General features: G+C 73.1%; 44 protein-coding genes and 1 pseudogene. 13 read left to right on the plus strand and 32 right to left on the minus strand.

Going from position 1 to position 57,671, the window contains the following annotated elements; all coding sequences use genetic code 11:
• Nucleotides 1-139: 139 nt before the first annotated feature.
• The gene (locus tag ACH4J0_RS27260) at nt 140-442 is read right to left on the minus strand and encodes a hypothetical protein (RefSeq protein WP_396243232.1); all 303 of its coding nucleotides are present in this window, start codon (nt 440-442) and stop codon (nt 140-142) included.
• A 186-nt stretch (nt 443-628) separates the two neighbouring features.
• Here ACH4J0_RS27260 and ACH4J0_RS27265 point away from each other — a divergent pair, with 186 nt between their 5' ends.
• The 3 genes from ACH4J0_RS27265 to ACH4J0_RS27275 all read left to right on the plus strand — a co-directional run bounded on the left by ACH4J0_RS27265 (nt 629) and on the right by ACH4J0_RS27275 (nt 4,059).
• Complete coding sequence (locus tag ACH4J0_RS27265) at nt 629-1,192, plus strand: YceI family protein (RefSeq protein WP_396243234.1); 564 nt, start codon at nt 629-631, stop codon at nt 1,190-1,192.
• An 84-nt stretch (nt 1,193-1,276) separates the two neighbouring features.
• Complete coding sequence (locus tag ACH4J0_RS27270) at nt 1,277-2,494, plus strand: pyridoxal-phosphate dependent enzyme (RefSeq protein WP_396243235.1); 1,218 nt, start codon at nt 1,277-1,279, stop codon at nt 2,492-2,494.
• A gap of 179 nt (nt 2,495-2,673) precedes the next feature.
• The gene (locus ACH4J0_RS27275) at nt 2,674-4,059 is read left to right on the plus strand and encodes a DUF3616 domain-containing protein (RefSeq protein ID WP_396243236.1); all 1,386 of its coding nucleotides are present in this window, start codon (nt 2,674-2,676) and stop codon (nt 4,057-4,059) included.
• Nucleotides 4,060-4,117: 58 nt separating this feature from the next.
• Here ACH4J0_RS27275 and ACH4J0_RS27280 read toward each other — a convergent pair whose 3' ends face one another.
• The 9 genes from ACH4J0_RS27280 to ACH4J0_RS27320 form a co-directional block, all read right to left on the minus strand.
• Complete coding sequence (locus ACH4J0_RS27280) at nt 4,118-5,185, minus strand: hypothetical protein (RefSeq protein ID WP_396243237.1); 1,068 nt, start codon at nt 5,183-5,185, stop codon at nt 4,118-4,120.
• Entirely contained in the window at nt 5,182-6,033 is an 852-nt protein-coding gene (locus ACH4J0_RS27285) for an ABC transporter ATP-binding protein (protein ID WP_396243238.1), read from the minus strand. The genes ACH4J0_RS27280 and ACH4J0_RS27285 overlap by 4 nt, the downstream gene beginning before the upstream one ends.
• Nucleotides 6,030-6,443 carry a GntR family transcriptional regulator gene (locus ACH4J0_RS27290; RefSeq protein ID WP_396243239.1) on the minus strand — a complete coding sequence of 138 codons (414 nt, stop codon included), beginning with the start codon at nt 6,441-6,443 and terminating at the stop codon, nt 6,030-6,032. The genes ACH4J0_RS27285 and ACH4J0_RS27290 overlap by 4 nt, the downstream gene beginning before the upstream one ends.
• 178 nt (nt 6,444-6,621) lie before the next feature.
• Complete coding sequence (locus tag ACH4J0_RS27295; protein WP_396243240.1) at nt 6,622-7,689, minus strand: zinc-binding dehydrogenase; 1,068 nt, start codon at nt 7,687-7,689, stop codon at nt 6,622-6,624.
• Nucleotides 7,686-9,368, minus strand: a complete 1,683-nt coding sequence (locus ACH4J0_RS27300) for a phytoene desaturase family protein (protein WP_396243241.1) — start codon at nt 9,366-9,368, stop codon at nt 7,686-7,688. The genes ACH4J0_RS27295 and ACH4J0_RS27300 overlap by 4 nt, the downstream gene beginning before the upstream one ends.
• The gene (locus ACH4J0_RS27305; RefSeq protein WP_396243242.1) at nt 9,365-11,044 is read right to left on the minus strand and encodes a phytoene desaturase family protein; all 1,680 of its coding nucleotides are present in this window, start codon (nt 11,042-11,044) and stop codon (nt 9,365-9,367) included. Before ACH4J0_RS27305 ends, ACH4J0_RS27300 begins: the two co-directional genes overlap by 4 nt.
• A complete protein-coding gene (locus tag ACH4J0_RS27310; RefSeq protein ID WP_396243243.1) occupies nt 11,031-20,333 on the minus strand; it encodes an amino acid adenylation domain-containing protein in 9,303 nt (3,100 codons plus the stop codon). Before ACH4J0_RS27310 ends, ACH4J0_RS27305 begins: the two co-directional genes overlap by 14 nt.
• 76 nt (nt 20,334-20,409) lie before the next feature.
• Nucleotides 20,410-21,267, minus strand: a complete 858-nt coding sequence (locus tag ACH4J0_RS27315) for a sterol desaturase family protein (protein WP_396243244.1) — start codon at nt 21,265-21,267, stop codon at nt 20,410-20,412.
• Nucleotides 21,268-21,517: 250 nt separating this feature from the next.
• Nucleotides 21,518-22,336 (minus strand): hypothetical protein, encoded by an 819-nt coding sequence (locus ACH4J0_RS27320; RefSeq protein WP_396243245.1) that lies wholly within the window; start codon nt 22,334-22,336, stop codon nt 21,518-21,520.
• A gap of 17 nt (nt 22,337-22,353) precedes the next feature.
• Between ACH4J0_RS27320 and ACH4J0_RS27325 the strand changes: the two are divergent.
• Nucleotides 22,354-22,839 (plus strand): annotated as a pseudogene (locus ACH4J0_RS27325) (carbohydrate-binding protein); the annotation flags it as partial.
• Nucleotides 22,840-22,930: 91 nt separating this feature from the next.
• Here ACH4J0_RS27325 and ACH4J0_RS27330 read toward each other — a convergent pair.
• A complete protein-coding gene (locus ACH4J0_RS27330) occupies nt 22,931-23,074 on the minus strand; it encodes a hypothetical protein (RefSeq protein WP_396243246.1) in 144 nt (47 codons plus the stop codon).
• 147 nt (nt 23,075-23,221) lie between these two features.
• Here ACH4J0_RS27330 and ACH4J0_RS27335 point away from each other — a divergent pair, with 147 nt between their 5' ends.
• Nucleotides 23,222-24,514: a cytochrome P450 gene (locus ACH4J0_RS27335; protein WP_396243247.1), complete on the plus strand. Its 1,293-nt coding sequence runs from the start codon at nt 23,222-23,224 to the stop codon at nt 24,512-24,514.
• Here ACH4J0_RS27335 and ACH4J0_RS27340 read toward each other — a convergent pair.
• Nucleotides 24,507-25,733, minus strand: a complete 1,227-nt coding sequence (locus ACH4J0_RS27340; protein ID WP_396243248.1) for a serine hydrolase domain-containing protein — start codon at nt 25,731-25,733, stop codon at nt 24,507-24,509. The two genes, ACH4J0_RS27335 and ACH4J0_RS27340, sit on opposite strands and share 8 nt — an antisense overlap.
• A 179-nt stretch (nt 25,734-25,912) precedes the next feature.
• A complete protein-coding gene (locus ACH4J0_RS27345) occupies nt 25,913-26,623 on the minus strand; it encodes a MarR family transcriptional regulator (protein ID WP_396243249.1) in 711 nt (236 codons plus the stop codon).
• Nucleotides 26,624-26,857: 234 nt separating this feature from the next.
• Here ACH4J0_RS27345 and ACH4J0_RS27350 point away from each other — a divergent pair, with 234 nt between their 5' ends.
• Entirely contained in the window at nt 26,858-28,048 is a 1,191-nt protein-coding gene (locus tag ACH4J0_RS27350) for a serine hydrolase domain-containing protein (protein WP_396243250.1), read from the plus strand.
• Nucleotides 28,049-28,138: 90 nt separating this feature from the next.
• Here ACH4J0_RS27350 and ACH4J0_RS27355 read toward each other — a convergent pair whose 3' ends face one another.
• The 11 genes from ACH4J0_RS27355 to ACH4J0_RS27405 form a co-directional block, all read right to left on the minus strand.
• Nucleotides 28,139-28,576 carry an SSI family serine proteinase inhibitor gene (locus ACH4J0_RS27355; RefSeq protein ID WP_396243251.1) on the minus strand — a complete coding sequence of 146 codons (438 nt, stop codon included), beginning with the start codon at nt 28,574-28,576 and terminating at the stop codon, nt 28,139-28,141.
• Between the two features lie 147 nt (nt 28,577-28,723).
• Nucleotides 28,724-28,996 (minus strand): hypothetical protein, encoded by a 273-nt coding sequence (locus ACH4J0_RS27360; protein ID WP_396243252.1) that lies wholly within the window; start codon nt 28,994-28,996, stop codon nt 28,724-28,726.
• Between the two features lie 103 nt (nt 28,997-29,099).
• Nucleotides 29,100-30,038, minus strand: coding sequence for a GlxA family transcriptional regulator (locus tag ACH4J0_RS27365; protein WP_396243253.1), 939 nt, complete (start codon nt 30,036-30,038; stop codon nt 29,100-29,102).
• Nucleotides 30,035-30,619, minus strand: coding sequence for a cysteine hydrolase family protein (locus tag ACH4J0_RS27370; protein WP_396243254.1), 585 nt, complete (start codon nt 30,617-30,619; stop codon nt 30,035-30,037). The genes ACH4J0_RS27365 and ACH4J0_RS27370 overlap by 4 nt, the downstream gene beginning before the upstream one ends.
• A gap of 195 nt (nt 30,620-30,814) precedes the next feature.
• Nucleotides 30,815-31,579 carry an alpha/beta hydrolase gene (locus ACH4J0_RS27375; protein ID WP_396243255.1) on the minus strand — a complete coding sequence of 255 codons (765 nt, stop codon included), beginning with the start codon at nt 31,577-31,579 and terminating at the stop codon, nt 30,815-30,817.
• 426 nt (nt 31,580-32,005) lie between these two features.
• Complete coding sequence (locus tag ACH4J0_RS27380) at nt 32,006-33,016, minus strand: AAA family ATPase (RefSeq protein ID WP_396243256.1); 1,011 nt, start codon at nt 33,014-33,016, stop codon at nt 32,006-32,008.
• Nucleotides 33,009-33,305 (minus strand): hypothetical protein, encoded by a 297-nt coding sequence (locus ACH4J0_RS27385; protein WP_396243257.1) that lies wholly within the window; start codon nt 33,303-33,305, stop codon nt 33,009-33,011. Before ACH4J0_RS27385 ends, ACH4J0_RS27380 begins: the two co-directional genes overlap by 8 nt.
• 59 nt (nt 33,306-33,364) lie before the next feature.
• Entirely contained in the window at nt 33,365-34,087 is a 723-nt protein-coding gene (locus ACH4J0_RS27390) for a hypothetical protein (protein WP_396243258.1), read from the minus strand.
• Nucleotides 34,084-38,319 carry an NEW3 domain-containing protein gene (locus tag ACH4J0_RS27395; RefSeq protein ID WP_396243259.1) on the minus strand — a complete coding sequence of 1,412 codons (4,236 nt, stop codon included), beginning with the start codon at nt 38,317-38,319 and terminating at the stop codon, nt 34,084-34,086. The genes ACH4J0_RS27390 and ACH4J0_RS27395 overlap by 4 nt, the downstream gene beginning before the upstream one ends.
• Before the next feature lie 34 nt (nt 38,320-38,353).
• The gene (locus tag ACH4J0_RS27400) at nt 38,354-40,804 is read right to left on the minus strand and encodes a discoidin domain-containing protein (protein WP_396243260.1); all 2,451 of its coding nucleotides are present in this window, start codon (nt 40,802-40,804) and stop codon (nt 38,354-38,356) included.
• Between the two features lie 152 nt (nt 40,805-40,956).
• A complete protein-coding gene (locus ACH4J0_RS27405) occupies nt 40,957-42,024 on the minus strand; it encodes a LacI family DNA-binding transcriptional regulator (RefSeq protein WP_396243261.1) in 1,068 nt (355 codons plus the stop codon).
• 162 nt (nt 42,025-42,186) lie between these two features.
• On the opposite strand from ACH4J0_RS27405, the gene ACH4J0_RS27410 reads away from it, so the two are divergent.
• The 6 genes from ACH4J0_RS27410 (at nt 42,187) to ACH4J0_RS27435 (ending at nt 50,821) form a co-directional block, all read left to right on the plus strand.
• Nucleotides 42,187-43,476, plus strand: a complete 1,290-nt coding sequence (locus ACH4J0_RS27410) for an ABC transporter substrate-binding protein (protein WP_396243263.1) — start codon at nt 42,187-42,189, stop codon at nt 43,474-43,476.
• Between the two features lie 141 nt (nt 43,477-43,617).
• Nucleotides 43,618-44,490, plus strand: a complete 873-nt coding sequence (locus ACH4J0_RS27415; RefSeq protein ID WP_396243264.1) for a carbohydrate ABC transporter permease — start codon at nt 43,618-43,620, stop codon at nt 44,488-44,490.
• Nucleotides 44,491-44,494: 4 nt separating this feature from the next.
• Nucleotides 44,495-45,400 carry a carbohydrate ABC transporter permease gene (locus ACH4J0_RS27420; RefSeq protein WP_396243265.1) on the plus strand — a complete coding sequence of 302 codons (906 nt, stop codon included), beginning with the start codon at nt 44,495-44,497 and terminating at the stop codon, nt 45,398-45,400.
• 40 nt (nt 45,401-45,440) lie between these two features.
• Complete coding sequence (locus ACH4J0_RS27425) at nt 45,441-46,706, plus strand: glycosyl hydrolase (protein WP_396243266.1); 1,266 nt, start codon at nt 45,441-45,443, stop codon at nt 46,704-46,706.
• A 31-nt stretch (nt 46,707-46,737) separates the two neighbouring features.
• Nucleotides 46,738-49,779, plus strand: coding sequence for an alpha-mannosidase (locus ACH4J0_RS27430; RefSeq protein WP_396243267.1), 3,042 nt, complete (start codon nt 46,738-46,740; stop codon nt 49,777-49,779).
• Between the two features lie 109 nt (nt 49,780-49,888).
• Complete coding sequence (locus ACH4J0_RS27435; protein WP_396243268.1) at nt 49,889-50,821, plus strand: ROK family protein; 933 nt, start codon at nt 49,889-49,891, stop codon at nt 50,819-50,821.
• 154 nt (nt 50,822-50,975) lie between these two features.
• Here the strand turns inward: ACH4J0_RS27435 and ACH4J0_RS27440 are convergent, their stop codons facing one another.
• From ACH4J0_RS27440 to ACH4J0_RS27470, 7 genes are all read right to left on the minus strand, one after another.
• Nucleotides 50,976-51,371: a DUF2267 domain-containing protein gene (locus ACH4J0_RS27440; protein WP_396243269.1), complete on the minus strand. Its 396-nt coding sequence runs from the start codon at nt 51,369-51,371 to the stop codon at nt 50,976-50,978.
• Nucleotides 51,372-51,656: 285 nt separating this feature from the next.
• Complete coding sequence (locus ACH4J0_RS27445; protein WP_396243270.1) at nt 51,657-52,289, minus strand: acyl-CoA thioesterase; 633 nt, start codon at nt 52,287-52,289, stop codon at nt 51,657-51,659.
• Entirely contained in the window at nt 52,286-52,597 is a 312-nt protein-coding gene (locus tag ACH4J0_RS27450) for a hypothetical protein (RefSeq protein ID WP_396243271.1), read from the minus strand. The genes ACH4J0_RS27445 and ACH4J0_RS27450 overlap by 4 nt, the downstream gene beginning before the upstream one ends.
• A 266-nt stretch (nt 52,598-52,863) precedes the next feature.
• The gene (locus ACH4J0_RS27455; RefSeq protein WP_396243272.1) at nt 52,864-53,823 is read right to left on the minus strand and encodes a DUF6528 family protein; all 960 of its coding nucleotides are present in this window, start codon (nt 53,821-53,823) and stop codon (nt 52,864-52,866) included.
• Nucleotides 53,817-54,209, minus strand: coding sequence for an FAD-dependent oxidoreductase (locus ACH4J0_RS27460; protein ID WP_396243273.1), 393 nt, complete (start codon nt 54,207-54,209; stop codon nt 53,817-53,819). The genes ACH4J0_RS27455 and ACH4J0_RS27460 overlap by 7 nt, the downstream gene beginning before the upstream one ends.
• Nucleotides 54,210-54,218: 9 nt before the next feature.
• Nucleotides 54,219-54,716 carry a flavoprotein gene (locus ACH4J0_RS27465; RefSeq protein WP_396243274.1) on the minus strand — a complete coding sequence of 166 codons (498 nt, stop codon included), beginning with the start codon at nt 54,714-54,716 and terminating at the stop codon, nt 54,219-54,221.
• 185 nt (nt 54,717-54,901) lie between these two features.
• Nucleotides 54,902-55,861 (minus strand): FAD-dependent oxidoreductase, encoded by a 960-nt coding sequence (locus ACH4J0_RS27470; RefSeq protein ID WP_396243275.1) that lies wholly within the window; start codon nt 55,859-55,861, stop codon nt 54,902-54,904.
• Nucleotides 55,862-56,035: 174 nt separating this feature from the next.
• Between ACH4J0_RS27470 and ACH4J0_RS27475 the strand changes: the two genes are divergently transcribed.
• Nucleotides 56,036-56,935, plus strand: coding sequence for a LysR family transcriptional regulator (locus tag ACH4J0_RS27475; RefSeq protein WP_396243276.1), 900 nt, complete (start codon nt 56,036-56,038; stop codon nt 56,933-56,935).
• Between the two features lie 57 nt (nt 56,936-56,992).
• Here ACH4J0_RS27475 and ACH4J0_RS27480 read toward each other — a convergent pair whose 3' ends face one another.
• Entirely contained in the window at nt 56,993-57,478 is a 486-nt protein-coding gene (locus ACH4J0_RS27480) for a cysteine/serine endopeptidase inhibitor (RefSeq protein ID WP_396243277.1), read from the minus strand.
• Between the last annotated feature and the right edge of the window lie 193 nt (nt 57,479-57,671).

A 57,671-nucleotide genomic window follows, 5' to 3' on the forward strand; every position in this document is an offset into this window, starting at 1 on the left:
CCGGGGGGGGGGGGGGCGGCCCCCCCCCCCCCCGGGCCCCCCCGGCCCCCCCGCCCCGGGGGGGGGGGCGCCCCCGCCCCCCGGGGGGGGGGGGGGGGGGGGGGGGGCCCCCGGGGGGCCCCCCACGACCGCGGCACGCTCAGCCCAGCCGCTTGGCGACCTTCTGCTCGGCCTCCCGCAGGTAGCGGGCCTGGTCCCCGAGCCGGCTGCCGGCCCCCTTGTAGAACCGCGGGCTCTCGATCGTGGCCATCCGGTCCGAGAGGGCCGTCGCCAGCTCGGCCGTGACCTCCACCAGATCGGCGAGCGCGCCCAGCATCACCCCCTCCTCCGCGGCCGGGACCTTGGCCCGCCACCCCTCCTTCGACTTGGGCAGCGCGTTCTCCCGCAGCTGCCGCCGCGCCTCCTCGACCGCGTCGACCATCGCCCTCATCCCGCTGTCCATCGCGCCTCCGCTCCCGTCCGCCCCTCAGGTGTTCCGGCCAGCCTTCCCACCCCGCCACCCCCGTCACACCCGGCGGACGGCGCAATCCGACGAGCCCCGGCGCGGCGCAGCTCCTAGCGTGGTCCGGGGACCGCCCGGGCGCGCCCGGGCCCGGGCCCGAGACCCCCATCAGGAGGAACCCCGACCATGACCGCAGACCTCTCCGAGCTCACCGGGGACTACGTCCTCGATCCCGCCCACACCCGGATCGGCTTCGTCGCCCGGCACGCCATGGTGACCAAGGTCCGCGGCGCCTTCCACGAGTTCGAGGGCACCGCCCACCTGGACGGCAGCGATCCGAGCCGTAGCTCCGCCCGGCTCACGATCCAGGCCGGGAGCATCGACACGGGCGTCGCCCAGCGCGACCAGCACCTGCGCGCCAACGACTTCCTGGACGTCCCCAACTTCCCGACCATCACCTTCGTCGCCACGGCGGTCGAGGCGCGCGGGACCGGCGAGTACCGGGTCACCGGGGACCTCACCATCAAGGACACCACCCGTCCGGTCTCCATCGACGTCGAGTACACCGGCAACGCCGTCGACCCCTACGGCAACCTGCGCGTCGGGCTGGAGGGCTCGGTCACGATCAACCGCAAGGACTTCGGGGTGACCTGGAACGCGGCGCTGGAGGGCGGCGGCGTCCTGGTCGGCGAGAAGGTCGTCCTGGAGTTCGACGTCTCGGCCGTCCGCCGGAACGGGCAGGGCCGGTAGCACCGGCACCGCCACGACCGCCGACCGGAACCGAGGATTCGAAAATCCGCCCTGTAGCACCCGAAACCCCCTTAGGCTGCTTACATGGCAACCGACGACTCCCTCGCGACCGGACAGCGCTCACTCGGCGACCCCACCATCGACTACCCCCTCTGGCCCCCGTTGACCTCGGGCTGCCCGCGCACCAGCACGGAGGACGTCTCCTACCCCGTCGACGTCGACTACGCCTACGACAAGGCCGATCCCGCCGCCCTGTTCGCCCCCGTACGGGCCCGCGGCGGCCTGGAGCGCTGGGCGCCGTTGCTGCCCCCGCTGCTCGCGCCCGGGCTCGGCGAGGGGGCCACCCCGCTGGTCGAGATCGAGCCGGGCGTGTACGTCAAGGACGAGTCCCGCAATCCGACGTGGAGCCACAAGGACCGGCTGAACCGCTGCACCACCAGCGCCGCCGTCGGCGCCGGCGCACCCGGCATCGCGGTGGCGTCCTCCGGCAACCACGGAGCCTCGGCGGCCGCCTACGCCGCCCGTGCCGGGCTGCCCTGCGTGGTGTTCACCGGCCCGGACACGCCGCCCGCCGTGGACGCCTTCCTCAACGCCTACGGCGCCGTGGTGCTGCCCGTCCCCTGGGAGGCCCGCTGGCCGCTGCTGCGCCAGGTGGTGGAACGTCTCGGCCTGCACCCGGTCAGCAACCTGACCACCACCCACACCGGGCACGCGTACGGCCCGGAGGGCTACAAGACCGTGGCGTACGAGATCTTCCAGGACGTCGGCGTGCCGAGCGCGGTGTTCGTTCCGACCGGGTACGGCGAGTTGCTCTTCGGCGTCTGGAAGGGCTTCGAGGAACTGCGCCGGCTGGGCCTGGCCGACCGGGTGCCACGGGTGTTCGCCTGCGAGTCCGCGGCCTCCGGCGCACTGCACCGGGCGTTCGCCGAGGGCGCGCCGGCCGCGCACGTGACGGTCGGCGCGAGCGAGGCCTACTCGATCGCCTCGCCGGTGAGCGGCTACCGGGGCGTGCTGGCGGTGCGCGAGAGCGGCGGCCGGGCGCTGACCGTGGACGACGGCCAACTCCTCGCCGCCCAGGGCGAGCTGGCCCGGGCCGGGCTGTGGGCCGAGCTGTCGGCCGCGGCCGGCCTGGCCGGGCTGCGCGGCCTCGGCGCGCAGGCGCCGGACGACGGCCCGGTGGTGTGCGTCTCCACCTCCAGCGGCTTCAAGGACAAGGGCATGGGCTCCCGCCGGACCGCCCCGGCCGTCCCGACCTGGGAGGAGGTCGAGCGCCGGCTGCGCGCGGCCGGGATCACCGGCTGACCGCGCACGGACAGAGGACGGAAAGAACACGGAAAGAGGGCGGAAAGAGGGCGGAAGCACGCGGAACCGGTTCCGGCAGCCTGCTGTTCGTCGTGCCGTTCGCTGACGTAGGGTCGGTGTTCGCTCACGCACAGCAGGCTGGCTCCGCCCCAACTCCCCCGCGTCGAAGGGCCGTCACCGTGATCCGTTCCTCCCGTCGCCTGTTGCCGCTGGCCGTCGCCGTCGCGGCGGTGCCCGTGCTCGCGCTCCCGGCGGTGCCGTCCGCCGCGGCCTCGTACGGCACCCCGACGATCACCTTCTCGGCGGACTACCTGTCCGGCGCGGTCGGCGCCGTCGGCGATCCGACGGTGGGCATCACGGTCGCCCAGAGCGGCGCCTCCGCCTCGGCGTTGACGGTCGCCGCCTCCGCCAGCACCCGCGGCAGCGTGGCGCGCACCGGCGACGTCACGGTGACCGGCAGTGGCGCCGGCCGCACCCTGGCGGTCGCCGCCCGGGGCGTCGGGTACACCGACCTGACCGTCAAGGTCACCGGCCTGGGCGGCAGGACCGCCACCCGCACGCTGCACTACGCCGCCTCCCCCGCCGTCCGGGACTCCGCCGCGAGCCGCTACCTGACCGGCTCCAGCGACGCCTCGGCCGCCGTGGACGCGGGCGGCGGCTACATCCTGGTCGGCGACGACGAGTCCAACACCCTGCGGCTCTACGACCGCGACAACTCGGGCGCCCCGGTGCGCACCTGGGACTTCGGCTCGGTCCTGGGCGTCGACAAGGAGATCGACATCGAGGCCGCCGCCCGGGTCGGCGACACGATCTACTGGACCGGCTCGCTCGGCAACAACAAGGACGGCAAGGTCAAGCCCGACCGGCACACCCTGTTCGCCACCACGGTGACCGGCTCCGGCGCCGATACCCAGCTGTCGCCGGCCGGTTCGTACCACGGCCTGCGCGACGACCTGATCGCCTGGGACTCCGCCCACGGCGACCGTTACGGCTTCGCGGCTGGGGCCGCGGACGGGCAGGCACCCAAGCAGATCGACGGATTCGACGTCGAGGGCCTGGAGTTCGCCCCGGGCAGCGGCACCACCGCCTACATCGGCTTCCGCGCGCCTCTCGCCCCGGCGGTCCCCGGCGGCCGGGCGCTGCTGGTGCCGGTCACCAACTTCCCGTCGCTGCTGGACGGTTCGGCGGCGCACGCGACCATCGGCGAGCCGATCGAGCTGGACCTCGGCGGCCTGTCCGTCCGCGACCTGCGCCGCAACGCGCGCGGCCAGTACCTGATCGTGGCCGGTTCCTGGGCGGCCGAGGACAACTCGGCCCCGTACGCGCTCTACCGCTGGGACGGCCGGCCGGCCGCCGCGCCGGTCAAGCTGATCGACCTGCCGACCAGCGACGCCGGCGCCTGGGAGGCCGTCCCGGAGGTGCCGGACCTGGACGCCCCCGGCGCCCGCGCCCAGCTGATCACCGACAACGGCTCCGCCGACCTGTACGGCGACGGCACCGCCGCCAAGGACCTCACCCACCCGGAGTGGAAGAAGTCCCGCAGCAGCTGGTTCACCCTGGGCTGACCCGAGACCGGCCCCTCGGTTCCGCCAGGCCGAGGGGCCCACCCTCCGACGCACCCCGCTACGCCGTGGTCCGCGCCCGCCGCACCAGCCACCAGGCGGCCGCCAGCGACAGCACGAACACCGTGAGGTTCAACCCGTTCTCGATCAGGTGGAACGTCCCCAGCCGCCCCGCCGACTGGTAGCTCTGCTGGACCCCGACCAGCCCCTGCTGCTTGAGGCAGGAGACGAAGGCCTCGCCCCGCCCGTCCGGGATGCTGCCGCAGTACTGCGTCATCACGTCGCTGTACGAGTGCACGTGCCCGGCGGCGTCCACGAACGGCGACTTGCCGCCGTCCAGCAGCAGTTCGTCGGGCACCGGCCCGTACGGGTCGGCGCCGGCGGTCCGGTCCGGCCCGAGCGGGATGACCCGGGTGAGCGGCTCCAGCAGGTGCGGCCGCAGCTGGTCCATCAGCGTGGTGCGCGCCCCGAAGGCGCCGAGCACCAGCGCGAAGGCGGGCAGCAGCCGGCGCAGCCCCGCGCCGACCGCCACGCCGAGCATCCCCCAGGCGACGCCGAGCGTGAGCGGCATCCAGCCGCCGGCCTGGAACAGCGTCCCCTCGAACAGGCTGCGCCGGTCGGCGAGGTGGACGAGCTGGGCGACGTGCAGGCTCTCGGCGGAGAGCGCCGCGGACAGCACGACGACGAAGGTGCCGAGCACGGCGAGCTTGCCGAACAGCCAGCGCTGCGGGCTGATGTCCTGGGACCAGGCGAGCACCAGGGTGCGGTGCTCGTACTCCTTCGCCAGCAGCGGCACCCCGAGGAAGGTGCCGATCATGGCCGGCAGGAAGACCACGGAGTTGAGCTGGTAGCCGGCGATGTCGGCGGCGTCCCTGATCCGGCCGAGCCGCTCGTCGGCGACCGCCTTGGCGCAGTCCGGGCCGTGACACAGGTCCATCGCGCTCCGCAACTCGGCGGCGTTTAAGGCCATCCAGGCGAGGATGACGACGGTGAGGACGGTGAAGGAGATCAGCTGGGCACGGTGCTGGCGCCAGGTGAGCCAGAGGATGCCGCGCCACAGGTTCCCCCGGGCGGCCGGCGCGGGCCGGGCCCCGGCGGCCTGCGCCGGGGTGGTGACGGAGGCACTCACAGTCCGGTCTCCCCGAGTGAGGTCTTGAGGTAGGCGAGCACGACGTCCTCCAGGGTGACGGGGTGTGCCGTCCAGCCGGCGGCGTCGAGTGGGGTGGCCGCGCCGAGCAGGCCGCGCACCACGAAGGTGGACTGCCGGGCGGTGTGGGACTGGTGGACGACCTCGCCCTCGACCGGTGGCCGCGCCGAGCGCGGGCCGGTCAGCCGCAGGTGCTGGGAGAGCAGGTCCTCGGTGTCCCCGTCGAGGATGTTGCGGCCGTGCGAGAGCAGCAGCAGGTGGTCGCCCACGCCCGCGAGTTCGGCCACCACGTGGGTGGAGAGCAGCACCGTCATCCCGGTCTCCGCGACCTCGCCGAGCAGTTCGCCGGTGACGGCCTTGCGGGCCACCGGGTCGAGGTTGGCCAGCGGCTCGTCCAGCAGGAGCAGCGAGGGGCAGGCGCCGAGCGCGACGGCGAGCGCGACCTGGGCCTGCTGCCCGCCGGAGAGCTTGTCGCAGCGCCGGTCGAGCGGGATGTCGAACCGCTCCAGCCAGCCGAGCGAGCGCTGCTGGTCCCAGACGTGGTTGGTGTGCCGGCCGAAGTCCAGCATGTCGGCGACGCTGAAGCCGCGGTAGAGCGGCTTGTCCTGGGAGAGCAGCACGACCCGCCCGCCGACCCGGTACTCCCCGGCGGTGGGGCGGACCATGCCGCTGACGATCCCCATCAGGGTCGACTTGCCGGCGCCGTTCGCGCCGACCAGGGCGATGACGCCGCCGGCCGGGAGGGTGAAGCCGCAATCGTCCAGGGCGGTGACGCCGCGGTACTTCTTGGTCAGCCCGCGCACCGTCAACGCGGGTTCGGCGGCGATCACGCGTCCGCCCCGTGCCACCGGCGCTCGGCGGCGGTCGGCTCCTCGGCGAGCACCGCGGTGACCAGCGCCTTGACGTCCTCGTCCTCCAGTCCGGCCTCGCGGGCCTCGCCGACCCAGCGGGAGAGCCCCGTGCGCAGCCGCGCCATGTCGTGCGGCTCGACGGCGCCGAGCGAGCCGGTGACGAAGGTGCCGGAGCCCTGCCGGGCCTCGACCAGGCCGACGTGCTCCAGTTCGCGGTAGGCCTTGAGCACGGTGTTGGCGTTGATCGTGCACGAGACGACCACGTCGCGGACGGCCGGGAGGCGGTCGCCGGGCTTGAGCACCCCGAGCCTGAGCGCCTCCCGCACCTGGCGGACGAGTTGGGCGTAGGCCGGGAGGCTGTCCGCCCGGTCCACGTGGAATTCGATCACGGGGCATCTCCTCGATCCGTGAAGAAGACGAGGCCTGACTCAGACCTGGCTCAGGCCCGACTCGGGCCCGCTGAAGGCCTGGGTCGGGCCCGGCCGGGGGGCCTGCCCGTGAATTGTTACGCTCTACTAGAACACTAGTCAACCACTACACTGAAACGCCGTCACTCCGAGCCGCCGCTCAGAGCTCGACCAGCACCTTCCCCCGGCTCGCCGACCGGTCGGCGTAGAGACTGCGGTAGGCCGCCGGGATGGAGTCGAACCCCTGGTGGACGGTCTGCCGGTACTTCAGGTCACCGCTGCGCACCAGGGCACCGAGGTCCCGGCGCAGCGCGGACCAGTTCTCGTCGGTGAACCACTCCAGCGCGAAGACGCCGCGGATCAGGGTGCGCGGAAACATGATCATCGGCAGCAGCCGGGGGCCCGACCACTCACCGCCCACCTGGCTCCCCCACTGCCAGCAGACCGCCACCCGGCTGTCCACCGCCAGCATCCCGAAGACCGCGTCGGTGAGCGCGCCGCCCAGACTGTCGAAGTAGCGGTCGACGCCGTCCGGGGCGAGGGCGGCCAGCTCCTTCGCCAGCCGCTCCGGTTCGTCGCCGTCGCGGTAGTTCAGCACCGCGTCGAAGCCCAGCTCCGCCAGCCACTCGGCCTTCGCCGGGGTCGCCGTGGTGCCGATGACCCTGGCCCCCCGGTGCTTGGCGAGCTGGCCGACCACCGAGCCGACGGCCCCACTGGCCCCGCTGACCAGCACCGTCTGGCCGGGGCGGACGTCCAGGAACTTCTCCACCGTCCCCCAGGCCGTCATTCCCGGGCCGCCCAGCAGGCCGAGCGCCGTGGTGATCGGCAGCCGCTCGTCGTAGTCCGCGCGGTCCAGCCGCCGGTAGGCCGGGAAGACCATCGGGAAGGTGCCGGTCTGCCAGAGCCGGGACGCGCCGTCGCCGATCACGTGGCTGCGCCAGCCGCCGAAGCCCTGCACCAGGTCGCCGACCGCGAACCGCGCGGCGGGACCGGCCTGCACCACCTCCATGATCGAGTCGGCGCCCATGTGGTCGCCCACCGGGGTGTCCAGCGCGATCCCCTGGAGGTACGGGTCCACCGACACCCACCGGGTGCGCAGCAGCATCTCGTCCTCGGCCAGCCGGACGGGCACCTCCTCCACGACCTTCCGGTACATCCGGTCCACGTCCGGAACGCCGTCCACGTGCTCGCGGACGATCCACTTCTCGATCCGAACCACATCACTCACGAGGTGACTCCAAACTGCCGGTCGTCGGGCCCGACCGTTTCGGTGATCAGGGTGGGTGGCGGGGCGAAGTCGTCCACCTCGGCGGTGAACGGACGGCCGTCGTCGCGGCAGATGAACTGGACGACGTGCCGGCCGGCCGCGGCCGCGCGGATCAGGCCGCCGGTGGTCGCCCAGACGCCGGAGAGGTAGAAGTTCGCCAGGCCGGGCAGTCCCGGACCGTTGCGCTTGATCTCCTCCTCCAGGGTCTCCCCGCCCTCCACGAAGGGCTGCCAGCCGAGCACCGTGCCGTCGTAGTTGCCGGTGTAGCGGACCTGGGTGAGCGGGGTGGAGACGTCCCGGACGGCCACCGCCTCCCGCAGCCCGGGGTGGTGGCCGTCCAGGAACTCGATGACGGCGTCGCGCACCCGGCGCTTCTCCCGCTGGTACTCCCGGCCCCGGCCCACCGGCAGGGTGTGCAGTTCCTCGCCGCGCCGCAACCGGGGCGCCTGCTCGGGTCCGGTGCTCAGCCTCCGCCAGGGAGCGATGTCGCAGAAGTAGCTGGCGTAGACGACGGTGGTCGCGTCGGGCGACAGCTCCGGGTAGTGGCGGCTGCGGAACTGGATGTTGATGCTGGGGTGGCGGATGCCGGTGAGCCGCGCCGCGAACTCCTCCTCCAGCAGGTAGGTGGTGCACGGGTCGCCCGCCGGGAAGGGCCGGCGCAGGCCGAGGAAGACGGTCAGGTAGCCGGGGAAGACCATGCCCGGCTCGGTCAGCGTCCTGGTGTAGAGCCTGCGGTAGGTGTCGTTGAGGTAGCGGCCCTTGAGCAGGTCCATCACCGTGGTGCGGCCGTCGCAGGCGGCCACCACGATGTCGGCGCGCACCTCCCGCCCGTCGCTCAGCCGCACCCCGACGGCGGTGTCCCGCTCCACCAGGATCTCGGTCACCTTGGCGTTGTAGGTGATCTCGCCGCCGAGCCGCCGGTAGCGCTGCTCGATCGAGCGGGCCAGGCCCAGCGAGCCGCCCTCCGGCACTCCGGCGGACTGCCCGGCGTGCGAGGCGAGTTGGAAGTACGTGGGCAGCACCGGGAAGTTGGGGTGCTTCTCGTACAGCACGAAGTTGAACGCCTCGCGCAGCAGCGGGCTGCGGAACCGCGCCGAGTAGTCGCTCATCAGCACCGAGATCGAGCGCCGGATCACGTTGAAGTACGGCAGGAAGGAGGCGAGCATCCGCCAGCGTTCCCAGCGGCCCATCAGCCCGACCGGTTTGAGGAACGGGTAGCGGGCCAGCGCCTGGCGGAACGTGCGCAGCCCGTCGCAGAACTGGCGGATCCGCCGGGCGTCCTCGGGCGCGAGGTCCACCAGGTGGGCCTCCAGCCGGTCCGGGTCGGAGTAGAAGTAGACCGCCCGGCCGTCCCGGGTGCGCACCACGTTGAACACGTCGAAGTTGCGCATCCGCTTGCCCTGCAGTGCGCCGAGTTCGAGCCAGATCCGGTGCATCTCGTTGCCGGGACCGCTGCCCAGCAGCCAGCTGATGCAGCAGTCGAAGGTGAACTCGCCGCGGTCCCAGGCGGTGCAGCAGCCGCCGGGCAGCTCGTGCATCTCCAGGATCCGGGTCCGGTAGCCGTTCATCTGCGCGTAGCAGCCGGTGGACAGGCCGCCGAGCCCGCCGCCGACGACGACCACGCTCTGCCTGGGGCTCATTCGCTCACTCCCGTGGTGGCCCGGTCGAGTTGCGGGAGGTGGCCCCACTTGCCCGGGTGCCAGGGTTCCCGGTTGTCGCTGGGCCAGGCCCGGAACGGCCGGCCGAGTTCCCGGCAGAGGTACTGCGCCGCGTACCGGCCGCTGGTGGCGGCCCGGATCAGGCCGCCGAGGGAGGCCCACTGCCCGGCCATGGAGAAGCCGCTGAGCCCGGGCAGCCGCATCCGGTCCCGGTTGACCAGGCGGTTGACGGTGTCCTCGGCCTCGGAGAAGGCCTGCCAGGCGAGGATGCTGCCGCGGGTGTTGCCGGTGAACCGCTCGGTGGTCACCGGTGAGGCGACGTCGACCAGTTCGATCCGCGCGCCCAGCCCGGGGTGGGTCCGCTCCAGGAACTCCCGGACGAACGCGGCCACTTGCTCCTTGCGCTCCCGGTAGGCCCGGCGGTCGCGCATCCGCAGGTCCTTCCAGGAGCGGTAGTCGCTGAAGTAGGTGCAGTGCAGCACCGACTTGCCGGGCGGCGCGAAGCCCTCCGCGTAGGCGGAGCGCAGCTGCACCACCAGGCTCTGCTGGAGCGAGCCGGGCAGCCGCCCGGCGTCCTCGGGTGCCAGCAGGTAGGTGCTGCAGTGCGGTTCGCCCTGCGGCAGCGGGCCGTCCACCCCGACGAAGGCGGAGACCACGGCCGGGTAGAGGTTGCCCGGCTTCTCCAGCAGTTCGCCGTACAGCCGGTCGGTGGCGGGGCTGGAGTAGCGGCCGCGCAGCAGCCGGTCGAGCACCGTCGGGCCGTCGCAGGCGGCCACCACGTGATCGGCGAAGTGCCGTGTGCCGTCCCGCAGTTCGACACCGACGGCGCGCCCGTCCTCGACCAGGATCCGGTCCACCCGGCAGCGGTAGCCGATCACCCCGCCGAGCGAGGTGTACCGCTCCTCCACCGAGCGGGCCAGCCCCAGCGACCCCCCCTGCGGGAAGCCCGCGTTGCCGGTGTGGGCGGCGGCCAGGGTGTACAGGTACGGCAGCAGCGGGAAGCCGGCCGGCTCCTGGAGGAACATGGCGGGGAAGGCCCGGCGCAGCAGCGGGTCCCGGAAGCGCTCGGCGAAGCCGCTCATCGGGGTGGTCCCGGTGCGCCAGAACAGCCGGAAGGCGGGCAGCACCGCGCGCAGGGTGCGCAGCCGTTCGGCGGTGGTCCGCAGCGGCGGCGGGGTGAGGTCCCAGGGCAGGTCGATCGCGGCGAAGCGGCGCAGGTCCCGGCAGAAGGCCCGGATCGGCCTGGCGTCGCCAGGGGCGAGGGCCAGCAGGTGGCCCTCCAGCCGGTCCGGGTCGGTGTGGAAGGTGACGGAGCGGCCGTGTTCGTCGACGACGCGGTTGAAGGTGGCGAAGTGGGTCACCGACTTGCCGTCCAGGGCGCCGAGTTCGCGCCAGACCCGGTGGGCGCCGGTGCCCTCGGCGGTGCCGATCAGCCAGTCGATGCAGTAGTCGAACAGGTAGCCGCGGCGGGACCACGCGGCGCAGCAGCCGCCGGGCAGCACGTGCTTCTCGAAGATCCGGGTCTCCAGCCCGCTCATCTGGGCGTAACAGCCGGTGGCGAGGCCGGCCAGGCCCGCCCCGATCACGATCACCCGGGGCGGGCCGCCGGCCGGCCGCTCCCGGGCGGACCAGTCCGGCCCGCGGTCAGCCCCGGCCATCGGCGGCGCCTCCGGCCAGGATCGCGGCCGCCAGTTCGGCGTTGCGGGCGGCGGACTCGCCGTCGAGCATCTCCGCATGGCTGCCGTGGCCGACGTACACGGTGGTGCCGGTGGTGGAGGCGCCGTGCCAGGAGCCCGGTTCGTCGCCGACGTGCACGGCGAGGCGCCCGCGTTCGCAGAGCACGTCCAACTGGGCCCGGACCGTACCGCTGTTGGGGGTTCTGCTGCAGAACTCCAGGTAGTCCCGGGCCTGTTCGAGCGTCTCCCGGGCGACGATCCGCGAGCCGGTGTGGCGGTGCAGGTGCTCCTGGAGTTCGTCCTCGAAGACTGCCACGTGCTCCTCTCCGAGGTCGAAGGCGTCCAGCGATCGGTAGGCGTCGACCAGCAGCACCGAGGTGACCGTGCGGCCGCGCCGCTCCAGTTCCTTGGCCACCTCGAAGGCGAGGTTGCCGCCGAGCGAGTAGCCGAGCAGCCGGTACGGCCCGGCCGGGTGCAGCGCCTCGACCTGGTCGGCGTAGCGGGCCGTCTTGTCCCCGCCGGTCAGGTAGTTGAAGGCGGCGATCCGTTGCTCGGGCAGGTGGGCGGCGAGCTGTCGGTAGACCAGGCCGTGGCCGCCGGCCGGCGGGAAGCAGAACAACGTGCGGTCCTCGGGCGCGGCGGAGTTGAACCACAGGTGGGGCTGACCGCCGGCCAGCTCGCCGGTGACGATCTGCTCGACGGTGCGGGCCATCCCGTGCAGGGTGGTGACCTTGAACAGCTGGCCGACCGGGATGCTGATGGCGAACTCGGTCTGGAGGTGGTGGATCAGTTCGATCAGCCGGATGGAGCTGCCGCCGAGCTCGAAGAAGTCGTGCTGGAGGCCGACCTCGGCCAGCCCGAGGAGCTTGCGCCAGTGCTCGGCGACCCGCTTCTCGTAGAGGGTGACGGGCGGTTCGGGCCGCTCGTCGCCGGTGTCGGGGGCGGGCTCGGGCAGGGCGGCCAGGTCGACCTTGCCGTTGGGGGTGAGCGGCAGGGCGGCGAGTTCGGCGAGGTAGGAGGGGATCATCACGGTGGGCAGGTGTTCGGCGAGGTGGCGGCGCAGTTCGCGGCGGTCCGGCCGGACGCCCTCGGCGGGCACCAGGTAGGCGGCCAGGACGGCTTCCCCGCCCGCGTCCTGGCGTACCGTCACGCACGCCTCGGCGATGTCGGGCCGGGCGGTGAGGTGGGCCTCGATCTCGCCCGGTTCGATCCGGTGGCCGCGCACCTTGACCTGGTTGTCGATCCGGCCGAGCAGGTGCGCGGTGCCGTCGGCGTCCCAGCGGCCGAGGTCGCCGGTGCGGTAGAGCCGCCTGGGCGTGCCGTCCAGGTCGAGCGTCCGGAAACGCCGTTCGGTCTGCTCCGGGTCGTTCGGGTAGCCGGCCGCGACGCCCGCGCCGCCGACCCACAGCTCGCCGGGCACCCCGACGGGGACGGGCTCGCCGTAGCGGTCGAGGACGTACAGCTCGCTGTTCGGGAAGGGCCGCCCGATCGGGACCATCCGGCCGGGTTCCAGCGCCTCTGCGGCGCCCTCGTAGTAGCTGCTGTCCACGGTGGCCTCGGTCAGCCCGTAGGAGTTGACCAGCCTGGTCGCCGGGCCGCACAGGGCGCGCAGGCGCTGGTGCTCGGAGGCCTTCCAGGAGTCGGAGCCGACGACGAGCAGCCGCAGGAAGTCCAGCCGCAGGCCCTCGCGTTCGCAGTGCGCCAGCAGGGCGCGGGCCACAGCGGGCACGAACTCGCCGCAGTCCACGGCCTCTTCGCGCATCACCCGGTGGAGCCGGGCGGTGTCGAAGAGCAGTTCGCGGTCGACCAGGACGAGGGTGCCGCCGGCGCCGAGCGCCCGGGCGAGGTCGCCGGTGAACACGTCGAAGGCGGTCCCGGCCATCTGGAGGTGCACCCGGGCCTCGGTGTCCAGCCGGTACTCGGCCCGCCAGCCGGCCGTCACGGCGGCCAGGTGGCGGTGGTCGACCCGGACACCCTTGGGGCGGCCGGTGGAGCCGGAGGTGTGGATCACGTAGGCGGGCCGGTCGGGGTCGGCGGCGGGCAGCGGTCCGGTGTCGGCGGCCGGTCGGTCCAGCTCCTCCAGGGTGACCAGCGGGGCCGGGAGGTCGGCCGCGACCGGGTGCCGCTCGTCCACCACGACCAGGGACGCCCCCGCGTCGGCCACCTGGTACGCCAGCCGGTCGGCCGGGTGCCCGGGGTCGAGCGGCAGGTAGGCGGCGCCGGCCCGCCAGACCGCCAGCAGGGTGGTGACCAGCTCGGGCGACTTGTCCAGGCACACGGCGACCACGGAGCCCTCGCCGACGCCCAGTTCGCGCAGCCGGAGGGCGGTGCGCTGGGAGCGGCGGTCCAGCTCGCCGTAGCCGAGCCGCCGGACGGCGTCCCGGCCGGGGGCGACCACCGCGACCGCCTCCGGGTGCTCGGCGGCGGCCTTGGCGATCAGTTCGGGCAGCGGCACGTCGTGGTCGATCCGCCGCTGGACGCCGCTGAACCCGGCGAGGATGCGCCGGCGCTCGGCCGGGTCCAGCATCCGCAGCCGGCCGACCGGTTCGGCCTCGGCGGCCCGGGTCATGGCGTCCAGCAGGTTGCGGTAGTGCGCGGCGAGGCGCCGTACGGTGGCGGGCTCGAAGAGGTCCGAGTTGTACTTGAGGACGCAGTGGAAGCAGCCGTCCGCACGGTCCTCGTAGGCGGACAGCGTCAGGTCGAACTGCCCCTCTTCCTCGGGGAGTTCGATGTACTCCAGGCGATAGCCGAAGCGCTCCACCGCGACCTTGTGGGTGAGCAGGATGAACATCGCCTGGAACACCGCGGAGCGGCTCGGGTCGTGCTGGAGGCCCAACTTCTCGACCAGCAGCGGGAACGGGTACTCCTGGTGGTCCAGCCCACCGAGCACGCTCTCCCGCACCCGGGCCAGCAGTTCGGTCACCGTCGGCTCCCCGGCCAGGCTGACGTGCAGCGGCAGCGGGTTGACGAAGTAGCCGTAGACGGAGGCGAACTCCTCCTCGGTGCGGCCGGTGACGGGGCTGCCGACCACGATGTCCTGCTGTCCGGACCACCGGTGCAGCAGCAGGTAGTAGGCGCCGAGCAGCACCATGAACGGGGTGGCGTTGTGGGCCCGGGCCAACGCGTGGACGCGGTCGGTGAGTCCGGCGTCCAGCCGGAAGAACTCGGAGGCCCCGTTGTGGGTCTGCACCGCCGGGCGCGGCTTGTCGGTGGGCAGCTCCAGCACCGGCATCCCGGTGGGCAGGTGGGCGCGCCAGTAGTCCAGCATCCGCTGGGCCTGCGGCCCGGCCAGGAAGCGGTTCTGGTGGTTGAGGAAGTCCAGGTAGCGGGCGGCCACCGGGGGCAGTTCGGGTGTGCGGCCCCGGCTCAGCGCCTGGTAGACCTCGAACAGCTCCTCGATGAAGGTGAAGGTGGAGATCGCGTCCGAGACGATGTGGTGGACGGCCTTCATCAGCACCCAGCGGTCGGGCCCGCGCCGGAACAGCCGCAGCCGTACCAGCGGGTCCTCGGCCAGGTCGTACGGCCGCCGGTACTCGCGGACGATCAGCTCGTGGATCTCCTCCCAGGGGCGCCCCTCGACGTCGAACAGCCCGGTGTCGGCGACGGCTTCGGCGCGGATCCGCTGGACGGGGCGCCCCTCCTCCGCGGTGAAGGCGGCGCGCAGCCCGGGGTGCCGGGCGACCAGGAAGGCGAAGGCGGCGAACACCAGCTCCGGGTCGAGTTCGGCGCGGACCTCGACCGCGCCGCCGATGTTGTACGCGAAGCCGTCGGGGTGCAGCTGACGCAGGAACCACAGTGCCTGCTGGTTGTGGGTGAGCGGGTAGCGGGTCTCGTCGGTGTGCAGCTCGACCTCGGCCCGCTCGGGCCCGCCCTCCGCGGCGAGCAGCGCGTCCAGGCCCGCGGCGAGCAGGTCGACCAGGTCGGCGACGCTGCCGTTGCTGAGCAGGGCCACCACCGGAAGGGCGACGCCGAGTTCGGCGTGCACCCGGGCGCGCAGCTCCATGGCGAGCAGCGAGTCCAGGCCGTGGGCGCCGAGCCTGGTGTCCGGGGTGATCCGCTCGGCGCCGGCGCGCAGCACGGCCGCGGCGGCCGCGGTGAACCGCTCGGTGGCCAGCTGTCGGCGGGTGTCCGGGTCGGCGGTGCGGTAGCCGTCCAGGAAGCCGCCGGTCCCGGTCGGGGCCTGGTCGGCGGCGCCGGCCGCCAGCTCGGCGACCAGCGGCGGCGGGGCCGGGTACCAGGCGAGGAAGGTCGGCCAGTCGACCACGGTGGCGACCAGCAGCTGGGCGCGGTCCTGCCCGAGGACGCGTTCCAGTACCGCGGTGCCGGCATCCGGCGGCAGCGAGCTCATGCCGCGGGCGTCGCGGTAGTGGGCGACCAGGCCCAGTTCCTCGATCATGCCGGTGGCCCAGGGCCCCCAGTCCAGGCTGAGCGCGGGCAGGCCGTCGGCCCGGCGGTGGTGGGCGAGGGCGTCCAGGAAGGCGTTCCCGGCGGCGTAGTTGGTCTGGCCGGCGGTGGTGAGCAGCGAGGCGACGGAGGCGAACAGCACGAAGTGGTCGAGCGGCTCGGCGCGCAGCAGCCGGTGCAGCAGGTGGGCGCCGACCACCTTGGGGGCGAATCCGGCGTCGAAGGCGGGGCGGTCCATCTGGGTCAGCAGGGTGTCCCTGACCTGCCCGGCGAGGTGGAACACCCCGCGGATCGGCGGCAGTTCCCGCTCGCGGTACTCGGCGTGCCAGGCGCCGAGGGCGGTCTCGTCGGTGACGTCCACCGGAGCGAGCAGCGGTTCGGCGCCGAGCGCCTCCAGTTCGCGCAGGAAGGCGATCCGCTCTCCGGCGGGCGTGGCGGGGTCGACGGTGTGCCACTCGGCGCGCGGGGGCAGGGCAGTGCGGCCGAGCAGGATCAGCCGCCGGGCGCCGCGCCGCACCAGGGTGCGGCAGAGCAGTCGGCCGAGCGCGCCGAGCCCGCCGGTGACCAGGTAGCTGCCGTCGGGGCGCAGGACCGGCGGCAGCGGTCGGGCGAGGCCCTCGGCGGGGCGCAGCCGGCTGGTGAGCCGGCGGCCGGCCCGCAGGGCGAGTTCCTGCTCGTCGTCGGCGGCGTGCTCGGCGGACGCGGTTGGGGCGGACGCGAGCTCGGCGGACGCGGTTGGGGCGGACGTGAGTTGGGCGAGCAGCGCCTCGGCCTGCTCCCGGGCCGGTACCGCCGGATCCAGGTCGATCAGGCAGCCTCGCTGGGCGACGAGTTCCTGCTGCCAGAGCACCCGGCCGATGCCCCAGGCGGGGGCGCCTAGCGGTTCGACCCGGTCCTGCGGCCCGGTGGCCTGGGTGCCCCGGGTGACGATGTGCAGTCGGCCGTCCGGGCGGGCGGCGGGCAGGGCCTGGGCGAGGGTGACCAGCGAGTAGGCGCCGTGGGTGGCGAGCCGGTGGAGCTGCCCGGGGTCGGTGGCGTCCAGGGCGGGCAGGTCGAGGTTCCACAGGTGGACGACGGTCCGGTAGGCCGGGTCCAGGTCGGCGAACAGCCGGCGGAGGTCCTTGGCGGAGTCGGGCCGTACGGTCGCCGTCGCTTCCGTGAAGTCGTACGCGCGGCCGGGCCGGACGAGGTGGCAGCGGGCGCCGCGGTCGGCGGCCAGCCCGGCGAGCCGCTCGGCGAGGCCGCCGTCGTCCGCGAAGAGCAGCAGGTCTGGGGTGGGCCGCTGGTTCGGCGGTGCCGGGGCGTCCTGCCAGACGAGTTCGGTGAGCCAGCCGTCGATGGTGGCCAGGCTCACCGAGGCGGCCGCGCGGGCGACGTCGGTGGCCTTGAAACCGGTGATCCGCCCGAGCGGGGTGCCGTCCTCGGCGTACAGGGCGAGGTCGCCGAGGAGTTCCTCGCCGCTGTCCCGGGTGACGGTGGCGTGCACCCACAGCGGCCGGGAGCCGATCGCGTCGAGGCGGACCTCCTCGATCGACACCGGCAGCCGGACGCCGCCGCCCCCGGGGGCGTGCAGCCGGGTGGTGAGCAGGGTCTGGAAGCAGGCGTCGAGCAGCACCGGGTGCAGGTGGTGGTCGGCCGCGTCGGGGCCGAGCCGTTCGGTGGGGCGGATCAGGGCGAGTGCCTCGTCGGGCCCGGTCCACACCTCGGCGACGGCCCGGAAGGCGGGCCCGTAGTCGTAGCCGCGTTCGGCCAGACGCCGGTAGCAGTCGGGGCCGTCGAGGTGCCGCCCGCGGGCGCGCAGCGCGTCGAGGTCGGCGACGGGCCCGTGGGAGCGGCGCTGGCCGGTGCGGACCCGCCCGCCCGCGTGCACGGTGGGCTCGCCGCCGGCCGGGGTGGAGGCGATGGTGAAGCGGGCGTCCTCGGGGGCGTAGCCGAGCTGCACGGGGACGGGCTCGGTGTCGGAGAGGAACAGCGCCCGGTTCAGCTCGATCTCGGCGAGCACCACCTCGGTGCCGCCGGTCAGCGCGCGGACGGCCTGGGCGGCCATCTCCAGGTATCCGGCGGCCGGGAAGACCACCCTGCCCTCGATCCGGTGGTCGTCCAGGTAGGGCAGCCGCTCGGGGTCGAGCGCGGTGGTCCAGGAAGGCTGCACGGCGGCGGTGCGGCGGCCGAGCAGCGGGTGGTCGACCCGCCCGAGCCGGACCCGCGCGACCGGTTCGGGCTCCACCCAGTACCGCTCGCGCCGCCACGGGTACCCCGGCAGTGGCACCGGGCGCCCGGCGGGCTGGAGCGCGTCCCAGCTCAACTCCACTCCCAGGGCGTGGAGTTCGGCCAGAGTACGGGCGATGCGCTCGGGCTCGTCCTGCCCGCGGCGGATCGAGGGCAGGGTGTGCGCCCGTTCGGCGCACTCGCGGATCGCGTGGCCGAGCACCGGGTGCGGGCCGACCTCCAGGAACACCCGGTGTCCGTCCTCGGCCATCCGCTCGACGGCGGCCCGGAAGCGGACCGGGTGGCGCACGTTGTGCCACCAGTACTCGCCGTCCAGCTCCGGCCCCCGGGCGGTCCCCTCGCGCGCGGTCAGGTAGAGCGGCAGCCGTGCCGGCTGCGGTGCGATCCCGGCCAGCGCGGCGGTCAGCTCGCCGCGGATCGGGTCCATCCGCACGCTGTGGTAGGGGACTTCGACGTCCAGCAGGCGGGCGAAGACGCCCTGCCGTTCGAGCTCCCCGGCCAGTTCGCGCAGCGCCTCGGTGTCCCCGGCGAGGGTCACGGCGGAGGGGCTGTTGACGGCGCCGAGCGAGACCCGGCTGCGGTACGGGCGGATCCGCCGCTCGGCCTCGGCCTCCGGCAGGCCGACGGCGAGCATCGAGCCCGTCCCGGCCAGCCGCTGCTGGAGCCTGCTGCGGGTGAGCACCACCCGGACAGCGTCGGCCAGGTCGTAGACCCCGGCCTGGTGGAAGGCGGCGACCTCGCCGGTGCTGTGGCCCACCACCGCGTCGGGCCGCAGTCCGTGGCTCTGCCAGAGTGCCGAAAGCCCCAGCTGGACGGCGAAGTTGGCGGGCTGGGCGAGCCAGGTCCCGGCCATCCGGGAGTCGGCCTCGTCGCGTCCGAGCTCCTCCAGCAGCGACCAGCCGGCCTGGGCGCGGATCTCCGCGTCCACGGCCCGCACGGCGTCCCGGTAGACCGGTTCGCTCTCGTACAGGCCCCGGCCCATCCCCCACCACTGCGGGCCCATGCCGGTGAACACCCAGGCCAGGCGCCGCTGCCGGGGCTCCCGGGCGCGGCCCCGGACGACCTGTGGGTGAGTCTCGCCGCGCTCGCAGGCGGCCAGCGCCTCGTCCAGGTCGGCCGGTCCGGAGTGGACCACCGCGAGCCGCTCGGGCAGGTGCTGGCGGCGGTGCGCCAGGGTGTGGCCGAGGTCCGCCGGTGAGACGCCGGCGGCCAGCTCCCGCCGTACGGCGGCGGCGAGTTCGGGCAGTCCGGCGACGTCCCGGGTGCTCAGTGGCAGTACGGTGACGGCCGGCCGGGGCGCGGGCTCCACGGGGGCGGGCGGCGGCGGTTCCTCCAGCAGGACGTGGGCGTTGGTGCCGCCGAAGCCGAAGGAGTTGACGCCCGCGCGGGCCGGTCCCCGGTGTTCGGGCCAGTCGACGGGGGCGGTCGGGATGTCGAAGGGCAGCGCGGCCAGGTCGATGCCGGGGTTGGGCCGCTCCAGGTTGAGGTGCGGCGGGATGCGGCGGTGCCGCAGGGCCAGCGCGGTCTTGATCAGTCCGGCGACGCCGGCGGCGGCCTCGGTGTGCCCGATGTTGGTCTTCACCGAGCCGACGTAGCAGCGCTCCCCGGCCCGGCGGCCGATGCCCAGCACCCGGCCGAGGGCGGCCGCCTCGATCGGGTCGCCGACCGGCGTGGAGGTGCCGTGCGCCTCGACGTACTGGAGGCTGCCGGGCAGCACCCCGGCCTCGGCGCAGACCCGCTCGATCAGGGCGGCCTGGGCGTCGGCACTGGGGACGGTGATGCCGCTGGTGCGGCCGTCCTGGTTGACGCCGCTGCCGAGGATGACGGCGTGCACCGGATCCCCGTCGCGCAGCGCGTCGGAGAGCCGCTTGAGCACCACCACGCCGACCCCCTCGGCCCGCACGTAACCGTCGGCGGAGGCGTCGAAGGCGCGCGAGCGGCCGTCAGCGGAGAGGAAGCCGCCCTTGGTCTCGGCGATCGTGTACTGCGGCGCCATGTGCAGCAACGCGCCACCGGCCAGAGCGAGTTCGCTCTCTCCGCGGAGCAGGCTCTGGCAGGCGAGGTGGACGGCCACCAGGGAGGAACTGCACGCGGTGTCGATCGAGACGCTGGGGCCGCGGAAGTCGAAGCAGTGCGAGATCCGGTTCGACACCATGGTCATCATGGTGCCGGTGGCGGTGTGCGCGGCGATGGTGGCGAAGTCGAGGTCGGCGAACTGGAGGATCTTCCAGTCCAGGGTGAAGGCGCCCATGTAGACGCCGACGTCCCGTCCGGCCAACTCGCCGGGGCGCAGCCCGCCGTCCTCCAGCGCCTCCCAGCTCACCTCCAGGAGCTTGCGCTGCTGCGGGTCCATGTGGGCGGCCTCGCGCGGGCTGATCCCGAAGAAGTCCGGGTCGAAGGTGTCGAAGCCGTCGATGTAGCCGCCCCGGCCGCCGGTCAGCCGCCCCGGCTTGGCCCGGTCCCGGCTTCCCAGGGTGCCGGTGTCGTACCGGTCGGCGGGGGTGTCGGTGAGACAGTCCCGGCCCTCGATCAGATTGCGCCAGTAGGTGCGGTGGTCGTTGGCGTGTCCGGGCAGGCGGCAGCCGATTCCGGTGATCGCGATCCGTTCGCAGGGGACGGCGAAGGGCGAGGTGGTCATGGTCCAATCCGAGGGGTGGTGGCGCGGGCACGGGCGAGGGGGCGGCCTCGCGGGGAGGTTCGTCGGGGCCTGGGTGTCAGGCGGACTGCTCGGTGGTCTTCGTCCGACGCCACGGGTGCAGCAGGGTGGCGCCGATCTCGTCGGTGGTCGGGAACGCGGCCGGGTCGGTGAGGCCGACGGCTTCCGGGGTCCTCCCGGGCCGCCAGGTGAAGCTTCCGAACACGTGGTCCCACAGCGACAGGTCGGAGGCGTAGTGGCCGGCCTCGGCGAGGTCGGTGCTGTGGTGCAGACGGTGGAGTTCCGGGCCGGCCAGCACGTGGCCGAGCGGACCGATGCGGACGTCGATGTTGGCGTGGACGAAATACCCCTGCGCCATGACGAATATTCCGACCACGAACACCGAGTCCGGCGAGAATCCGATCAACGCCAGCAGGAGTTGGACCACGGACTGTGCGAACAGGACGTCCAGGAAATGGTTCACGCCGTTGTTGGCGACGTTCACCTTGTCCGGCACGTGGTGCACCCCGTGCAGCCGCCAGAGCCACCGGTTGTGGTGCGACCAGCGGTGCACCAGGTAGTCGCCGAGCGAGCCGAGCAGCAGGGCGAGCGGGATCTCCAGCGCGAACGGCAGGGCCGGACGGGCCGGGCCGAGCAGCTCCACCAGCGTGGTCACCAGCCCCTGGGCCAGCCCGCCGCCGACCATGCTGAGCACGAAGTAGACGCCGTACCGGCGGAGTTCCCGGCCACTGGGGTGCCAGTCGGTACGGTACGGGATCACCCGTTCCAGCAGCGCCAGGTAGCCGATGACGGCGATCAGCACGAGCGGGGAGACCTTGTCGGGCGTCCAGTGGAAGCGCAGTGTCGCGACGGCCGTGCACAGCACCCCCAGCAGCAGGAACGGATGCGCGAGCCGGCGTGCGATGGCGGACAGCACGCTCCCCCCAAGTTATTCGCTGACTAACGAACGGAAACGTCAGAGACTCTAGCGGGAGCCGTCGACATGGTCAGTCATTCGACGTGTTAACGCCATGAATAACCCGATCGACGGAAGATCAGTGCACGAAGTTGACGTGTGAGCGGCGCGAACGGGGCACATCCGCGGCCGGGTTCTCGGGCCACCGGAGTGCGGTGCGCACGGCGCTCGGACGCATCGCCGTCCCGCGCCCCCTCCTGGGGCACCGGGGTCAGGACCCTGCCAGCTCCGCCAACCGCCGCGCGGCCTGCGGCTCGTACGGCACGAGGCGCCCCCGCAGGCCACGCAGCTCGTGCCCCACCAGCGAGGGCAGCGCGGCCACCGGGGACGACTCCAGCGCGGGCCCGAGCAGTTCGACGGCCGCCCGCGGGTCGTGCGCGCAGGCGTGGCAGTCGGCCGCCCGGACGGTGAACAGCAGTCGGGTGGAGGGCAGCTGGGTCGGGCCGAGCAGACCGAGCGCGGTCTCGGTGGCGGCCAGCGCCCGCCGGGCCAGCCGGGGGTCGTCGACGGCGGCGGCGAGGTCGCGCAGGGCGGCGGCCGCGGCGGACTCCACCCGTAGCCGCATCGAGGCGATGGACAGCCACGGCACGTCCGCCTCGTCCCGGGCGTCGAGGTGCTCGACGTGCGTCCGGGCCAGGCCGATCTCCCGGAGCGTGCCGCGCACGTCGCCGGTCAGGGCACGCGCGCGGGCCCGGCTGATCCGGTCCATCGCACCGGCCCAGGGGCGGCCGGGGGCGACCCGGTCGATCTCGCGGGCGTAACCGAGCGCGGTCGCCGCATCGCCGTCCAGCCGGGCCAGGACGCTCAGGTCGCTGAGCGTGCCGACCACGGTGGCCCGGTCCCCGGCGAGTTCGGCCCAGGTCAGCGCGCGGTCGAAGCAGGCCATCGCGGTGGCGTTGCGGCCGCCCTGCATCCGCAGCGCCCCGGCGGCGTGGGCGTGCTCGGCGGCCAGCAACTCGCCGCCCGAACCGAGGAGTTCGTCGATCCTTTCGGCGATCCTCGGGGTGACCCGGCGGGCGCCGTGCTCCATCTTGCTGACCGCGGTGTGGTCGTAGCCGAAACGACAACGGCTCCGGCTCCGCCGTCCTGCTGGAGAACGCCCTCGCGCTCGCCCAGCAGAACCCCACCCTCGCCCGGCACGTCCGGTTCGCCTGGTGGACCGGTGAGGAGCAGGGCCTCCAGGGCTCGCAGTACTACGTCGGCCAGCTGAGCTCCGCCCAGCGCTCCTTGAACCCGTCCTCGGTGCAGTCCGGCGCCTCGGCCACGATGACCGTCGCCACCGCGGCGTCCACCGCCCCCGGCACCTACGGCATCACCGTCGCCGGAACCGGCTCCGCCTCCCACACCACCAGCTTCACCCTGGTCGTGGGCAACGCGAACCCCGACCCCGGCAACGCCCGGACCCCCGGCACCACCTACCAGGCGGGCGACATCGTCACCTACAAAGGCCTCAGCTACCGCTGTCTCCAGGGCCACACCGCCCAGGTCGGCTGGGAGCCGCCGATCGTCCCGGCCCTGTGGGAGGCGGTGTGACCCACACGCCCTGACACCACCCGAGCCGCTGCGCCGCGGGTCCGTCGAGGGGGACGGACCGCGGCGCAGCCGTGTGCGGGGGCAGCTGCGGTCACCCGGGGTGGAGGGCCGCCCGGACGTTGGCGTCCATCGGCAGGATCAGCAGGCTGCCGTGCTCCCAGGTCCAGTTCCCCGTCAGGAGCGGGACGGGAAGGGGGCCGGACGGGGCCCCGCCGATCCCTGTCCGTTCGTGCACGCCAGGACAGTCCTCCGCCCGGGTGGCCTGATGAGCCGCGGGTCACCGCGGGTCACCACGCCGCGCCCCGGGCCCACCCGTCTGGCGTACAGTCAGCCGGGGCCTTCCGGCCCCGCCACCCGTCGGCCGAGTCGAGGAGAACCGCTGGTGACCACGGACGCCATCCCCGTACCGGAACTGGCCCCCGCGGCCGTCGAGCAGTGGCGCGCCGAGGAGGCCGAGCTGGTCGAGCTGCTCGCCCGGGCGCAGCGGGGCATCGGCGGCATCGCCGCCTTCCGGCTCGGTCCGACGCCGACCGTGCTGGTCACCGACCCGGCCGCGGTCCAGCACGTCCTGGGCCGCCACCCCGACCGGTACGTCAAGCGCTCGCACCGGGCCCGGATGCTGGTCGGCGACGGCGTGCTGTCCGCCACCGGGGACGCCTGGAAGCGCCGACGGCGTCTGCTGCAGTCCCAGTTCACCGGTCCCGGCATGCGCCGCTACGAGCAGCGGATCGCCGCCGCCGCGCGCCGGACGGCGCAGCGCTGGGAGGGGTACCGGCGCAGCGGGAAGACCTTCGACGTCGGCGAGGAGATGCGCGGCTTCGCCCTGGACACCGTCTGGCGGGCGCTCACCGGGCGGGAGCTGGACGAGCGGACGGACACCGAACTGCGGGCGGTGGAAAGGGTGGTGGCCGCGATGCCGACCCTTCCGACCAACGCGGCCGACGCCCGGGACGCCGTCGCCGAGGACCTCGCCCGGATCGACGCCGTCGCCCGAGCCGCGATCGAGGCGGCGCGCACCGCGGACGCCGCGGACGCCGCGGACGCCGCGGAACCGGGGGTGCTCCGCGCCCTGCTCGACGCTTCCGACCAACACCCTGAGTACACCGACCAGTTGATCCGCGACGAGCTGGTCACCCTGCTGGTCGCCGGCCACGAGACCACCGCCACCACCCTCACCTGGCTGTTCCTGCTGCTCGACCGCGACCCCGGGGCGCGCGACGCCGACCCGCAGGCCCTCGTCAGCGAGACCCTCCGGCTCTACCCGGCCGCCTGGATGCTCCCCCGGCACGCCGTCGAGGACGACGTGATCGCCGGCCACCGCATCGCCGCCGGCACCGACGTACTGGTCTGCCCCTACCTCACCCACCGGGACCCGTCCCTGTGGCCCGACCCGGAACGCTTCGACCCCAGCCGCTTCGCCCCCGGCGCCACCCGCCCCACCCACCTCGGCGCCTACCTCCCCTTCGGTCTGGGCGCCCGCGCCTGCCTCGGCACCCAGTTCGCCCTCCGGGAGACCACGGCACTGCTGGAACTCCTCCTCCCCCTGGGCCCGTTGGAGTTCCTCGCCCGCCCCACCGGCCAGGCCTTCGGCATCACCGTCCGCCCCGACGGCCCCACCCCGGCGGTGCTGCGCACGGCCCGCCGAACCGGCCCTGGACGGGCGCCTCTCAGCTGACGAACCCGAAGGCGGTGACCAGCAGCCGGCTGACGTACGGGGTCTCCGCACCCACCACGCCCGTCGGGTTCACCGAGTACACCAACGTGCGGCTCAGGTCGCGGGTGGCGAACACCCCGCTGGTGTAGCCGGGCCGGGAGCCGGTCTTGCCCCAGGCGACCACGCCGTCCTGCTCGATCCGCTGCAGGCCCGTGCTCAGGCAGGCGCGGGAGGACGGGCCCTTGCCGCAGTCGTTGTTGTGGAAGTTCGGCACGTCGGGGACGGTGAACAGGTTCTCCTGGACGGAGGCGGGCAGCAGCCGCCCCCGGTACAGAGCGGTGATGAAGCGGTCCAGGTCGGCGGCGCTGGAGATCATGCCGCCCTCGACCCACGGCCAAGGGCTCTGCTCGGTGACGTCGACGCCGGTGTTGCCGCCCTGGTCCGGGACGGTCAGGTAGCCGTGCGCGGTCGGGTGCGGGAGCGCCGGGTCGTCCGCGTCGGGCACGGAGGTCTGGCGCAGACCGAGCGGCCCGGTGATCCGGTACTTCACCTCGTGGGCGAAGCTGTGCCCGGTGACCTTCTCGACGATCATCCCGGCGAGGAAGGTGTTCATCCCGTTGTACTGCTGCGCGGTACCGGGATCGAAGTTCCTCGGCGCCTTCCGCAGCGTGGCGACGACCTGCTCGGGCGTCCAGGCGTCCAGGCGGTGCGCCGCGAACCAGGCGGTGGTGCCGTCGCCCCACATCTCGTCCGACCCGGTGGACAGGCCGCTGGTGTGATTGAGCAACTGGCGTACGGTGACGGGCGGGTAGCCCTCCGGCAGCACCTCCGGCAGGTACTGCTGGACCGTGTCGTCCAGGCTCAACCGGTGTTCGCCGACCAGCTGGAGCGCCACGGTCGTGGTGAACGCCTTGGAGATGCTCCCGATCCGGAAGCGCCCGTGAGGATCCACGCCCGCTCCGGTCTCCTGGTTCCCGGTCCCGGAGGCTCCCACGAAGCTCCCGGCACTGCCGCCCACCCGCACGAACGCCCCGGTGATCGCGGCCCCCGGCCGCTGGTCCAGCACGGTACGGATGGCCGCCGGGTCGAGCGGCGGCAGCGGCGCGGTCGCCGTGGTGCTCGTGACGGACGGTCCGGGTGCGGCGAAGGCCGGCGCGCTCACGCCGATCGTCATGGCGGCCAGCAGTGCGCCCCCGACCATCAGACGGGTCCAACGGCTGTTCTTCGCAGGGGTGTTCACGGTGCGAGTGCTCCCAACGGATTTCGTCGTCCGCACCGACGGTGGCGTCGACGCGCTGCGTGAGAGCCTGTCAGGAGCACTCCCGGCCCCACCATCGGGGAAGGCCCCGTTCCGCCCCGCAGATCCCCTCAGGGTTTCCCTGGAGGACGTCCCTGATGCGGCTCCTTGAAAACCGCTGGTCAGAGCAGCCCGTTGCCGGACCGCCGCCGCTCGACCGCCCGGACCAGGTCGGACCCGATCTCCGCGAGGAAGACCGCGGCCGTGTCGAGCCGTTGCCCGGCGGGGGTGGCCGCGCCGAGGAGCTCGGCGCCGTCGCGGGTGAACTCGGCCAGCAGTGCGTTGCGTTGGGCGCTGGCGAGCATCGAGCGGTACCAGACGTCGGAGTCGATCGTGTACCGCTCACGGCGCCCGTGGCCGTCCCGTTCGCGGCGGATCAGTTCCTGGTCCTCCAGGTAGCCGACCGCTTTGGAGACCGAGGCCGGGCTGACCCCGAGCCGCTGCACCAGCTCGGCGGCGCTCAGGGTGCCGCTGTCGGTGACGTAGAGGCAGCTGAGGACCCGGGCCACCATGCGGGGCAGGCCGAGTTGCACCAGGAGGTCGGCGAACCGGCCGGCGAACTCGGCGACGGCGGCCGGGTCGCGCCCGTCCGGCACGGGCGTACTGTCCCCGGCCGGCCGGGCCGGACCCGGTCGACGGCGGGCCCGGCGGGCGGTGGCGCGCTGGGCGGCGTGCGCCCGGTAGCGGCCGGGGCCGCCGTTGCGGGCGATCTCCCGGGTCACCGTGGAGGTGGGGCGGGCGATCAGCCGGGCGATCGCGGCGTAGTCGAGCCCTTCGGCGAGACCGGTGGCGATCGCGACACGGTCCTGCTGGCTCAGCCTGGCGCCTGGCACGGACGTCTCCTTTCGTCGGGCCTCGGCCGTCGAGCCTCGGTCCTCGGAACGAGTATCCGGGCCCGGCGGGCGGTTGCAATCACGATTGCATTCGTCGACAGCCCCATTGCAATGATTGGTGGTCACTGAGCTGCGGTTTCGCGTGAATCGTTGCGATCGAATCTTGAGAGGATCCCGAATCCGGCCGTACGTTCTTCACCGACGACGAAGCCCGACCGACCAGGGGGACCCACCGTGAAGACCACCACCATCAGCACCGTTCTCGCCACCGTCATGGCCGGCGCCCTGCTGACCGCCGCCCCGACCGCCTCCGCCGGCTCCACCACCGGCGGCGGCCACCAGGGTCTGCAGGCCGCCCTCGACCAGGCGGTCACGGGGGCCGGCCTGCCGGGCGCGACGGCCGAGGTGCACGACGGCGGCTCGACCTGGTTCGGGCAGGCCGGCACCGCCGACCTGAACAGCGGACGGCCGCCGCGCCCGCAGGACCGGTTCCGGATCGGCAGCACCACCAAGACCTTCGTGGCCACCGTGCTGCTCCAGCTGGAGGCCGAGCACCGGCTGAACCTGGACGACAGCGTCGAGCAGTGGCTGCCCGGGCTGGTGGACGGCAACGGCTACGACGGTTCGAGGATCACCCTCCGCCAGCTGCTCGACCACACCAGCGGGATCGCCAACTTCGCGGTGGCCGACCAGGTCAGCAAGGACTTCCAGGGAGAGCCGTTCCTGCAGCACCGCTTCGACGGCTTCACCCCGCGCCAGCTGGTCCAGCTCGGCATCAGCGTGAAGCCCCAGTTCGCCCCCGGCACCGGCTGGCAGTATTCCGACACCAACTACGTGCTGGCCGGCCTGGTCGTCGAGCAGGCCACCGGGCACAGCCTCGCGCGGGAGATCACCGACCGCTTCGTGAAGCCACTGCACCTGAAGAGCACCTACGAGCCGACCGGCGCCGACACCGGCATCCACGGCCCGCACGGCCGCTTCTACTCCAAGCTCGGCCCCTTCGACGCTCCCACTCTCCCCGAGTACGACGTCACCGAGCTCAACCCGTCCTGGGGCTACGGCTCCGGCGACCTCATCTCGACCACGGGTGACCTGAGCACCTTCTTCCAGGCGCTGCTGGCCGGCCGCCTGCTGCCGCCCGCCCAGACCGCCGAGATGTTCACCATGCAGGACCCGGGCACCGCGTGGATCCCGCAGTCCCGCTACGGCCTGGGCGTCGCCTCCCTCGCCCTCTCCTGCGGCCGGGTCTGGGGCATGGGCGGTGCGATCAACGGCTCCTGGTCGTACACCTTCGGCACCCGCGACGGCCACCACCTGCTCTCCACCGAGGTCAACGGCGACTGGGCCGACGGCTCGCAGTGGGGCCCGATCTTGGTCTTCACCAAGGAGCTGGAGGCGGAGTTCTGCGGCAACACGGCCGGATGACGCGCGAAGAACGCGCGAAGGCCGCACACGAGCGTGGCCGCTCCCGAGCCGGGAGCGGCCACGCCGTCAGTGCAGGGTCACATCCGTTGCTCAGAAGCCGAACACGTCACCCGTGTACTTGGTCAGCTCGCTGCCGTTGACGTAGGTGTGCGACCAGTTGACGCCGGTGGCACCCCAGCTGCCCTGCGCCGTGGCGGTGACCGGAGCCTGGAGGGCCATGACCATCCAGGTGGGGTGCACCAGCAGCTTGCTGAAGTCACCGTTGACGGCGGCCAGTTCGCTGCAGGCCGCGTTCGGGTTGGTGACGGTGCCCGTGCCGGTGATGGAGGTTAAGCCGGTTCCGTCCTGAACTGCGGAACAGGACAAGTCGGCCGAGGTGGTGGTGCCCGTGTTGTCGGTCTTGGTGAGGTGAACCGAGCCGAGCAGGGTGGTGTCCGTGGTCGCGGCTTGGGCAGTGCCGGCCATCAGGATCGCCGAGGCCGCGCCGGTCGCCAGCAGGCTGGCGACCGTCATGGTGATGCGTCGCATTCGTGATGCCTTTCCGCTACGTTGCCCGGGTCTTGTGTTCCCGGGCAGCTGTGGGCGCTACGCAATCAACCGAAGTTGTGCGAAGCGTTACGATCATATGAACGCTTGTGTCAGGTCCATGGTGAACCGTGATCTTTGTGGCGCAGCTCACGCCTCCGAGGTGATCGCGGGCGCCCCTGCGTTCCGGGCCAGGAAGTGCAGCAGGTTGGCGAAGCCACGCGCGTCATCGATCGCCTTGTGGGTGTGCTCCACCTCGCCGAGCCAGCGCGCAGGCAGCTCCGGCGCCTCGAACTCGCCGAACGTCCGCCCGTCCATCGTGGTGGCGACGGACGCGAAGGACCGCATCGAGTTCGCGCCCGGCCACGGTCCGTCGACCTCGATGTCCGTCACCACATAGTTCCAGTCGCTGAGTTCGGTCATGCGTCCGACCGTACCGGCACGGGTTCCCGGGGATCCGGCACGGACTCCCGGGACCGGCGGGTCACGGTCGCGGCAGGTGGAAGCGCTCCGGGGTTGGAAGCTCTCATGCCCGTGAGCGCAGGCGACGGAGCATCCGGGCGTCCTGGAAGCCCACGGCCCGCGCCGCGGCCTCGGCGGTCGCGCCGTGGGAGATGAGGTGTTCGGCGCGTTCGAGCCGCAGCTCCTGCTGGTAGCGCAGCGGGGTGAGGCCGGTGGCCTCGGTGAAGTGGCGGGTGAGGGTGCGTTCACTGACGCCGGACGCGGCGGCGAGCTCGGCCAGGCGCAGCCGGGTGGTGAACCCGGCGTCGATGAGGTCCTGGACGTGGTGGACGGCGTCGACGAGGTGGGCCCGGTGCCTCAGCATGGCGCTGGTCTGCTGCTCGTCGCCGTTGCGCCGGGCGTAGACGACCATCTCGCGGGCGATCCGGGCGGCGGCCGCGGGCCCGTGCCGGCCGGCGACGAGGTGGAGCGCGAGGTCGATGCCGCTGGCGATGCCCGCCGAGGTGACCACCCGGCCGTCGACCACGTACAGCACGTCGCGCACCACGCACGCCCCGGGGTGACGGCGGGCGAGTTCGTCCTGCGCGTCGTGGTGGGTGGTGCAGCGGCGGCCGTCCAGCAGTCCGGCCCGGCCGAGCGCGGAGGCGCCGGTGCAGATGCTGGCGACCGTCCCGCCGGCCGTGTGGTGGGCGGCCAACCGCTCCAGGGTCGCAGGGGACGGCCCACCGTCGCCGCGTGACCCACCGTCGCCGCCCCGCGACGCTTCACCCGGCGACGGTTCGCGCCAGCCGGGGACGACGACCAGGTCCCCGGCCGACAGCGGCGGCCACTCGGTGGCGGCCCGCAGCGGCAGGCCCTGCGCCGTGGGGACGTCCTCCTGCTCGGCCACGTAGCCGATCTCGTACCCGAGACCCAGGTCGGCCGCGGTCGAGAACACCTGGGCGGGCCCGGCGAGGTCCAGCAGGTGCAGCTGCGGGACGAGCAGGAAGACGACGCGGGTCACGATCCGGTCAGCTCCTTGACGGTGGCGACCCGGGCGAAGCGGCCCGAGAGCGCGTACTCGGTGCGGGCGGTGATCTGCTCCGTGGAGAGCGTGCGCGGGTCCGCGAGGATCTCGGCGAGGCTCCGCCCGGGCGGTGCGGCCCGGTGCTCGATCGGGTGGGTCGCGGTGGCATCGGTGACGAAGGTGACGTCGTAGCCGAGGTCCGAGGCGACCCGGGTGGTGGTCTCACAGCACTGCTCGGTGCGGATGCCGCTGACGGTCAGTTCGCGGATGCCCCGCTCGGTGAGCTGCTGCTGCAGGTTGGTGGTGGTGAACGCGTTGTGGGAGGTCTTGGTGAGAACGGGCTCGCCTTCGGCGGGCACCAGCCCGTCGATCATCCGCACGTACCCGAGGGCGGGGTCGAAGACCGTCCCGCTGCCCGCGTCGGCGTGCAGGACCCAGATCACCAGGTCTCCTTCCGCGCGGGCGTGTGCGACCAGCTTGTTCACCTGACCGACGATGTCGGGGTTGGAGACGGCCGCCCACTTCTCCAGCCGGCGGAAGGATTCCTGGACGTCGATGACGAGGAGTGCTCTGTTCATGCCCCGATCCTGGCCCGCCGGGCGCCGACGACTGAAGACACCATCGGGGCCCGATGCGGAACGATCCGGTCAACCGGGTGGCCCTTCGCCGGGTGGGCGGAGGACCACCGGAAGAACCTCAGACCTGGAACTGCCTGATCGACATCGGCCCACCACAGTGTCGGGTGCTGCTCACCGGAACCGTCGGACCGCGCGTCAGGCCGACGCGTTCACCACCCCGCCGAGGTGCCGGGCGAAGAACCGGACCGCGCTGTCGACCTCGAACCGGGGCAGTTCCTTGTGCTTGCCCGAGTTCACGTGCAGGGACTTCTCCGCCGAGGCGAAGGCGTCGAACAGCGCGAGGCCCTCCTCGCGGGATATGTGCTCGTCGTCCCACTGGAGGTCGAACTCGACGGGGACGGTGATCTTCCTCGCGTGCTCGGCCAGCGTCTGGGGCCAATGCTGACCGAACACCGCGGCCGTGATCCGGGGCTCTGCGGCCACGAACGGGACGCCGATCGCGGTGCCCATGTTGATGCCCCAGAAGCCGACCGGCCCGCCGGCTCCGATCTCCGGCAGCTGCTGGAGGGCGTCCAGCAGCGCGCGGTACTCGGGCACGGCGAGCTTGGCCAGGTGGTCGTTGTAGCGGACCACGATCGGGCCCTCCGGCTCGCCGGCCGCCCGGGCCGCGAACAGGGCGGCTGTCTCGCGCTCGTCGTGCTCGGTGCGCGGCCGGTCACCGTGACCGGGCGCGTCGAGGACGGCCACGTGGTAGCCGCAGCCGCGCACCAGGTGTGCGGCCCGGCCCGACATCGCGGGGTGCTTCTTGTGGTTACCACCGCCGTGGGCCTGAAGGACCAGCGGCGCACGGACCGCACCGGACTCCGGGGACCAGAGGACACCCGGGACGCCGTTGACGGTGAAGTCGCGTTCGACGACGCTGCCGGCGGTGGACTCACTGGTGAAAAGGAAAGCGTTCATGGCAGTTGCCCTTCGAGAGTGCCTTGGTGAAGAGGCGCTCCCGGCGAGACCTACGTCAATCGCCAGTCGTGACGGCAAGGGGGAGCGCCCGTATCGGTACAGCGTTCACGGGTCTCACCTCCTCGAGCGGTGTCACGGTCGACCGAGAAGCTATCAGCTAGATCGGAAGCCCTGCCACCCCTTTTTCCCGCCGGACGAGTTCGGCCACCGCGCCCACGGGCCGGCGGCCCTCCGCTCCACGGAGCGGAGAACCGCAACGTGCGTGACCCTCGGCGCACGTCTCCCTGATCCGCTTCGCCAGCAGCCGGATGTCCACCGGGCGGGTCGTGTCGATGCGATGTACCGGCCCGAGGCCCAGGGGCTCGGCCGTCCGGCACCACAGCTCCCGGGAGCCCGTTCACGAGTACGGTCACCGTGCAGGCGATGCTAGACCGATCGGCAGACCGGCCCGCCGTTCCAGTGCTGCACGACGACCTGTTCGCCCTCTCCGTCCGGGGCCTGGAAGTCGGCCAGGTAGCGGTTGAACAGCGGGCCGTTCACCGTGACGGAGTTCGCGCCCTCCTCGCCGTTGCGGATCTCGAGGCGGCGCTCCAGCGTCGCCCGGTCGGCCTTGAGGTGGATCAGTTCCCAGCGGCCGCCGTGGCCCTCGATGAGCGCCTTGTAGTCATCGCGGGCGGCGCGACTCCAGAAGCTGTAGTCCACCACCACATCGCGCCCGGCCCGCACCAGCTCGACCAGTTCCCGCCGCTGCTCGCGGCGGACCTCCTCCTTGAGCCGGTCGTACGCCTCCTCCTCCAGTACCAGGCCGGCGTCGCGCCGTCCGAGTCGCTGCCAGACCACCTCGTCGATCGAGAGCCGGACGTAGCCGCGTCGCACCAGCTCCATCGCATGGGTGGTCTTGCCCGCCCCCGGCAGGCCGCACATCAGCACCACCGTGCTCGTGCCGGGCCCGCGCACGGCGTGTTCCCACAGGGCCAGGCCCGCACGGAGGAGTTCGCGCACGGCCGTGGTCTCCTCGTCCGTCCAGGCTCCCTCGCCGGCGGTCGGGTCGAGGGCTTCGCCGCCGAAGAGCTTCTCGTAGGCGCTGTCGTGGATCGGTCGTCGGGAGGGCGGGGGCGGGCCGGCCTTCACGCTGTGGTAGAGGTCCTCGAAGAAGTTCCACGCCTCCAGCAGCGATCCCGCCGTCACCGGGACGACTCCGGGGTGCTCGACCCACCGCCGTACGACGTCCAGATCGAGGGTGCCTTCGCCGTCCCGGACGAGCTCCCAGCCGTTGCGGTCGCAGTGTTCCCGCAACGGTGCGAGCTCCTCGAACGCGAGGAGCCTTCCGCGTTCGTCGACGAGGAGCACATCGCGGGCGTCGCCCTCCCCCGGGCGCCAGATCAGCGTCAAGTCCCCTCTCCTGGTGACGATGCGGTACGGGAAGTAGTCAGCCACGCGGGTCACCCTCCGTGCCGTGGGGGCGCTCCGCGGCTTTCCACCCTCCGTCGGCCGGGCCCGGCCCGGTGCGCGGACCGGCTACCGCGGTGGGAGGAACGTCGTTGCCGGGTGCGTCCCGTGGTCCGCGGCACTGGTCGAGCAGGTCGGGGGCGTCCGCGAACCCCTTGCCGACGGCGAGCTGACCGCTGCGCCGAACCGACCCGCCCCGTTCGGAGAGCGAGCGTCGTAGCAGCTCGACCTCGTGTTCGCTGAGCAGTTCGCTTGCCACCACCGGAAGCCCTGACATCGGCCCAGCCCTCCTCCACCGTCGCCGCGAGAGGATGATCACGTTACCTCCGGCGGCGCTCAGTGGCGGTGGTGGTTGTCGGGTTGGGCGGGGTCGCCGGGGTGTTCCAAGCCCTCGACCAGGGTGAGGCGTCGGGCGCGTTGGTGGTCGAGCCAGCGGACGAAGGCGGTGCGGCGGGCGGCGTCGCGGAGGGCGGGGGTCGGGTCGGGGGTCTGGGGGACGGCGAGGGTGGCGAGGAGCATGGCCCTCCAGGGGCCCGCGCTGACCCACTCGCCGGGTGGGGCGGTGCGGAGGGCTTCGGCGAGGGCGGCCGGGAGGGTGTCGGGGTCGGCTTCGAACCCGCCGTCGGGGAGGGCGAGGTGCCAGCGGGTGACCGGGGGGCGAGTGGTCAGGGTTCGGTAGTGGGCGATGTCGGCGGGTGAGGGCTCGACCTCGGCGGTCACCGCCTCGTAGACGGCGCGGACGGCTGCGCTGCCCTCGTAGGCGGCGGCCGTGATGGAGCCCAGTTCGACGGCGGCCCGTTGGTCGAGACGGGCGGGGCGTGCGGCGCCGACGGAGCGGGCGGGGCCGGATTCGCTGATCGGCAGGCCGCGTTCGGCGGCGACCGCCTCGCAGAGGGCCTCGGTCAGGAGCACCTGGGCGACCCACCGGACGAGCTGGCGGTCCTCCGAACTTCCCGGCTCGGGCAGGGCGGTGGCGCGTGGGCCGTTCCGGAGGGCGGCGAGGCGCTCGTCGAGGGCCGTGCGGGGCAGGGGGTGTCCGTCGAGCAGGCCGAGGGTCATGCCTCCACCACCAGGGCGACGGTCGGGGCGTACTGGCAGCGGCCGAACCACATGACCTTGGCCAGCGCCCAGTAGGCGCCGGGGTCGGTGGATCCGGGGGCGGCGATGGCGAAGTCGACGCTCACGGAGGAGCCGGCCGGGACGGTGAAACCGCGAACGGGGTCGGAGATCGCCTCCCAGGTGCCCCACGGGGAAACGAGCTGGAGCTCGCCGCGGATCTCGCCACGGGTGTGGTTGGTGAGGGTGAGGCCGAGGCTGGCGCGGCCGCCGGCGGTCAGGTGGAGGCAATCGTGGGACACGTCGACGGACAGGCCGGTGTCCCGGGCGGTCGCGGCCCCGGTGCCCTGGGCGGCGGTCCAGTCCTCGGGGGCTTCCCCGGAGACGGGCAACAGACCGGGCAGGTCACCGACGGCGATCGTGACCACGTCCTCGATCTGCTGCCCGTCGTGCTCGATCCGGACGGCGGCGAAGTGCAGCCCGGGCTCGGCGTCCGCTGGTGGGGTGAGGGTGACGGGGAAGCGCAGGTGACCGCCGGGCTCCAGGCGGTACGGGCGGCTGCCGAGGCTGGTCGCCCAGCCCTCGGGCGGCAGGACGACGGCCGTGCCCTCGACCGCCGCGTCCCGCAGCTGCGAGGCGAGGGCCACCGAGAAGGCCACCGCCTCCCCCGCCGTCCGCAGCAGGCCCGGCCCGGCCCCGACCGACACCGGCAGGTAGCCGAGCGGGGCCGGGCCCCGGTTGTGCAGCCAGTAGCGGGCGTGGACGGGCTGGGCGGGTTCGGCGACCGGGCCGAGCACGGGACCGTCGGCGCCGGGCACGGGGCCGACGACCGGACTGGTCACCGCAGGGGTCGCGAGCAGCGTGACGATCCGCGAACCGGCGAGCTCCAGCACGTCGACCGACTCCCCGAGCGCGCGTTCCAGCAGGTCTGCGGGCCGCACCCCGTCCAGCCCGAGCGCACCGCCGAGCCGGGCCGTCCGCCCGAGGCCGGTGGACTCGACCAGCCGGACGGTGAGGTCACTGCCATCGGTCGAGGCCGAACCGTGGGCGATCGGGTTCCCGGCGGGCTTGAGCGCGCCGAGCAGCACCTCGCGCTGCGGCTCGACCCGCAGCCAGGACAGCGTGGGCGGCAGCGGTCCGTCCTGAGCGTCCAGGATCCGCGCGTACAGCGGGTGGTTGAACTCCTGCCCCCGGGCGGGCAGCTGCTGCGCCCGCCAGTCGCCGTCGCCGCCGACCAGCGCGTAAGCGAACTCGTGGGTCCAGTGCTGGAGCTGGAAGGAGGAGCCGTCCGGCAGGGTGCGCCGGGGCGGGTCGATCCAGACGCCGGACGGCCAGCCGGTGCAGGAGCGCATCAGCGACAGGTGCAGCGCGCCGGTGGTGTCCACCGCGAAGCCGGGGAGACCGAAGCTGAGCAACGCCACGGTGCGGTCGGCGAGTCGGTCCGGGACCGCGGAAGGGCAGACGGCGGTGATCCGCGCGTCCGCGAGGTCGTCCACCAGGGCCGCCACGTCGGAGACGACCAGCGCGGGCAGGGCGCGCAGGTCCCGCAGGTCGGCGTCGGGCCGCCACACCTCGGCGAGCGGCGTCGGCGCCGGCACCCACACCGCGCCGTGCGCCTTCAGCACGGCCGCGTACTCCTCCCCCGCGCGCTCGAACAACGCCCTTGCCGCCCCGTTGACTTCCGGCCCGCCGACGACGATCCGGAAGTCCGGCAGGTTGGAGTCCACGTCCAGCCACCCGTACCGCGCCCAGTCCGCCCCCGAGGTGGTGGCGGTGACCCCGACCCGGGCGAGGGCGACCACCAGCGGGCGGGCGTCCGCCGAATCGTCCAGGGAGGGCACGACGACCTCGGCCACGCCCAGTGCCCGCGAGCCGGTCACCCCGCCCGCCGTGTCGGTGAGCACGGCCCGGGCGGTGGCGCCCACCCCGAACCAGGTGTTGGCCGGGTTGTCCAGGGTCCAGGGCGCCTCCGCCGAGTCGACGTCCGGCATCGCGAAGCCGCGCCCGATGACCGCGCCCGCGACCTCGCTGACCGGCATCCCGCCGGGCACGTCCACCGGGAAGCGCAGCCGCAGCAGCCGGTCGGCGCGTGAGTGGTCGACGACCCGGGTCCGGCAGTCCACCCGGTCCAGGCCGTCCCACAGCGTGACCGTCTGCTCGTAGCGGATGCCGTCGACCGTTCCGCCGATCACCAGCCGCTCGCCGAGCGGTCCGGTCTCCCGCCGGACCTCCCCGGCCACCGTCCCCGAGCCGAGCACCGGACCGCTCGGCACCAGGTGCCAGGGTCCCTCGCCGAAGTCGGGGTGCTGCGGGTACTCCTCGTACACCCGCAGCTCGTTGCCCAGGCGGCCGTCCTGGATCAACTCCCGCCGGTGCAGCAGGTCGTACACCGAGACGAGTCCGCCACCGCGGGCCGGGTCGGCGGCCACGCGGTACCGGTCGTTGGCGATCACCACACCATCGGCGACTGTCCACGCCGGATCGGCGGAGCCGTCCACCAGCCGCCAGGTGCGCCAGCCGAGCGCGGGGACGTCCTGGGCGAGGAAGCGCAGCGCCCCCCGGTCGACCGCGCTCGGCACGGGCGATCCCGACTCGTCCAGGACCCGCACCGACCGTACGCCGTCCGGGAGTTCGACCGTGACCAGATCCGTCCGGTCGAAGGACAGCGTGTTGGTCACCACCACCGCCGCCCCCTCCCCCGCGGTCGCGACCCCCGCCGTCGCGACCCCCGCCGTCGAGATCCGCGCCGTCAGCGCGTCCAGCGCCGCGTCGCGGACGGCCGAGGCCAGGTCGTACGCCTCCCGCCAGCCGCCGAGCAGGTCCAGGTACACCTGGTCCGACTCCGATCCGGTGATCGCGTCATGGTGCGCACCGTAGGCGAGTTGGCGCCACACCTTGTCGAGCGCGGCCCCCGGGTAGCGCCCGAGCCCGTTCACGACAGCGAGCGCGGCGAGCTTCTCCGCGTCCACCGCCGCGACCTCGCCGGCCCGTTGGGCCTGTTTGGTGTCGATGTACGAGACGTCCTTGCCGGTGTACACCGGGTTCATGTCGCGGGTCTGCGGGCTGGGTCGACGGGCGGCGACGGCGAGTTCGGCCCGGACGGCGTCCAGGAAGTCGCGCGGGGTGGCGCAGACGAAGCGCGGCCACAGGTACTTGGCGGCCCAGGAGCGGTGGATCTCGGTGACCCACTTGTTCGGCGGGGTGTAGTCCGTCCCCACCGGCAACAGCAGGTTCTTCGTCGCCCCGACCGGCTTGAGCTTGCGGTACAGCTCGTAGACGGCCTGCTCGGCGGTGGCGAGGTCCGGTGAGGAGTCCATCCACCAGCCGGCCGAGTAGTGATGGGGCATGTAGTGGGTGAGCACGCCCTCCCCGCTCGGTGCGATCCACTCGAACTCGCTGGGGAACTGCATCACCCGGGCGTCGTCCTTGCCCTCGCGGAAGTTCTTCTGGATCGGGCCCCACTGGTGGAACGGCCCGCGGGCCCAGGCGCTGCCGGTGAGGCCGGCCGCGGCGAGGTGGCCGGGGAACTGCGGGTCGTGCCCGAACACGTCGAGCTGCCAGGCCGTCCGGGGATCGCCACCGAGGATGTCGCGCTGGTAGCCGATGCCGTGGACGATGTTGCGGATGGTCGTCTCGGCGCCCGTGAGGTTGGTGTTGGGCTCGTTGTAGGTGCCGCCGACGAGTTCGACCTGTCCGCGCTCCAGCAGCATCCGCAGGGTCTCGCGGCGCTCGGGGTGCTGGTCGAAGTACGGCTTCAGGTAGTCGACTTCGGCGAGCACGAACTTGTAGACCGGGTCCCGCAGCGCGAGGTCCAGGTGGGCGTCCACGAGGGCGAAGCCGTTGCGCTCCCAGAGCGGCCGGGTGGTGGCGTCGGCGGAGAGCAGTTCCCAGGGGGAGGTGTAGGCGGCCTGGGTGTTCCACCACACCGGGTCGTAGTGGAAGTGCGAGACCAGGAACATCGTCCAGCCGGGTTCGGCGGCCTCCACGACGCCCGGCATCTCGCCGCAGGTCGTCCGGACCACCACGGGAAGTCGGTCCCCCGGGGACGCGCCGGTGATCTCCAGGGGGATTTCGACCACCCCCGTGCCGGTCGCCTCGCCGCGAACGCCCGCTCCGCTGACGGTGATCCGGGCGGCCGGGCCCTCGACGGCCACCCGCAACAGCTGGCGCGGGGCGTCCTCGGGGCCGACGAAGAGGTCGGTGCTCTCGACGGCGGTGATGGTGGTGACCGGCACGGGGTGGTCCTTTCCTGCGGAGTGCCACCGGGGCCTACTGGCCCCAGGCCTCGAACTCGTAGATGCGGGCGGCCGGATCGGTGCTCTGGGTGGGCTTGGTGACGACCAGCCGCACGTAGCGCGCGGTGGTGTTCACCGGGTGGGTGGTGGTGCCCGCGGTGTTGCCGGTCACCGTGGCGACCGTCGTCCACGGGTCGGTGGTCCTCGAGCGGACCTGGATGGAGAAGTCCCGGGTGTTGTAGCCGGCGCTCTCACCGCCCGCCTGGGCGTGCTTGACCACGAACCTGTCCAGCTTCTTCGCCGAACCGAGGTCCACCTCCAGCCACTTGGCGGAGGTCAGCGTGCACCACTTGTCACTGGTCCCGCCGCTGACGCTGCCGTTGACGGCCTTGGCCGGGCCCTCGGCGGCGTTGCACTGGCCGGAGGCGGTGGCCGGGCGGTTCAGCGCCAGGTCGGTCGAGGTCGAGGGCGGGGTGCCGTTCCAACCCACCACCGTGGAGGCGACGTTCGAGTGCCCGTACGTCGTGGACACCGCCTCCACGTCCACTGTGGTGGCGGCCTCGCTGCCGGCCCGGTCGAGCCGTCCGACGAAGTAGGCGTCGTTGGGCGTGGCCCCCAGGAAGGTACGGCTGCCGTCCGCGTAGCGCCGGTACACCTCGTAGTGGTGGACGTTGCCGCCGGGCGCCGCCGTCCAGGAGAGCCGCAGCGACTGGCTGGCGCCCGCGGTCACGTCGCTCGCGCCGAGGACGGTCAGCCCGCCCGGTGCCGCCGGTGTCTCCACCGGGCCGTCGTGGAGGGCGACTTGGCCGACGCGCAGGTCATACGCGGGGTTCGGTCCCGAGGAGCCGTCCACCTGCAGCGCGAGCTGGGAGATGGTCCGGCCCGCGTACGGGGAGAGGTCGAGGGTGTGGCGCTCCCAGCCGGTTCCGGCGTTGTCCCCGACGTCCACGGTGGTGAAGCTGCCCGGGGTGTCGGTGAAGGAAACCGCCGCCTTGAGCCTGGTCGGGCCGGCGGCCGGGGTCTTGACCACCAGGTCGAGCTTGGTGCTGGCGGCGACGGGCAGCCTGGTCTCGTAGAGCCGCACGGTGTTGGTGGCGTCCAGGGTGCCGGTCAGCCGCAGCGAGGAGCCGCCCTGGTAGGAGTCGGTGAAGTCGATCGACGGGCTCAGCCTGCTGCCGGTGGAGTCGACCACCCAGCGGTAGGTCGGCGGGACGTCCTGCAGCGAGAGGTTGTTCCACCCGCCGGTGGCGACCCGGGTGCCGGCCGCGTTGTAGAAGTCGCCCTGGCCGGTGTCGAAGTTGGTGACGAATGGCTTGGCGGTGATCGGCGAGGACTCGGCGACGTAGCCCGCCAGGCCCGGCCAGCTGCTGGAGAGGTCGGTGTGGGACGGGTCGTTGTCGGCGCCGACCCAGTAGCGGGCGTCCTTGGCGTAGAAGTCGGCCCGGTCGGTGGCGGACTTCCAGGTCCACTCGGGGCGGTAGAGGCCGAGCGAGGTGGTGTGCGGCTGACCGGGCGGGAAGAGGGTGTTCCAGTCGACGGAGGTGTTGTAGCCGTTCGCCTCGGTGTCGATGCCGGAGTACAGGTCGTACTCGCTGCGGCCGAGTTGACGGGCCAGGGTGCGGGAGGAGTCCAGGCCGTCGGCCGTCCAGCCGAAGTTGAGGAACATCGAGTCCGACGTGCGCTTCGAACCGTCCTGGAGGAAGGGCGAGTTGGCGGGGGTGAGGGCGTCCTGCCAGTCGACCGCACCCGAGGTGGTCATCGCGTCGTACCACATGAACTCGGTGCCGCTCTGCGCCTTGGTGTACTGCATCAGGTTGCGCACCTCGGTGGCGAGGCCCGAATCCCCGCCGCCGGTCTCCTGGTTGATGAACCAGCCGTCGAAGCCGTAGTACCGGGCGGCCTGCACCAGCTTGTCGGCGACGGGGTAGCGGTCACCGGACTTCTGGACGAAGTCGCGCACCCACTGGAGCTGGCCGCCGTACGCGGCGGGCGGGAAGAAGACCGTGCCGTAGACCTTGACGCCGTTGCGGTGCGCGGCGTCGATCACGGTCGGGTTCGGCGCGAGGATCAGGCCCTCACCGGCGGAGCCGCCCCAGAACACCAGCTTGTCGACGTACTGCCAGTAGCCGAAGGCGTAGTAGTCGGGGTCGGCGGAGCCCTGGGAGGGGTTGTTGGAGGTGGGGGCGAAGGAGACCAGCGAAGCGATCTTCCCTTCGCCCGCACGGGCGTTGGGATTCGCGGCCAGGGCCGGGTCGCTGGTGCGCGGCTGGAGCGGTACGCGGGAGCGGTTGAACCGGGCGTCCGGGTCGGTGGCCGGGTCCCAGCCGAGGATGGTGCTGGGGTACCAGTACGAGGCGTAGGGCTGGTTCCCGGGCGCGGCGACGCCCGGCGCGGCCGGAACGGGAGCGGCCTGGGCGGCGGGTACGACGCCCAGCACGGCCGTCGCGAGCGCGGCGCTGAGCAGCAGGGGGAGGCGTCTTGACATGCGGTGGCTCCGATCGAGCGGAGTGGGTGGGGCCGGGCCCACCGGCAGCGGCAGGCCCGGGTGCGTCCGGGCATGGCGGCGCTCGTCGAGGGGGAGTGCGGGAACGTGACGGCGAACGGTGCGCAGGCCGGTCCCCTCTCGGCGCAGCGAGGCTAAAGCGGTTCAGAACCCGTGTCAACGACTCGCGCAACAACCACACCCACCGGTGACGGCGGCGAGGTGGACTCCCGTACGGTCAGCCGGGGCGTGGGCATCTGGAGGTCCCGCCCGGGCCCGGTGCCGTCCACCGCCTCCAGCAGGCTGCGCGCGACCTGCTCGCCGAGCGCGAAGGTGTCCCGGCTGAGCGCGGTCAGCGGCGGGTGGACGATCCGGGCGAGCACCGAGTCGTCGAAGGAGACGATGGACAGTTCCCCTGGCACGGCGACGCCCATCTCCCCCGCGACGCCGAGCCCGGCGACGGCCATCACGTCGCTGTCGTAGACGATCGCGGTGGGCCGCGCCGCCCGGGAGAGCAGGGTGCGGGTGGCCGCCGCACCCTCGGCGTCGCTGAAGTCGGTGGGCACCGACACCGCCTCCTCCAGCCCGAGCCGGCGCGAGGCGTCGCGCAGCGCGCGGATCCGCCGCTGGGTGTGCTGGAAGTGCGGCAGCCCGGCCAGGTGGGCGATCCGGCGGTGCCCGATGGCGGCCAGGTAGTCGACGATGGAGAGCATCGCCTCCCGGTCGTCGGCCCAGATCCGCAGCTGGTTGCCGCCCTTGCCGGGCCCGCCGAGGACGACGGCGGGCAGCCCGAGTTCGTCCAGCACCGGCAGCCGCGGGTCCCTGACCTGGAGGTCCACCACGACGAAGCCGTCGACCCGGTGCTCGGAGGCCCAGCGCCGGTAGACCTCGATCTCGGCGGCGGTGTCCTCGACGACCATCAGGTGCAGCGCGACCGAGCTGGCCGAGAGCACCGCCTGGAGGCCGGAGAGCAGGTGGCTGAAGAACGGTTCGACGCCTATGGTGCGGGCGGGGCGGGCGATCACCAGGCCGACGGCGTCGGACCGGGCCCCTCCGAGGGCGCGCGCGGCGTGGTGCGGGCGCCAGTTCATCTCCTCGGCGACCCGCAGGATCCGGGCCCTGGTCGCCTCGCTGACGCCCGGGCGGCCGTTGAGCGCGAAGGAGACGGCGCCCTTGGAGACCCCGGCCTGGCGCGCGATGTCGGCGATCGTCGGTCTGCCCACGGAACCCGACTCCTCTCTTGACAGCCAAGTTTAGGCGGGAGCATAGTCCCTGCCAGAGCTAGACCGGTTTAGTACGTCGGATTCCGAACACGACACAACCGGAGAACCCACACCCCGAGCTCGGCGCGATCCCCCACCCACCCCCAGGACCGGGAGACCCTCATGCGAAGAATCTGGGCGGCACTGACGACGACGGCCCTCACCGCCGCGGCCCTGACCGGCTGCGGACTCGGCTCCGGTGACAGCAAGACCAGCGACAGCGTGGCGAGTGCGGCCGCCACCGGCGAGGTCAAGGGCAAGGTCTCGATCCAGACCTGGGCGCTCAAACCCAAGTTCACCGACTACATGCAGAACGTGATCGACGGCTTCAAGAAGAAGTACCCCGGCGTCGAGGTCGACTGGCTGGACCAGCCCGGCGACGGCTACTCCGACAAGGTGCTCAGCCAGGCCGCCTCCGGCACCCTGCCCGACGTGGTCAACCTCCCGCCGGACTTCGCCTTCCCGCTCGCCAAGAAGGACGTCCTGCTGGACGTCGCCAAGGCCGACCCCGGACTCGCCGACGAGTACGTGGCCGGTGGCGTGGAGGCCTACCGCTACAACGGCCGCCAGGGCGCCTTCGGCTACCCGTGGTACCTCAACACCGATGTGAACTACTGGAGTTCCGACCTCCTCGCGAAAGACGGCCTGGATCCGAAGAAGCCCCCGACCTCCCTGGACGAACTCATCGCCCAGGCCAAGGTGATGAAGGAGAAGTCCGGCGGCCAGGACTACCTGATGAGCCGCAAGCCGGGCCTCGGCGACCTCTACAACATCGGCGTGAAGATCATGGCCGACGACGGCAGGTCCTTCACCTTCAACACCCCCGAGGCCGCCGCACTGCTCGACAAGTACCGCGACGCCTTCAAGGACGGCCTGATGCCGAACGGGGTGCTCACCGACACCTACGCCGGCAACTCCAAGCTCTTCAGCGCCGGCACCGTGGCCTGGACCACCGGCGGCGGCAACTACATCACCAGCCTCGCCACCGACAACCCGACCCTCGCGCCGAAGGTCGTCCCCTCCCCAGCGATGGGCACCCCGCCGCTGTACGTCCAGGGCCTGTCCATACCCAAGAACACCAAGAACCCGGCCGCCGCGGTCGCCCTCGCCCGCTGGGTCACCAGCCCCGAGAACCAGGCCGCCTTCGCCCACCTGACCAGTGTCTTCCCGTCCACCAAGGCCTCCGCGACCGACCCGTTCTTCAGCAAGAGCGACGGCACCAACGCGGGCGACGCCAAGGTGATCGCCTTCGACTCGCTCGCCAAGGCCAAGCTGATCCAGCCGGTGGAGGTGGACGACGCGATGGGCACCGTCGTCAAGCAGCAGTTCGCCCTCGCCATCAGCGGCCAGACCAGCTCCAAGCAGGCCCTGGACACGGCCGTCGCCCAGTGCGACAAGCTGCTCAAGGGCTGACCCGGAGCACGCCCGGAGCCCGCGCCGGCGAAGCGGCGGGTCTCCCCCACACCCGCCGCCCCCCGGGCACGACCCGCACCCCAGGCCCCCGGCCCGCCCCTCCCCGGCCCCCGGAAGGCCCCGCCCCAGGAAGGCGACAGCATGACCCACCGGCGTTGGTTCACCCCCTGGCTGCTCGCCGGCCCCGCGATACTCTGGCTGGCCGTCTTCAACCTCTGGCCGGCCGTCAACACGGTGATCCTCTCCTTCACCAACGCCAGGCCCCTCGGCGGCGGCCGGTTCACCGGCCTGGAGAACTACGGCCGCCTGCTCGACGACGCCCAGCTCGCCGACGCCCTGCTCAACAGCATCGTCTTCATGCTGGTCTGCCTCCCCCTCCTGACCGTCCTGCCGCTGCTGCTCGCCCTGCTCGTCCAGCGCCGCATCCCCGGCATCACCTTCTTCCGCACCGCCTTCTACACCCCGGTGATCGCCTCCGCCGTCGTGGTGGCGCTGATCTGGGGCTGGGTGCTGGACGACCGGGGCCTGGTCAACGGCGTGCTCCGGCAGAGCGGCCTCACCGACTCCCCGGTCTCCTTCCTCACCGACCGCTGGCTGCTGCTGTTCAGCGCGATCGCCCTGACCGTCTGGAAGGGCCTGGGCTACTACATGGTCATCTACCTGTCCGCCCTCGCCAACGTCCCGCGCGAGCTGCACGAGGCGGCGGCCGTGGACGGCGCGAGCCCACTGAGCCGCTTCTGGCACGTCACCCTCCCCGGGGTGCGCCCGACCATGGTGCTGGTCTCCGCCCTCATCTCGGTGAGTTCGCTGCGCGTCTTCTCCGAGCTGTACGTGCTCTCCAACGGCCTGGGCGGCCCCGGCGGCCGTGACATGTCGGTGGTGATGCTGATCCAGATGTACAGCCGCGGCTTCAACGGCCACCTGGGCTACGCCTCCGCGCTCAGCCTGATGCTGTTCGTCGTCACCCTCGGCCCGATGCTGATCCTGCTGCGGCTGAACCGGAAGGCGGCCTGACCCCGTGACCACCGTCCGCGAACCCGGCCCCGCCGTCCGCACCTCGAAGGCCGCCCGACTCCCCCGGGCCGCGAGGGGATTCAACACCCCCTCCGCCACCCGGACCGCGGCCCGCTACCTGCTGCTCCTGCTCGTCCTGCTCCTGGTGATCGGCCCCTTCCTGTGGCAGCTGTCCACCTCCCTCAAGGGCCCCGCCGAGGACGTCTACTCCCGCACCCCGGGCTTCCTGCCCGACCAACCCACCATCGGCAACTACGGCAAGGTCGCCGACACCATCCCGGTGTGGACCTACGCCCTCAACTCGGTGATCGTCGCCGCCGTCTGCATCACCGGCAACGTGGTCGGCTGCACCCTGGCCGGCTACGCCCTCGCCCGGCTGCGCTTCCGCGGCGCCAAGCTGGTCCTCGGCCTGTTCCTGGCCACCCTGGTGCTGCCCGGCGAGGTCACCGTCGTCTCCCAGTACGTGCTGGTGCGCAGCCTCGGCCTGGCCGACAACCTGCTCGGCGTCGCCCTGCCCGGGGCGATCGCCATGCTCAACGTGCTGCTGATGCGCACCGCCTTCGCCGCCGTGCCCGCCGAGTTGGACCAGGCGGCGCTGGTCGACGGCGCCAACGTCTGGCAGCGGCTGTGGCACATCGGTCTGCCGAACGTGCGCGGCATGCTCAGCGTGATCGTCATCTTCACCTTCATCGGCGCCTGGGACGACTTCCTCTGGCCGCTGATCGTGCTCAACGACCCGCAGAAGTACACCCTCACCGTCGGGCTCCAGTACCTCAACGGCACCTTCTCCGCCAACCCCCGGCTGATCGCGGCCGGCACCATGATCGCCTTCCTGCCGATCGTCGTGGTGTTCGCCGTCTGCCAGCGCTTCTTCTTCAAGGGCGTCGAGGAGGGAGCCGTCAAGGGATGAACCCGTCTCCCGTACGCCCCGCCTAGTTGAGGAAGCCCCCGTGACCACCACTCCGCAGGCTCCGCGCTTCGGCGTCAACTACACCCCCAGCACAGGCTGGTTCCACCACTGGCTCGACTTCGACCTCGACGCCGTGCGCGCCGACCTCGACTCCATCGCCTCCCTCGGCCTGGACCACGTCCGGGTCTTCCCGCTCTGGCCGCTGTTCCAGCCCAACCGCACCCTGATCCGCCCCCGCGCCGTCGAGCAGCTGACGGCCCTGGTGGACGCGGCCGGCGAACGCGGCCTGGACGTCGCGGTGGACGGCCTCCAGGGCCACCTGTCCAGCTTCGACTTCCTGCCGTCCTGGACGCAGACCTGGCACCGCCGCAACATCTTCACCGACCCGGAGGTCCTCGACGGCCAGGCCGCCTACCTGCGCACCCTCGCCGGGGCGCTCGGCGAGCGGCCGAACTTCCTCGGGATGACCCTCGGCAACGAGATCAACCAGTTCTCCGGCGCCCCGCACCCCGCCCCGGACCGGGTCACCCCCGCCGAGGCCGAGGCCTGGCTCCGTCGGATGCTCGCCGCCTGCGAGCGGGGCGCGCCCGGGCGGCTGCACCTGCACGCCTCGTACGACGCGGCCTGGTACCTGGACGAGCACCCGTTCACGCCCTGGCACTCGGCCCGCCTCGGCGCCGCCACCGCCGTGCACTCCTGGGTGTTCAACGGCACCGCCCAGCGCTACGGCGCCCACTCCACCGCCACCGTCCAGCACGCCGCCTACCTGGTCGAACTGTCCAAGGCCTGGGCCGACGACCCGGCCCGCCCGGTCTGGCTCCAGGAGGTCGGCGCGCCCGCCCCGCACATCACCGCCGGGGACGCGGCCCGGTTCACCGGCGCCACCGTCGACGCCGTACTGGACTGCCCGGACCTCTGGGGCGTCACCTGGTGGTGCTCCCACGACGTGGACCGCTCGCTCGCCGACTTCCCCGAACTGGAGTACAGCCTCGGGCTGTTGACCATCGACCGGGCCGTCAAACCGGCCGGGGCCCGGCTCGCCGAGGCCGCCGCCGAGGCCCGCCGCTCCTGGCAGCCGCCCAAGCCGCGCGGCACCGCCGTGGTGGTCGCCACCGGCGACGAGGTCACCTCGCCCCGCCGGGCGGTCTGCGGCCCCGGCGGTCCGGTGTACGAGGCCTTCATGCGCCTCGCCGAGGCCGGCGTCCGCCCGACCACCGTGCTCGCCGAACGCGCCGGGGACCGGGCGCACCTGGCCGCGCGCGGCATCACCGAGGTGCTCCAGCCCTCCGACGTACGTTCTCTGTAAACGCCCCCAGCACGCAACGGAGCCTGCCGACATGCACGATGACCGCACCCTCGTCGAGTCCCGCCTCAAGCGCGTCCTGGAGGAGCGCATCCTCCCGGCGGTCCACCCCGAGTCCGTCCCGCTGGAGGTCGGCATCTGGACCGCCCCCGGCGAGCCCGTCCCGGTCGCCGAGGGCCTGGCCGCGCCGCGCACCCCGATCGCGGTCGGCGACGCCTGGGGAGCGCCCTGGGGCACCAGCTGGCTGACCGTCTCCGGGACGGTGCCGCAGGCCTGGGCCGGGCGTACGGTCGAGGCACTGATCGACCTCGGCTTCGACGCCAACATGCCGGGCTTCCAGTGCGAGGGCCTGGTCTACCGACCGGACGGCAGCCCGGTGAAGGGCCTCAACCCGCGCAACCAGTGGGTGCGGATCGCCGCCCCGGCGGCCGGCGGCGAGCAGGTGCTGCTGCACGTCGAGGCCGCCGCCAACCCGGTCATCCTGGACTACCACCCCTTCCTGCCGACCGGGTTGGGCGACAGGGAGACGGCCGGCGACCAGCCGCAGTACCGGCTCGCCCGGATGGACCTCGCGGTCTTCGACGACACGGTCTGGCAGCTGTCGCTGGACCTGGAGGTGCTCGGCGAGCTGATGGCCGAACTGCCGGTGGACGGCGCCCGCCGCTGGGAGGTCCTGCGCGCGGTGGAACGGGCCCTGGACGCGATCGACCTCCAGGACGTCAACGGCACGGCGGCGGCCGCCCGTTCGGAGCTCACGGCCGTACTGGCCGCGCCCGCCGCCCCGTCCGCCCACCGGATCAGCGCGATCGGCCACGCCCACATCGACTCCGCCTGGCTGTGGCCGCTGCGCGAGACGGTGCGCAAGGTGGCCCGCACCACCGCCAACATGACCGCCCTGCTGGAGGACGAGCCGGACTTCCTCTACACCATGTCCCAGGCGCAGCAGTACGCCTGGATCAAGGAGCACCGCCCCGAGGTGTACGCCCGGGTCCGCAAGGCGGTGGCCGAGGGCCGGTTCGTGCCGGCTGGCGGGATGTGGGTCGAGTCCGACACCAACATGCCCAGCTCGGAGGCGATGGCCCGGCAGTTCGTGCACGGCAAGCGGTTCTTCCTGGAGGAGTTCGGCGTCGAGAACCACGAGGCGTGGCTGCCGGACACCTTCGGCTTCACCGGCGGCCTGCCGCAGATCATCCGCAACGCGGGCTCCAAGTGGCTGCTGACCCAGAAGATCTCGTGGAGCCAGGTCAACAAGTTCCCGCACCACACCTTCCTCTGGGAGGGCATCGACGGAACCCGCGTCTTCACCCACTTCCCGCCCGTGGACACCTACAACTGCTCCATGAAGGGCAGCGAGATCGCCCACGCGGCAAGGAACTTCAAGGACAAGGGAGTGGCCCGGCACTCGATCGCGCCGACCGGCTGGGGCGACGGCGGCGGCGGGACGACCCGCGAGATGGTCGCCAAGGCCGCCCGGCTGCGGAACCTGGAGGGTTCCGCCACCGTCCGCTGGGAGAAGCCCGCCGAGTTCTTCGCCAAGGCCGAGGCCGAGTACCCGAACCCGCCGGTCTGGGTCGGCGAACTGTACCTCGAACTCCACCGGGCCACCCTGACCAGCCAGGCGAGGACCAAGCAGGGCAACCGGCGCAGCGAGAACCTGCTGCGCGAGGCCGAACTGTGGTGCGCCACCGCGGCGTTGCGCACCGGCTCGGCGTACCCGTACGAGCAGCTGGACCGGATCTGGAAGACCGTGCTGCTGCACCAGTTCCACGACATCCTGCCCGGCTCCTCGATCGCCTGGGTGCACCGCGAGGCGGAGGCCACGTACGCGGCGCTGGCGGCGGAGCTGGAGGGGCTGATCGGCGCGGCCCAGCAGGCGCTGGCCGGGGAGGCCGCGGGCGGGCGCGAGCTGGTGTTCAACGCGGCGCCGCACGCCCGCGCGGCCGTCCCGGCGGGCGGGGCGGCCGTGGTGGCCCCCGCGGAGGCGGGCTGCACCACGGGCGAGCGGCCCGAGGGCGGCTTCACCCTGCGCAACGGCCTGCTGGAGGTCACGGTCGACGCCGACGGCCTGATCGGCTCGGTCGTCGAGGTGTCCAGCGGTCGCGAGACCGTCGCCCCCGGCAGCCGTGCCAACCTGCTCCAGCTGCACCCCGACTTCCCCAACATGTGGGACGCCTGGGACGTCGACCAGTTCTACCGCAACACCGTCACCGACCTGACCGGCGTGGACTCCCTCACCGCCTCCGTCTCCGACGACCGGGCCTCCGTCCGGGTCGCCCGCTCCTTCGGCTCCTCCACCGTCGTCCAGACCCTCACCCTGCGGGCCGGCGAACAGCGCCTCGACATCGACACCGAGGTCGACTGGCACGAGACCGAGAAGTTCCTCAAGGCCGCCTTCCCGTTGGACGTCCACACCGAGCGCTACGCCGCCGAGACCCAGTTCGGCCACCTCTACCGGCCCACCCACACCAACACCAGCTGGGACGCCGCCAAGTTCGAGGCCTGCAACCACCGCTTCGTCCACCTCGACGAACCCGGCTGGGGCGTGGCCCTGGTGACCGCCTCCACCTACGGCCACGACGTCACCCGCACCGTGCGCCCGGCCGACGGCGGGACCACCACCACGGTCCGCTTCTCGCTGCTGCGCGCCCCGCGCTTCCCCGACCCGAAGACCGACCAGGGCCTGCACCGCTTCCGGCACGCGCTCGTCCCGGGCGCGGCGATCGCCGACGCCGTCCGCGAGGGCTACCGGATCGGCCTGCCCGAGCGGCGGGTCACCGGCAGCGCCGAGCGGGTCGCGCCGCTGGTCGAGCTCGACAACGACGCCCTGGTGGTCAGCGCGGTCAAGCTCGCCGACGACCGCAGCGGCGACCTGGTCGTCCGGGTCTACGAGGCGGGCGGCGGACGCGCCCGCGGCCGGCTCACCGCCTCCTTCCCGCTGGCCGGGGCCGTGCCCTGCGACCTGCTGGAGCGACCCTGGGACGGCACCCGCGGCGAGGTGACGGTCGAGGACGGCGCGGTGCGGCTGGCGCTGCGGCCGTTCGAACTGGTCACGCTGCGGCTGAGCGCGGCCCGCTGACCGACGGCCCGGCCCGTCGACCGGCCGGCCCGTCGACCCACGTACGGTAAGGGCGCCCCGGCCCCGTCCAGGCCGGGGCGCCGCCCCTGCGACCCACCTGGAGCCCGCCATGCCGCTCGCCCCCCTGTTCGCCGCCGTCGACATCGGCGGCACCAAGATCGCCGGGGCGCTGGTCGACGGCGACGGACGGCTGCGGCACCGGCTCCAGCTGCCCACCCCGGCCACCGAAGCCGGTCCGGCCGTGCTCGCCGTCGTGCACGAGGTGCTGGACCAGCTCGCCGGTACGCCCGACTGGGCCGCCGTGACGGCCCTCGGCATCGGCAGCGCAGGCCCGGTCGACCTGGCCTGCGGCACCGTCAGCCCGGTCAACATCCCCGGCTGGCGCGGCTTCCCGCTGGTCGCCGAGGTCACCGCGCACCCGGCGGTGGCCGCCCTCGGCCTGCCCGTCCACCTCGCCGGGGACGGCGTGGCGATGGCCGCCGCCGAGCACTGGCAGGGCGCGGCCCAGGGCGCCGACAGCGCGCTCTGCCTGGTGGTGTCCACCGGCGTCGGCGCCGGGCTGGTGCTGGACGGGGCCGTCCGACCTGGCCCCAGCGGCAACGCCGGGCACCTCGGTCACATCACCGTCGACCTGGACGGCGAACCCTGCCCGTGCGGCTCCCGCGGCTGCCTGGAGGGCCTGGCCAGCGGCACCGCGATCGCCCGCCGGGCACTCGCCGACGGCTGGCGGCCGCCCGGCCGGGACCGCACCGCCCGAGCCGTGGCCGCCGCGGCCGCCGCGGGCGACCCGGTCGCGCTGGCCTCCTTCGACCGGGCCGCCCAGGCACTGGCCGCCGGGATCGCCGCCACGGCCGCCCTCGTCGACCTCCACCGGGTGGTGGTCGGCGGCGGCGTCGCCACCGCCGGGGAGGTGCTGTTCGCCCCGCTCGCCCGCCACCTGGACCGCTACGCCGCCCTCTCGTACGTCCGCGGCCTCGACGTGCGCCGCGCCGAACTCGGCACCGACGCCGGGCTGATCGGCGCCGCCGCACTCTGCCGCTGAGCCTCACCCGGTCCCCCGTGTCCGCCGCCGTCCCACGGCCGGGGCGCGGCGGCACGACAGCACGGCACCGGCCCGGAGGCAGGCCGACCGGCAGGATCCTTCGCGGAGTCGGCTTGCCTCACGACGGGCCGGTCCGGCACCGGCCCCGCTCGACTCAGGCCGGGAGCGGGTGCCCGAAGAGCAGGTCGTAGCCGTCCGGCAGCTGCTCGATCACCCGGTCGATCAGTTCCTCCGGAACGAGGTCGGCCACGGTGCTGAGCACCGCCCCGATGTCCCACTGCGCCGTCGCCGGCGTCGCCCCGTCGATCCAGCCGACCACGGCCTCCACGAAGCGCTCGGCGGTCAGCGGCTCGGCGGCCGGCTGGGCGTCCCGGAGCAGCGAGGCGTACGTCCCGGGCAGCGCGTCGGCGAGGTTCAGCCGCTCCGCGCCCACCAGGTGCTCGCCCAGCAGCCCGAGCACGACCCGGGCGGCGTGGTCAGCCTCGGCCTCGCCCCCGTACTCGCCGCGCTCAACGACGCGGGCGAGGAAGTCCTGCCAGGAGATGGTCATCGCGTCCTCCTTCCGGTCGGCGGGACCCGGCCGGGTCCGCGGCGGCCGATGGTCCGCGGAGCCTGCCTCATCGCAGCCCGTGACCCCCGGGGGACGTACCGGTTCCCGTGCTGCTCAGCGTACTGCGGTCCGGCCGGGCCGAGACCCGCCGATCCGGCGGGGCCCGAAGGCTGAACGGAACCTTGACGCCGGGGCCGGGACCAGGACCGGGACCGGTCGGGCGGATCGACGCCGTTGTCGATCACGCCACCGGCCCGCGCCGTCGTCGGCGCGGGAACGTGCGGGTCAGCCCGCCGAGGCGCGAACCCGTCTGCGCGAGCCGCGCGAGGAGCCGACCCCCGCACCGGAACGCGCCGCCGTCCGTTGGGCCGGCGCCATCGGCTGCGCCACGGCGACCACGCTGTCGCCACACGCCCTGTCCGACACCCGCTCCGCCGTGGCCGTCACCCGGTCCGCGACGCGCTCCGCGACGCGCTCCGCGAGCCGGTCCGCGACGCGGTCCGACATAAACGCCGACAGAAAGCGCCGCTCGTTCGGGCTGAGTTTGCGCGAGCGACCGGATTCCCGGTCCCGCGCGACCACGACGGTCCGCGCCCGCATAAAGGTGAGCGGTTCGCGGCAGACATTCACCTCGACATGGGCGGAACTCCGCCCGATCCGTTCCACGGTCAACCGCACCGACAATGGTTCGGGGCGGTGGTGCAGCTGTTCCAGATAATCGATCTCGTGCCTGGCGATGATGAATCCGGACGGGAACAGCGATTCCCGCACGGCGGTCGCGTGGTGGCAGAACAGGTCGTAAATCCCCTCCTGGATGTAGCCGACCAGCCGGGCGTTGTTGATGTGCCCGTTCTCGTCGACGTCGCTCCACCGGGTGGGGCAGGACAGCACGTGCACGCCCGTGTGCAGCGCGCTCACTGCTGCGTCAGCCCGGCGCCGGCGCTGGTGGGGAGCAGCGCGCGCCGCAACCTGGCGTAGTAGCCGGAGTGTTCGGCCGCCATCCGGGCAGCTGTCCAGCCCTCCTCGGCGGCCTCGGCGGCCGCTTGGACGACCAGGCTGTCGAGCACCCCGTCGACCGACCGGCACAGTTCGGCGACCGCGGCCAGGCGTTCGGTCACATCCGCCGTGCCGGCCGCGTTCCGGGCCGGAAAAGCCGCCAACGATTCGACCGCGAGCTGCAGGTCGTCGATGACGTCCGCCCGGCTCTCCTCCGGTGAATTCCGCATTCTTTTCTCCAGGACCAATTCGGGCCGTTACGGCCCGGTAACTGACGTTCGATTACACCCTGAACGGTGTCGGCCCCCCGACGCCATCGACGCTATCCCAGTCGACGCGGCTCCGCAGAAGGTTTTCGGACGGTGACGGGAAACTGACTTCCATCGGAGTAGTTTGCGGGGGTACACAATATGCCCCGTCAGCCGAACGCGGTAAGCAGAACGGGTGGTATCGCCGACCCGCCGAGCAAGATCGACTACAGTCCGTCACTGATCTGCTACTGGGCTTCCCACCACCGCGCCTTGTACAGGCGGGTTCCGCGCAGGGTCCGCACGCCCTCCGGGCGGTGCAGCCGGATCGCCGAGGTGCACCAGTCGCACGGCGCGAGGTGGTCGGGGGCGACCGTGAGCAGCCGCCCGGTGCCGGGGTCGTCGCCGATGCTCTTGACGTCCCGCTCCGCGGCGGGGTCAGCCAGGTGGACGGGCGTGAAGCGGTCGGCCGCCGGGTCGTACTGCCACAGACCGCGCAGGGTGCTCAGCCAGAACGGACCGGGCGCGGCCAGCACCGGCGCGAGGTCATGGCCGCCCCGGTCCGGCAGCGGGGCGGTGCGGACGGCGGTCAGCGTGGGCGCGGCCGGGGTGCCGCCCACCCGCAGGGCGACCAGTGCCTCGTCCCCGAGTACCCAGAGCAGGCCGGACGGCCCGTCCCAGAGCACCCCGTGCGCACCGGGCAGCCCGAACTCGGTGTACGCCGTGGCGCGCGGCCCCTGCGAGGCCGCGTACAGCCGCACCCAACCGCCGCTCGCCACCACCGCCACGTTGCCGTCCGGGAGCAGCTCGATGCTGTGCGGGTTGACCACCGGGCCGAGGTCCGCCGCCCAGCGGGACCGGCCGGTGGCGGTGTCGACGACGGCGGCGAGGCCGCCCGACGCGGTCGTGAGCAGGTAGCGCCGGCCCTGCCGGATCCGGCTCTTCGCCTCGTCCGGACCGGTCCAGCTGCTGGCCGGCGAGAGGTCGGCGAGGTCCGGTGCCCGGTCCGCGGTCCAGGACCACACCACGGACAGCTCGTCGGACCCCTGGTGGGCCATCAGCTCCTCGGCGCTCTCCAGTACGAACACCCGGCGGGAGCCCTGGTCCGCGACCACCACCTGCCACCGCTGCGCCCCGGCCTCCGCCCGGCCCGCGGGCGTACCGAACAGCAGGGCCAGGCCCAGGACGGACAGCGTTCTCCTCAGCACACCCCCACGCTGGCCGCTTCCCTGCCGCCCCGCAGCCCGGCTCGGCCGAACGGCGTCGGGCCCCGGTCAGTGCCGCCCGGACACCCGCCGTTGCGCCCCGAAGCGCCGTACCCGCAGAACCGGCGCTCCAACAGGGCCACCCGCAAAGACGGTTCGGCCTTCGTCGGGTAGTACGCGGTCCAGAGCCCGGTGCACCCGCCCGCGACGATGCACACGCCCACGTCCCCGACGCGGGCCCCGGCTCCGACACTCCGCCCGCCGCGTACCAGAACGACACCCTGCCGTTGACCGCCGCCACCGGCCCCCGTCACCGACCCGCCCGGACGCTGTCCCGGCCCGATCACGGCGAACCACCCCCACCCTGCTGGGATCCCGCCCCGGACCACCCCCCCCCGTCAGTCCTCCAACAGCTCCAGCACCCGCGTCCAGGCGTACGCCCCGGGCACGAACTCCGCGATCCGCACACCCATCCCCCGCAACCTGGTCAGGCTCTCCTCGTACGCCGGGTGCGCCGCCTGAGCCGCACTGAGACACGGCTGAACCGCCACCGGAATCCCCCACCCGTACGACTCGCACAGGATCCCGAGCGCGAGCGTGTCCGAGATCCCGGCAGCCCACTTGTTGATCGTGTTGAAGGTCGCAGGAGCCACCACGACCGCGTCCGGATCCGGCAGCGGCCGGGGATCCCCCGGCTTCCGCCACGCCGAGCGAATCGGGTACCCCGTCTGCGCCTCGACGGCGCCGACATCGATGAACCCCGTCGCCTGCGGAGTCGCCACCACCCCCACCTCCCACCCCCGCCCCTGCGCCGCCGAGATCAACTCCCCCACTCCACCCGCAACCCCCGCCGCACACACCACGACGTACAGCACCGGCTTCCTCGCCCCGCCCATCTCCCGGCCTCCCCTCTCGTCATCGGCAGAACGCCCATCCGTCACCCCAGTGTGCCCGCGCCCGCGTGCCCGTCGGCGCGGGCGGCTCGTCGGTCCGGAGCGTCGAAGCATTCGGAAACCGGTGCCGGAACCGACCGAGCGAATGCTCGTCGGCGGTCGGCGTCGGCCGTGCACCCACCGGCCCGTCAGCGATGTGCCGCCACCAGCTCCGCCGCGGCGTCCGCGCACCCCCAGCTCAGCGTCACCCCTGCCCCGCCGTGCCCGTAGTTGTGCACGGTCCGAAGCCCGTTTTCCCTGTCCTCGGCCTCCAGCCGCACCCCGCCCCGGCGGTCGGGGCGCAGCCCCGCCGGGCGGCCGATGATCTCGGCCTCGCGCAGTTCGGGGACGTGGGCGGCGCATCTGGCGAGGACCGCCTCGGCCGTCCGACGGTCGGACCCGAGGTCCCACGTGCCCTCCTCGAAGGTGCCGCCCAGGACGACGTCCCGGCTGCGGGGGTGGACGTAGGTGTAGCCGGCCGGGTCGTCCTGGATCCGCAGGGAGGCCCGCAGGCCGGGGTTGCGCACCAGGACGAGTTGGCCGCGTACCGGCCGCACCGTGTCGTCGCCGCACAGCTGGCGGGCGCCGAGGCCGCTGGCGTTGACGGCGACGGGCGCCCAGGCGCGGGCCTGGTGGAGGGTGTCGAGCCGCCGGTGGACGACCTCGCCTCCGCCGTCGAGGAAGCGGCCGAGCAGCCAGGGCAGGTAGAGCGGCATCTCGACCGTCGGGGCGGTGAACCGCCAGCCGTCCGCGTACGCCGGGGCGAGTTCGGACGGCCGCAGGCGGCGCAGGTCCGGGACTCCGGCGCCCCACCAGGGCTCGGCAGCAGCCTCCTGCCGTCGGAGCGCGGGCATCCAGGTGTCGCGCATGACGACTCCGGGCACGCCGTCCCCGGCCTGCCGGGCGAGTTCGGCGAAGGTGGCGGCCGACCACGTCGCCACCCGGTCGCCGGCCTCCACCCCGACCGGGTACCAGACGGCCGCCGCGACGGCCGAGACCGTCGACAGCAGTCCGTCCGCCGTCACCACCACGACCCGCAGTCCCCGCTCCTGGAGCCGCAGCGCCGTGGTGAGCCCGATGACCCCACTGCCGATCACGACGACGTCCACACCGATCCCCTGCCCCTTCACCCTGACGACACCCGCTCGGTTCCAGGAAAGCGGGACGGTCCGCGAGGCGTCCAAGACCAGTTCCGTCGCCCCGCGATAAGGCGCCCTTATCGCCACGGACGGCCCGGTCGCCCGCCGGCCGCCACCACCGCGCGACGGCCCTACCATCGACCGGTGGACCTTCGCCGAATGCGCTACTTCTCCGTCCTGGCCGAGGAGTTGAACTTCACCAGAGCCGCCCGCCGACTGCGGGTGGCGCAGCCTGCGCTGAGCCAGCAGATCCAGGCACTGGAGCGGCAGCTCGGTGTGCGGCTGGTCGAACGAACCAGCAGGGGCTGCACGTTGACCCCGATCGGCAGCGCGGTCGCCGAGGAGGCCCGGCAGGTGCTGCGCCAGGTGGCCGAGGCCGACCGGCGGATCACGGCGGTCGCCCGGGGGCAGCAGGGGAGCCTGCGGGTGGCGTACACCCGCTCGGCGCGCGGGGGCGTCTGCGACAGCCTGATGACCGAGTTCCGCGACCGCTACCCCCGGGTGGACGTCGCCCTGCAGACCGGCTGGACGGCCCACAACGTCGGCGAGCTCCTCGCCGGGCGGCTGGACGCGGCCTTCGTCCGCCCGCCGCTGGACGTCCCCGAACTGGCCTGCCGGGTCATCGCCGAGGAGGAGCTGCTGCTGGCGGTTCCGTCCGGCCACCCGCTGGCCCACGGCCGGAGCCGGGTCGAGCGCAGCCGCATCGGCGACGAACCGGTGGTGCTGTGGCCTCGCGACAACGGCCCCGGGATGCACGCGTCGATCACCGGGCAGCTGTGGCCCGACGGGCCGCCCCGGATCGTCCGCGAGGAGCCGGACGACGAGCAGCTGCTGCTGGCGGTGGCGGCCGGGCACGGCATCGCGCCGATCCCGGAGGGCCGGGCCCGGGTCTTCCGGATTCCGGGTGTGAGCCTGCGCCGGCTGACGCGCCCGGTGCCGACCGTCACCCTGGGCCTGGCCCACAACCCCCGGACGGCGTCGCCCCCGGTCCAACTGCTGCTCGCCATGGCCCCGCAACTGCCCGGCACGGCGGAACGGCCCTGAACACGTCGGCCCGCCCCCGGACACCGGCAGGGGCGGGCACGACGGCTGCGGGGGGCGTCAGCCGATGGTCGAGCCGGTGACCGGCTCGGACAGCGCGACGGTCTTGCCGTTCGCGCCGGTCTTGACGAACTGCCAGGTGAGACCGTTGATCACGCCCTTGCCCAGCGGGGCCAGCTTGGCGAAGGCGGGCTGGCTGAGGTCGATGTGGGTGGAGTCACAGGACGGGCACTGGTCCTTCACCGGGACGGTGATGGTCTTGCCCTGGTACGTCACCTTGACCGAAATGCCCTTGCACACAGGGTCGTTGTTGGGGTTGGCGGAGGTCCACCAGGTGTGCGAGACGGCGACCAGCATCTGGTTGGAGGCGTTGATCTGGGTGCCGCAGGCGCCGTAGCCGGCGTCGGTGTAGTAGGTGGCCTTCCCGTTCATGGGCTTGTTGATCGGTATCGCGGCGCTGGCGGAGCCGGCCGTGAGGGCGATGAGGGCGGCGGCCGCGAGCGGGGCGCCTGCGAGGATCCTGAGGTTCTTGCCGATGGCGCGCATGGTTCGTTCCCTCCGGTTCGACGATCCCGGGGAAGTCGTGGGCATGACAGGCGCAACTCGCCGAAGCTGCGCCGCAGTTCGGCGATCAGACGCCCGATGCCCGCCCGGTGGAAGGGAACGTATGCGCTCCACCTCGGCATGGTCCAGACCTCTATGATGTTGTCATGAACACAAGGCAAGAACCTTTACCAAT

Origin of the sequence: Kitasatospora sp. NPDC017646, assembly GCF_044329365.1 — a bacterium.
In the GTDB taxonomy this organism is placed as follows: Bacteria; Actinomycetota; Actinomycetes; order Streptomycetales; family Streptomycetaceae; genus Kitasatospora.

What these genes read in the sequence shown, in the direction of transcription:
- ACH4J0_RS27260 (WP_396243232.1), bottom strand. Translation starts at nt 442, where the DNA reads ATGGACAGCGGGATGAGGGCGATGGTCGACGCGGTCGAGGAGGCGCGG.
- ACH4J0_RS27265 (WP_396243234.1), top strand. Translation starts at nt 629, where the DNA reads ATGACCGCAGACCTCTCCGAGCTCACCGGGGACTACGTCCTCGATCCC.
- ACH4J0_RS27270 (WP_396243235.1), top strand. Translation starts at nt 1,277, where the DNA reads ATGGCAACCGACGACTCCCTCGCGACCGGACAGCGCTCACTCGGCGAC.
- ACH4J0_RS27300 (WP_396243241.1), bottom strand. Translation starts at nt 9,368, where the DNA reads ATGAGCCCCAGGCAGAGCGTGGTCGTCGTCGGCGGCGGGCTCGGCGGC.
- ACH4J0_RS27305 (WP_396243242.1), bottom strand. Translation starts at nt 11,044, where the DNA reads ATGGCCGGGGCTGACCGCGGGCCGGACTGGTCCGCCCGGGAGCGGCCG.
- ACH4J0_RS27310 (WP_396243243.1), bottom strand. Translation starts at nt 20,333, where the DNA reads ATGACCACCTCGCCCTTCGCCGTCCCCTGCGAACGGATCGCGATCACC.
- ACH4J0_RS27320 (WP_396243245.1), bottom strand. Translation starts at nt 22,336, where the DNA reads ATGGAGCACGGCGCCCGCCGGGTCACCCCGAGGATCGCCGAAAGGATC.
- ACH4J0_RS27355 (WP_396243251.1), bottom strand. Translation starts at nt 28,576, where the DNA reads ATGCGACGCATCACCATGACGGTCGCCAGCCTGCTGGCGACCGGCGCG.
- ACH4J0_RS27360 (WP_396243252.1), bottom strand. Translation starts at nt 28,996, where the DNA reads ATGACCGAACTCAGCGACTGGAACTATGTGGTGACGGACATCGAGGTC.
- ACH4J0_RS27370 (WP_396243254.1), bottom strand. Translation starts at nt 30,619, where the DNA reads ATGAACAGAGCACTCCTCGTCATCGACGTCCAGGAATCCTTCCGCCGG.
- ACH4J0_RS27375 (WP_396243255.1), bottom strand. Translation starts at nt 31,579, where the DNA reads ATGAACGCTTTCCTTTTCACCAGTGAGTCCACCGCCGGCAGCGTCGTC.
- ACH4J0_RS27385 (WP_396243257.1), bottom strand. Translation starts at nt 33,305, where the DNA reads ATGTCAGGGCTTCCGGTGGTGGCAAGCGAACTGCTCAGCGAACACGAG.
- ACH4J0_RS27390 (WP_396243258.1), bottom strand. Translation starts at nt 34,087, where the DNA reads ATGACCCTCGGCCTGCTCGACGGACACCCCCTGCCCCGCACGGCCCTC.
- ACH4J0_RS27400 (WP_396243260.1), bottom strand. Translation starts at nt 40,804, where the DNA reads ATGTCAAGACGCCTCCCCCTGCTGCTCAGCGCCGCGCTCGCGACGGCC.
- ACH4J0_RS27410 (WP_396243263.1), top strand. Translation starts at nt 42,187, where the DNA reads ATGCGAAGAATCTGGGCGGCACTGACGACGACGGCCCTCACCGCCGCG.
- ACH4J0_RS27415 (WP_396243264.1), top strand. Translation starts at nt 43,618, where the DNA reads ATGACCCACCGGCGTTGGTTCACCCCCTGGCTGCTCGCCGGCCCCGCG.
- ACH4J0_RS27430 (WP_396243267.1), top strand. Translation starts at nt 46,738, where the DNA reads ATGCACGATGACCGCACCCTCGTCGAGTCCCGCCTCAAGCGCGTCCTG.
- ACH4J0_RS27435 (WP_396243268.1), top strand. Translation starts at nt 49,889, where the DNA reads ATGCCGCTCGCCCCCCTGTTCGCCGCCGTCGACATCGGCGGCACCAAG.
- ACH4J0_RS27440 (WP_396243269.1), bottom strand. Translation starts at nt 51,371, where the DNA reads ATGACCATCTCCTGGCAGGACTTCCTCGCCCGCGTCGTTGAGCGCGGC.
- ACH4J0_RS27450 (WP_396243271.1), bottom strand. Translation starts at nt 52,597, where the DNA reads ATGCGGAATTCACCGGAGGAGAGCCGGGCGGACGTCATCGACGACCTG.
- ACH4J0_RS27465 (WP_396243274.1), bottom strand. Translation starts at nt 54,716, where the DNA reads ATGGGCGGGGCGAGGAAGCCGGTGCTGTACGTCGTGGTGTGTGCGGCG.
- ACH4J0_RS27480 (WP_396243277.1), bottom strand. Translation starts at nt 57,478, where the DNA reads ATGCGCGCCATCGGCAAGAACCTCAGGATCCTCGCAGGCGCCCCGCTC.